Below are 56,848 nucleotides of genomic sequence, written 5' to 3' on the forward strand. Positions count from 1 at the left end.
GTCGGCGGCGGCGTTTGTGGTGGCCGGCGCCGGCTGAACCGCCCCGACTGAAGCTCGCCGGCCCGGGCTGCGGCGGCGGGGGCTGATCTTGCCCAGTTTTTCAGATGCGTCTGTCACAAACCGCCTACTCCAGCGACCTTCTATCAGTGCCACAAGGGTCGCGACCCGGCCACGCCGGCCCGGACCCCTTGAGTTACTCGGAAGGACCCGCGATGACCACCGATCCCACCCCTCCCCAGCCCGCCCGATGGCGCAACTCGTTCGGCGGGCGCTCTGCACGCCGGAAAGTCAGTTCAACCAGACGCATGCGGCCCCACATCCCCGACCGAGCCCCGGACAAGTCTCGCCCATGCCGATCGCCACGCGCCGCCATCAAGTACTTGGCCGACCTCATCGACGACCTGCGGAAGATCCTCGTCGGCGGCAGAACCGTGGCGAAGGTCGCGGCCCGCCTCCACGACCACGGACTGCCCGACTGGCTCAGCCTATGACCAGGCACACATACACCGGCAAGCTCATCGCAGAGATCCAAGCGAGTCCCGTGCGCCCGTGGGTTGCAGGGTTGCTGACCTGCAGGTTTGGGCGGCTGGGGGACTGGCCTGGATTGCTCCGGGTCCGGTCGCCACCACAGCTAGCGGACTCCTAGGACGCGGCGCCGGTGCGCAGGCGCACCTCGCGCTCCATGCGTTTCTCGTGCCGCTCCCGGCCCTTCACCGCCTCGACGTCCCGGTCGCGCGGCGGGGCGCTGGTGACGAGGTCGTCGAGCATGCGGCGGGTGGCCGCGGCGATCTCGTCGACCGCTCGCTCGAACGCCGCGGCGTTGGCGCGCGAGGGTCGGGTGGAGCCGCTCGTCTTGCGCACGAACTGCAGCGCGGCCTCACGCACCTCGTCGTCGGTGGTGGGCGGCTCGAAGTTGTGGAGCCTGCGGATGTTCCGGCACATGCCTCGACGGTACGCCGGGCCGGCCGCGGCGACCAGGGTCCCGGCGGGGGTGCCGGGCCGTGGGCGGCAGAGAGGCTAGCCGCGGCGCTGCGGGTCGGAGATGCTCAGCATGGTGTCGCTGAACAGGTCGATGTCGTCGTCGCGCGAGCGGCCCGTGCCGGCGCCGCGCAGCAGGCTCATCAGCTCGCCGACGGCGCGGTCGACGCGCGACGTCAGCGCGCCCTCCCCCTCGGCGCTCCAGTCGTGGGGCGACGCGAACACGCCGGTGGGCACGGGCACGGCCTGCAGGTAGGCCATGAGCGGACGCATCGCGTACTCGACGGCCAGCGAGTGCCGGGCAGTGCCGCCGGTGGCGCCGAGCAGCACCGGCTTGCCGACGAGCGCGTCGGGCTCGAGCACGTCGACGAAGGACTTGAAGAGTCCGCTGTAGGACGCCTGGAAGACGGGGGTCACGAACCCGACCGCGTCGGCCGCGCCGAGCTGGTCGACCACGTGCTGCAACCGGGGCGACGCGAAGCCGCTGAGCGTGGCGTCGACGACGTCGTGCGCGAGGGGTCGCAGCTCGACGACCTCGATCGACGCGGTGGCCTCGGCGCGTCGCACGCCGGCGGCGAGCTGGTCGGCGAGCAGGCGCGTGGTCGAGGGGTTGCCGAGGCCGGCGGAGACGATGACGACCCGCGTCATGCGCGCACCTCCTCGTCGGTGCTCTCGGCCTGCGCAGCGTCGCGGGCGGCCACGCGCGAGGCGTGCGTGGGTGCGTCGGGGACGCCGGCAGGACGGCGCGCCTCGAACTCCTTGCGCAGCGTGGGCAGCACCTCGCCGATCATGTCGATCTGGTGCAGCACCTCCTTCTGCGGCAGGCCGGCGTGGTCGACGAGGAACAGCTGACGCTGGTAGTCGCCGAAGTAGTCGGCGAACGTCAGCGTCTTCTCGATGAACTCCTGCGGGCTGCCGACCGTGAGCGGCGTCTGCGCGGTGAAGTCCTCCAGGCTCGGCCCGTGGCCGTAGACCGGCGCGTTGTCGAAGTAGGGGCGGAACTCCCGCATCGCGTCCTGGCTGTTCTTGCGCATGAACACCTGGCCACCGAGGCCGACGATCGCCTGCTCCGGCTCGCCGTGCCCGTAGTGGGCGTAGCGCTGCCGGTAGAAGTTGATCAGCCGGATGTAGTGCTCCTTGGGCCAGAAGATGTTGTTCGCGAAGTAGCCGTCGCCGAAGTACGCGGCCAGCTCGGCGACCTCCGGCGTGCGGATCGACGCGTGCCAGACCATGGGCGGCACGCCGTCGAGGGGACGCGGCGTCGCGGTGAACCCGCGCAGCGGCGTGCGGAAGCGGCCCTCCCAGTCGACGACGTCCTCGTCCCACAGGCGCCGCAGGAGCTGGTAGTTCTCGACCGTCAGCTCGACGGCGCGGGTCGGGTCCTGGCCGAACCAGGAGTAGACGGGGGCGGAGTTGCCACGCCCGAGCATGAGGTCGACGCGGCCGTCGGAGAGGTGCTGCAGCACGGCGTAGTCCTCGGCCAGCTTGACCGGGTCGTTCGTGGTGATCTGCGCGATGGCCGTCGAGAACACGATGCGCTCGGTCTGCGCGGCCATGTAGGCCATGAGGGTCGTCGGCGACGTCGTCACGAAGGGCGGGTTGTGCTGCTGGCCGCTCGCGAAGACGTCGAGACCGACCTCCTCGGTCTTCTTCGCGATCTCGACGAGCGCCTTGATGCGCGCGTTCTCGGTGGGCGTCGTGCCGTCGGTGGGGTCCTGGGTGACGTCGCCGACGGTGAAGATGCCGAACTGCATGCTGCTCATGGAAGCCTCCTGGTCCTCATGCTCCCACCAACTAGTTCAACTTTCAACTTATTCCGCGGCGGCGCGGACGCTCGACGGGCGCTCAGCGTCGGTCGGCGAAGAAGGCGCGCAGGAGGTCCGACGACTCGGTGGCGAGCACGCCCGACGTCACCTCGGGGCGGTGGTTGAGGCGACGGTCGCGCACGACGTCCCACAACGAGCCGACCGCTCCGGCTTTGTCGTCCCACGCCCCCAGCACGAGCCGGCGAACCCGCGCCGACACGATCGCGCCCGCGCACATCGTGCACGGCTCGAGCGTGACGACCAGGGTGCAACCGTCCAGCCGCCACGTGCCGAGCTGCGTCGCCGCCGCGCGCAGCGCCACCAGCTCGGCGTGGCCGAGCGGGTCCTGGTGGCGCTCCCGCGTGTTGAACCCCTCCCCCACGACCGTCCCCGCAGGGTCGAGCACGACCGCACCGACCGGCACGTCGTCGGACGCGAGAGCCCGCTCGGCCAGGACGAGGGCGTGACGCATCGCCGCCACCTCGTCTCCCTGCCCCGCCCCGCTGCTCACGCCCTGATCGTCCCAGACGGGTGGGGGTCGCTGCTGGTGCGCGTGCGTCGGTCCGGCCTTGCTGGTGCGCTGCCGTCGGGGGTCTCGTCCTGCTGCTGCGCTACCTGCGCGGTCTCGACCTTGCTGGTGCGCTGCCGCAGGGGGTCTGGGGTTGCTGGTGCGCTGTCTGCGGGGGTCTCGTCGTGCTGGTGCGTTGCCTCGGCTGGCGCTGGGGGTGGTCTCCGAAAGGGCCTCGACCGGGCGGCTGGGCGGGGGCCGGCTTCGGGTCTCGGGCTGCGGCTCGCGCTGTGGGTGGACGCAAGATGCTGCGTTCGTGTGCGCAAGGGCGAAGGATGCTGCGTTTGCTACGGGATCCCGTCGTGAACGCAGAAGCGTTCGACCTAACTCGCGTGAAAGCAGAATCTTGGGTGACCTTTGCGTTGGGGAGACGAACGATTCTTCCTTCTCGTGGAACGGTCCACGAGAAGGAAGAATCCTTCACACGTCTGGCCCCCTCGTCGGTGGATCTGCCACCTGTAGAGCGCTCAGAAGGTTGCGGATCCACCGATGGGACGCACCAACGCAGAACCTTGGCCCGAGAACGCAGAAACGAAGAATCGTGCGTCACCCGCAGACCCAGACCAGACCCCGAGACCCGAAGCCGCCGCCGGGCCTGCTGCCGGTCGAGGCCCTTTCGGAGACCAGACCCGGCGGGAGCCGAGGCAGCGCAGCAGCAGGGCGAGACCACCGCAGGCAGCGCACCACCAACACCCCGACCCCGGCAGGAACGCCTCAGATCCCGTCGGCCAGCCGGTAGTACGCCGCGTTCCAGCGCAGCTCCTGCAGGAAGCGGTGGGGGGTGGTGTCGGCGTCGATGTGGACGAGCTCGGTGCGCAGGATCTCGGCGAGGTCCCGGAAGGCCTCGATGCCGACGGCGGTGGTGAGGACGGTGTGGTGCGGTCCGCCCGACATGAGCCAGGCCTCCGCGGCGGTCGGGAGCGAGGGGTGCGCCTGCCAGACCGCGCATGCGACGGGGAGGTTCGGGAGGGGCGCGTCGGGCTCGACCAGCGTCACGTCGTTCGCGGTGAGCCGGAACCGGTCGCCCAGGTCGGCCAGTCCCACCACGACCGCCTCGCCGGGGTCGGCGACGAAGCGCAGCCGCACCGGGTCCTCCCGGTGGCCCATGCTGAGCGGGTGGGCCTCGGCCGACGGTCGCTGCGAGCTGATCGTCGGGCACACCTCGAGCATGTGCGCGCCCAGCGACTTCTGGTTGCCGGGCTCCAGGTGGTACGTGTAGTCCTCCATGAACGACGTGCCGCCCGGGAGTCCCGCGGTCATCGTCTTGGTGGTGCGCACGAGCACCGACGTCTTCCAGTCGCCCTCGCCGCCGAAGCCGTAGCCGTCGGCCATGAGGCGCTGCACAGCGATGCCGGGGAGCTGACGGAGGCCGCCGAGGTCCTCGAAGTTCGTGGTGAACGCGCCGTAGTCCCCTTCCTCCAGGAAGCGCCGCAGCCCGACCTCGATCTGCGCGGCGTCGCGCAGCAGGAAGTGCCGCTCGGCGCCGGCGTGCAGGTCGTCCGCGACGTCGAACTGGTCCTCGTACTCGGCGACGACCTTGTCGACGGCACCGGGCTCCACGGCCTCCACCACGCGCACGAGGTCGTTGACGCCGAAGGTGTTGACCGAGACGCCGAAGCGGCGCTGCGCCTCGACCTTGTCGCCCTCGGTGACGGCGACGTCGCGCATGTTGTCGCCGAAGCGCGCGAGCCGCAGCGTGCGCAGGTCCTGCGCCGCCGTGGCCGCCCGCACCCAGGTCGCGATCCGCGCGCCGACGGACGGGTCGCTCACGTGGCCCGCGACCGTCTTGCGCGCCACGCCCAGGCGGGTCTGCACGAAGCCGAACTCGCGGTCGCCGTGCGCCGCCTGGTTGAGGTTCATGAAGTCCATGTCGATGGACTCCCACGGGATGTCGCGGTGCCACTGGGTGTGCAGGTGCAGGAACGGCTTCTGCAGCGCGTCGAGCCCCTGGATCCACATCTTCGCCGGGGAGAAGGTGTGCATCCACCCGACCAGCCCCACGCACGCGTCGTCGGCGTTCGCCTCGAGCACGACCCGCCGGATCGCGTCGGCCGTGGTGAGCACCGGCTTCCAGACGACGGGCACCGGGATCCGGTCGTCGCCGTCGACCATGGCCGCGACCTCGCGCGACTGCGTCGCCACCTGCGCGAGCGTCTCCTCCCCGTACAGGGCCTGGCTGCCGGTCAGGAACCAGACCTCGCGCGTCTGCTGCTGGGTGCTCATGCGGTGCTCTCCCTCGGGGCTCATTGGCCGTAGACGTTCTGGTAGCGGTCGAACAGGCTCGTCACCTGCTGCTCGGGGATCGGCACGGGCTCGCCGAGCTGGCGGGCCACGTGCACCGTGCGGGCGACGTCCTCGCACATCACCGCGGCCTTGACCGCGGCGCGGGCGTCCTTGCCGATGGTGAAGACGCCGTGGTTCTGCATGAGGACGGCCGGGGAGCGACTGCCGCGCAGCGTCTCGACGATGCCGCGGCCGATCGAGTCGTCGCCGATCAGCGCGAACGGCCCGACCGGGATCTCGCCGCCGAACTCGTCGGCCATCATCGTCAGCACGCAGGGGATGGGCTCGGCGCGCGACGCCCATGCGGTCGCGTACGTCGAGTGCGTGTGCACGACGCCGCCGACGTGCGGGAGGTGACGGTAGACGTAGGCCTGCGCGGCGGTGTCGGAGCTCGGCGCCAGGTCGCCCTCCTTGACCTCGCCGTCGAGGTCGCAGAGCACCATGTTCTCGGGCGTGAGGTCGTCGTAGGAGACCCCGCTCGGCTTGATCACCATGAGGTCGTGGCCGGGCACCCGAGCCGACACGTTGCCGGCGGTCCACACGACGAGCTCGTAGCGGGTCAGCTCCGCGTGCAGCGCGCTCACCTGCGCGCGCAGCGTCCGCAGCGTCTCGGTGACGTCGGCGGTCACGGTCATGAGGCGTCCTTCCTGGTCCGTCGACGCCGCACGGCGTCGCGTCGCCCGGCACGCAGCCGGTGCATCACGTCGTTGCCGCCCCGGCCGAAGTGGTCGTGCAGCGCGGTGTACTCGGCGAACAGGGCGTCGTACGCGAGCGCCGACTCCTCGTCCGGGACGAACACACCGCGCTGCACGGACCCCATGGCCTTCGCGGCGGCGCGTATGTCCGCGTACGCGCCGGCCGCGACGGCGGCATGGAGAGCAGAGCCCAGGGCTGGGCCCTGCTCGGACCCGACGACGGACAGCGGCAGGCGCGTCACGTCGGCGTAGACCTGCATGAGCAGGTGGTTCTTCGACAGCCCGCCGGCCACCACGAGCTCCTCGACGGGGACGCCGGAGGAGGTGAAGGCCTCGATGATGGTGCGGGTGCCGAAGGCCGTGGCCTCGATGAGGGCGCGGTACACGTCCTCCGGCCGGGTCGCGAGCGTCTGGCCGACGACGAGACCCGAGAGCTCGTGGTCGACCAGGACGGAACGGTTGCCGCTGTGCCAGTCGAGCGCGACGAGCCCGTGCTCGCCGACCTCCTGCTGCGCGGCGAGGGCGGTGAGGTGCTCGTGGACGCTGCGGCCGAGCGCGGCCGCCTCGGCGTGGACGTACGGCGGCACGCCGTGGTCGACGAACCAGCCGAAGATGTCGCCGACGCCGCTCTGGCCGGCCTCGTAGCCCCAGCTCCCGGCGACGATGCCGCCGTCGACGACCCCGCACATCCCGGGCACCTCGCGGAGCACGCCGGCGCTCATCACGTGGCACGTGGAGGTGCCCATGATGGCCACCATCTGGCCGTGGTCGACGGCCTGGGCCGCCGGGGCGCTCACGTGGGCGTCGACGTTGCCGACGGCCACGGCGATGCCCTCGGGAAGCCCCGTCCACGCGGCGGCGCGCGCCGACAGGGAGCCGGCGCGGTCGCCGAGCTGGCCGATCGGCTGCTCGACCTTGGTCTCGACGTAGTCGGCGAACGCGGGGTTGAGCGCCGCGAGGAAGTCGGCGGACGGGTAGGCGCCGTCCTGGAGGACGCCCTTGTAGCCCGCCGAGCACGCGTTGCGCACGTACGTGCCGCACAGCTCCCAGACGATCCAGTCGGCGGCCTCGACCCAGCGCTCGGTGCGCGCGTAGACGCCGGGGTCCTCCTCGAGCAGCTGCAGGCCCTTGGCCAGCTCCCACTCCGACGACAGCAGTCCGCCGTAGCGGCCGAGCCACGGCTCTCCCCGCTCCGCGGCGAGCGCGTTGATGCGATCGGCCTGCGACTGCGCGGCGTGGTGCTTCCAGAGCTTGACGTACGCGTGCGGTCGGTCGGCGTACCCGGCGACCTCGTTCAGCGGCGTCCCGTCGCGGAGCGTGGGCACCATCGTGCAGGCGGTGAAGTCGGTGGCGATGCCGACGACGCGGCTCGGGTCGACCCCCGCCGCCTGGACAGCAGCCGGGACGGCGACCTGGAGCACCTCGCGGTAGTCGTGCGGCACCTGCAGCGCCCAGTCGGGCTCGAGCGCGACGTCGACACCACCGGTCAGGCTCGCCGGCAGGGACCGCTCGAGCACCGCGTGCCGGTAGGGGTGCACGGCCGATCCCAGCTCGGCACCGTCGGAGACGCGCACCACCAGGGCACGGCCGGACAGGGTGCCGTAGTCGACGCCGACGACGTAGGCGTCCTCGTGGTCGTGCTGGTGCTCGGTCATCGTGCTCCCCCGGCGGGCCGGTCGCGCGCGTCGCGCGGGGTGGTGCTGGCGCGCACCACGAGGGTGGGCTCCACCAGCCGGTCGACGTCCTCGGTCCCGCCGACGATGGCCGCGTGGAGCACGGCGATCGCGCGACGGCCGACCTCGGGGAAGTCCTGGTGCACGGTGGTGAGCGGCGGGATCAGGTAGCCCGCCTCCGGCGAGTCGTCGAAGCCGACGACGCTCACGTCGTCCGGCACCGACAGACCCGACTCCTGCAGCGCACGCAGCACGCCGATCGCCATCTGGTCGTTGGCGACGAAGACGGCGTCGACGTCGCGCAGCACGGCGAGCTCGAGACCGAGCGCGTAGCCCCGCTCGGCGGTCCAGTCGCCCTCGAGCAGCGGCCCGGGCCGCAGCCCGGCCGCCGCGACGGTGTCGCTCCACCCCTGGGCGCGGGCCTCGGCCTCGGTCCAGCCGTGCGGACCGCTCACGTGCGCCACGCGCCGACGACCGAGGTCGATGAGGTGCTGGGTGGCGATCACGGCGCCCCGGTGCTGGTCGACGCCCACGGCGAACGTCGCCCGCGAGAGGTCGCCCTCGACCACGACGAGCGGCACGCCCGGGTCCGAGCGATGGACCAGGTCGAGGGCCTCGTGCTGCGCGGCGATCATGACGATGCCCTCGACGGACTGGCGGCGCAGGTGGTCTACTGCCGCGGCGAGGCCGTCGGCGGTGATCGTCTTCAGCCCCACCGAGCCGGCGAAGTAGCCCGCCTCCCGGGCTGCCTCCTCGACCGTGCGGTGGATGCTGTTCGGCCCATACAGGCCGGTCTCGGTGCTGATGATGCCGATGATCGACGAGCGGCGGGTGACGAGCGTGCGGGCCGCCGTGTTGGGCCGGTAGTCGAGCTCCTCGATCGCGGCGAGCACCCGCTGGCGGGTGGCCTCGCCGACGTGCGGGAGCCCGTTGACGACGCGGGAGACCGTCTGGTGCGACACCCCGGCGAGCGCGGCCACGTCGGCCATCACGGGGGTGCGGGACTGGTCGGGTCGGACGGTCATGCCTGCCTCCTGGTGAAGAAGCGCTGCATCACGACGAACACCAGCAGGAGGACCCCGATCGAGATCTTGGTCCACCACGAGCTCAGCGTGCCGTCGAAGGAGATGAACGTCTGGATGGTCCCCAGCACGAGCACCCCGAGCAGCGACCCCAGCACCATCCCACGTCCGCCGACGAGGAGCGTCCCGCCGATGACGACCGCGGCGATGGCGTCGAGCTCCATGCCGACGGCGTGCAGGCTGTACCCGGAGAGCATGTAGAGCGAGAACAGCAGACCGGCGAGCGCCGAGCAGAAGCCGCTCACGACGTAGACCCCGACCTTGACCCGTGCGACGCGCAGCCCCATGAGCAGCGCCGACGCCTCGCTGCCGCCGACGGCGTAGACCGTGCGCCCGAAGCGGGTCAGGTGCAGCACCCAGGCGGCGACGGCCACGACGCCGAGCGCGAGCAGCGCCGTCCAGGTCACGTACACCCCGCCGGGCAGGGTCACCGTGCGGCTCGCGAGGTCGGTGAAGAACGGGTCGCGGATGGGGATCGACTCGACGTCGATGAGGTAGCAGAGCCCGCGGGCGAGGAACATGCCGGCGAGCGTCGCGATGAACGGCTGGATGCCGAGGTAGTGGATCACCACCCCGTGGAACAGCCCGATGACGACACCCGTCGCCAGCACCGCGGCGATGGCGAGTCCCGGGTTCCAGCCGGCCTGCAGCGTCGACGCGGCCACCATCGTCGACAGCGCCACCACCGAGCCGACGCTCAGGTCGATGCCGCCGGTCAGGATGACGAACGTCATGCCGACGGCCAGCACGATGAGGAACGCGTTGTCGACGAACAGGTTGGCGACGACCTGCGGCGACGCGAAGCCCTCGTAGCGGGCCGATCCGAGGCCGAACATGCCCACGAAGACGGCGAGGGTCGCGACGACCGGCAGGTAGCGGTCGGGGGGTGAGAAGCCCTTGAGCCGGTCGAGCGCCGATCCGGCGGGGACGGTGGCGGTGGTCATGCGGGGGCACCTGCCTTCGCGCGGGAGGGGGTCGTGCGGCGGGCCGCGAGGGCGCTGCGCACCTGCGGGGACTGGAGCAGGCAGACCGCGATCACGGCGACGGCCTTGAACAGGTAGTTCGTCTCCGCCGGGATGCCGATGCTCGGGATGGTCGTGGCCAGGGTCTGGATGAACAGCGCCCCGACGAAGGTGCCGGCGAGCGAGAACCGTCCGCCGGCGAGCGACGTGCCGCCGATGACGACGGCCAGGATCGCGTCGAGCTCGATCCAGAGACCGGCGTTGTTGGCGTCGGCCGCGCTGGTGTTCGAGGCGATCATCAGGCCGGCGACCCCGGCGCAGAACGCGGCGAAGACGTAGACGGTCCAGATGATCGTGCGGCTGCGGACCCCGGCCAGGCGGCTGGCCTCGGGGTTGATGCCGACGGCCTCGATGAGCATCCCGAGCGCGGTGCGCCGGGTCAGCAGCGCCGTGGCGCCGAAGACGACCAGCGCCACCAGCACCGCCACCGGCACGGCCAGGAAGAAGCCGGCGCCGACGAGCTTGAACGTCGGATTCGTGACGGTGGTGATCTGCCCGTCGGTGACGAGCATCGCGAGACCACGTCCGGCGGTCATGAGCACCAGCGTCGCGATGATGGGCTGGATGCCCAGCACGGAGACGAGGAAGCCGTTCCAGAGGCCGAGCAGCACCGCGACCGCGAGCGCCGTCGTCATCGCGACGATCGCCGTGCCGGCGGCGGACTCCTGGTTGGAGCCGGCGATCTGCACGCAGGCCACGGCACCGGAGATGGCGGCGATCGCGCCCACCGAGAGGTCGATGCCGCGGGTGGCGATCACGAGGGTCATGCCCAGCGCGACGAGCAGGACGGGCGCCCCGTTGCGCAGGATGTCGATGACGCTGCCGTACAGCCGACCGTCCTGCAGCCGCACCGACAGGAAGCCGGGGTTGACGACCACGTTGAGGACCACGAGGGCGAGCAGGGCCACGACGGGCCACACCAGGGAGCTGCGCAGGAGCGCGCGGACGTCAGGCACGGGGAGCCTCCTCGGAGTCGGGCACGACCTCGAGCGCCACGGCGGACTCGCCGGCGCCTGCGATGGTGCGGAGCACGTCGGAGACCTCGAGGCCGTCGTTGACCTGCTCGGCGACCTTGCGGCGGTCGCGCATCACGACGACGCGGTCGGCCAGCCGCAGCACCTCCTCGAGCTCCGCGGAGATGAACACGACCGCCATGCCGTCGGCGGCCAGCTCGGCGACGAGCTGCTGGATCTGCGCCTTCGCGCCCACGTCGATGCCGCGAGTGGGCTCGTCGAGCACCAGGAGCCGCGGCTCGGTGATCAGCCAGCGGGCCAGCAGCACCTTCTGCTGGTTGCCGCCGCTGAGGTTGCGCATGAGGGCGTTCGGGTCGGCCGGACGGATGTCGAGCGCCTCGATGTAGCGGCGGACGAGCTCGTCCTTCGTGCGCTGCGGCACCGGTCGCAGCCAGCCGCGCGTCGCCTGCAGCGCGAGGATCATGTTGTCGGCGACGGTCAGGTCGCCGACCACGCCCTCGGCCCGGCGATCCTCGCTGGAGAACGCGACGCCGGCGTCGATGGCCTGGCGCGGGGAGCGCCACGGTCGCGTCCGGCCGCGGACCTGCACCTCGCCGCGGTCCGCGACGTCGGCGCCGACCAGGAGTCGCGCCAGCTCGGTGCGCCCCGAGCCGAGCAACCCGGCCACGCCGACGACCTCCCCCTCGTGCAGCGCGAGGTCCGTGGCCTCGAGCTCGCCGGAGCGGCCGAGTCCGACGACCTTCAGCACCGGCTCCGCAGCAGGGGCGGCGGGGTCGGCGGGCTGGCGGTCGAGCCGCTCGAGCACCTCCAGCTCGCGGCCGATCATCTCCTGCACGAGCTCGAGCTGAGTGATCTCCGCCGTCCGGTGCTCGGCGACGAACCGACCGTTGCGCAGCACCGTCATCCGGTCGGAGAGCTCGAAGACCTGGTCGAGGAAGTGCGACACGAAGAGCACCGCGACCCCCTGGTCGCGCAGGGAGCGCACGACGTCGAAGAGCACGCGGACCTCGTCGGCGTCCAGGCTCGACGTCGGCTCGTCGAGCACGAGCACTTTGGCGTCGACGTCGACCGCCCGTGCGATGGCGACGAGCTGCTGCACGGCGATCGGGTGGCTGCCCAGCGTCGAGGTCGGGTCGACGTCGAGGCCGAGCCGCGCCAGCACCTCCGCCGCGCGGCGGTTCATGGCCCGGGTGTGGATGCGGCCGAACCTGCGCGGCTCGCGTCCGAGGAGCATGTTCTCCGCGACCGTGAGGTTCGTGCAGAGGTTGACCTCCTGGTAGACCGTGCTGATCCCCGCGGCCTGGCTCTCGGCCGGACCGGAGAACCGGTGCTCCTGCCCGTCGACCCGGATCGATCCGGCGTCGATGGCGTAGACGCCGGTCAGCGCCTTGATCAGCGTGGACTTCCCGGCGCCGTTCTCGCCCATGAGCGCGTGCACCTCGCCCGGCATGAGCCGCAGGCCCACGCCGTCGAGCGCCTTGACGCCGGGGAAGCCGATCTCGATGCCGGACAGCTCGACGACGGGCCCCGCCGCGCTGTCGGCGGGCGGAGCGGGCCGGGCGGCGGGGGTCTCGGCCCTCGCGGCGGCGGTTCCTGCGCTCATGACGTGCTCCTCACGGTCGAGCGGACGGGACGGTCGGGATGTGGCGTTCGGGGTGCGGCGTTCGGGGTGTGGCGGGGCAGGGTCGTGGCAGCGACCCCGCCCCGTCGCGGGCGGGATCAGTACTGGCGGTCGGCCAGCACCTGCTTCGCCTGCTCCTGCGTGAAGGTCGTCTCCTCGGTGACGACCCGCTTCGGCACGTCCTCCCCGGCGACGACCTTCTTCGCCAGCTCCATGAGCTGGGGTCCGAGGAGCGGGTTGCACTCGACGATGAAGTTGATCTTGCCCTCGCTCAGGGCGGTCATCCCGTCCTTGACGGCGTCGACCGTGATGATCTTGATGTCCGTGCCCGGCTTCTTGCCCGCGGCCTCGATCGCCTCGATCGCGCCGAGACCCATGTCGTCGTTGTGCGCGTAGACGACGTCGATGTCGTCGTGGGACTGCAGGAACGCCTCCATGACCTTCTTGCCGCCGTCGCGCGTGAAGTCGCCCGTCTGCGAGGCGATGATCTTGATCGCGTCGTCGGAGGACGTGACGTCCTCGAAGCCCTTCTTGCGGTCGATGGCGGGGGCGGCGCCCGTGGTGCCCTGGAGCTCGACGACGTTCACGTCGCCGTTCTTGTCGACGTCAGCGTCCTGGGCGTTGTCGACCAGCCACTGGCCCGCCTTCTCGCCCTCCTCGACGAAGTCGGAGCCGAGGAACGTGACGTAGAGCGAGTCGTCGTCGGAGTCGACGGCGCGGTCGGTGAGGATGACCGGGATCTTGGCCCGCTTGGCCTCCTGGAGCACCGCGTCCCAGCCGGTCTCGACGACCGGGCTGAAGGCGATGACGTCGACCTTCTGCTGGATGTAGGAGCGGATCGCCTTGATCTGGTTCTCCTGCTTCTGCTGGGCGTCGGAGAACTTGAGGTCGACGCCGTCCTTCTTCGCCGTCTCTCGGATCGACGTCGTGTTGGCGGAGCGCCAGCCGCTCTCGGCACCGACCTGGGCGAAGCCCATGGTCAGGCCGTCGCCGCCGGATCCGCCGTTGCCGCCGTCCGAGCTGCTGCCGCACGCCGTCATGCCACCGAGCAGGGCCAGGCCTGCCGTCACCGTGATGACCTTCTTGAACACTGCTTTCCTCCATCTGGTTCGGCGCCGGGACGGCACCTGCGGGGGGCTCGTGTGGCGGGCGGACAACCGGACACACTCGCGACGCTGGCACGTGACCTGCATCACTGATGCCTGATTGTTAACGCTCACAATGGGACGCGTCAAGCACTTCGGGAAAGAAATTGTGAGCGCTCACAATGGACTCCTGCCATGGGAGGATGCGTCGTGACCTCCACACCGCGCCGCGCCAGCTGGTCCGGCACCGTGCCGTACCACTTCACCGCCGAGCACCGTCCCGACGACCTCGACGCGCTGCGCCGGCTGGTCACCACCACGCCCCGCCTGCGCCCGGTGGGCACCGGGCACACCTTCAACGACGTCGCCGACGGGGCCGTGGCCGTCGCGCTGACCGCCTTCGACACCGTCGAGGTGCTCGACGACGGCGCCGCCGTGCGGGTCGGTGCCGGACTGACCCACGCGCGGCTCGCCGAGGAGCTCGCACCACACGGTCTGGCCCTGGCCAACCTGGCGTCGCTGCCGCACCTCAACGTCGCCGGGGCGGTCGCGACCGCGACGCACGGGTCGGGGACGCGGACCGGCAACCTCGCCACGCAGGTACGCGCCGTCGAGCTGGTGCTCGCGTCCGGCGACGTCCTGACCGTCCGCCGCGGCGACCCGGACTTCGACGGCGTCGTCGTCAACCTCGGCGTCCTCGGCATCGTCACCGCTCTCGAGCTCGAGGCCGTGCCCGCCGTCGACCACCGCCAGGTGGTGCTCCCCGACGCCGACGTCGCGACCCTGCCCGACCGGCTCGCCGACCTGCACCGGCTGGGTCGCAGCGTGAGCGTGTTCACCCGGTGGGACGACGCGCCGAACCACGTGTGGGTGAAGTGGCGCGACGGCGACCCCGACCCCGCCCCCGGGTGGGAGACGCTCGGGCTGACTCCGGCCACGGAGGAGCTGCACCCCATCCCCGGCCTCGACCCGGTGCACTGCACGGCCCAGCAGGGCGTCCCCGGGCCGTGGGTGGAGCGGCTGCCGCACTTCCGGCCGGGCTTCCTGCCGAGCGCGGGCGACGAGGTGCAGTCGGAGTACCACCTGGCGGCCGAGCACGGACCCGCAGCCGTGCGCGCCCTGCAGGAGGTCGGGCACCTGCTCGACTCCGCCTTGCTGACGTCGGAGATCCGTGCCGTCGCGGCGGACGAGCTGTGGCTGAGCCCGCAGTCGGGGCAGGACACCTGCTCCTTCCACTTCACCTGGACCGCCGACCTCACGCTCGCCTCGGCCGCGGCCCTCGTGGTCGAGCACGCGCTCGAGCCGTTCGCGCCGCGCCCCCACTGGGGCAAGCACTTCGCGCTCGACGTGCGCGGGCTCTACCCCCGCCTGCCCGACTTCGAGTCACTGCGTCGACGCCTCGACCCCGACGGCGTGCTCGCGGGCCCCTGGTACGACCGCGTCCTCGCCTAACCCTCCCCTCCCCACGATTCGGAACCTCATCGCCCTTTCCAGCACGCGGAACGGGCGATGAGGTTCCGAATCGTGGGGACTCGGCGGGCACTAGGCTCGGGCTCATGCACGTCCACGTCGCAGACCACCCGCTCGTCTCCCACAAGCTCACGGTGCTGCGCGACGCGTCCACCGACTCGCCGACGTTCCGCCGGCTCGCGGACGAGCTGGTCACGCTGCTGGCCTACGAGGCCACGCGCGACGTCCGCGTCGAGTCGGTCCAGGTGACGACGCCGGTGGCGCAGGCAGAGGGCGTGCGGCTCGCCGACCCGCGCCCGCTCGTCGTGCCCATCCTGCGCGCAGGCCTGGGCATGCTGGAGGGGATGCAGCGGCTGCTGCCGACGGCCGAGGTCGGCTTCCTCGGCATGGTGCGCAACGAGGAGACGCTCGAGGCCGACACCTATGCGGAGCGGCTGCCCGACGACCTGTCCGGACGCCAGTGCTACGTCCTCGACCCCATGCTCGCCACCGGTGGCAGCCTCGCCGCCGCGATCCACTTCCTCGTGCGACGCGGCGCCGACCACATCACCGCCGTCTGCCTGCTGGCCGCACCCGAGGGCATCGAGCGGATCGAGCGCGAGATGGCCGAGGTCGGCGTGCCCGTCACCCTCGTCGTCGCCGGCCTCGACGAGCGCCTCGACGAGAACGGCTACATCGTCCCCGGGCTGGGCGACGCGGGCGACCGCCTCTACGGCGTGGCCGACTGACCGCCCCCCGCCGCGACGGTCGTGATCCTCGTCGCGCGCCACCGGGCAGGGGTGCTCTGAGCGATGCTGACCCGCGTCCCACGCCACGCCGTTCGGCTTGCGTCGACCCCGGACTCGGCCACGCTGGTCTGGTGAGCGAGGAACCGGTCGACACCCACGAGGACCGACCGACCACCTCCGACGAGCCGAACCCGGCACGCTGGCGGATCCTCGCGGTCACCCTGGTCGTCGGCTTCATGTCGCTGCTCGACGTCACCATCGTCAACGTCGCGATCCCCTCGATCCAGGAGGGGCTCGACACCTCGGCCTCGACCGTCCAGTGGGTGGTCTCCGGCTACGCGCTCACGTTCGGCCTGACCCTCGTGGCCGGCGGACGCCTCGGCGACGCCTACGGGCGCAGACGGCTCATGCTGATCGGCCTGGCCGGCTTCGTCGCCTCCAGCGCAGCCGTCGGGCTCGCCCCCACCGCCGAGCTGGTCGTCGTCGCCCGGCTCCTGCAGGGTGCCTCCGCCGGCCTGCTCACACCCCAGAGCTCGGGGCTCATCCAGCAGCTGTTCTCCGGCGCCGAGCGTGGCCGCGCGTTCGGCTACTTCGGCCTCACCGTCTCCCTCGCGTCGGCCACGGGACCGCTGCTCGGCGGCCTCGTCATCGGCCTGGTGGGCGAGGACCTCGGCTGGCGGCTCGTCTTCCTCGTGAACGTGCCGATCGGCGTCGTCGCCGCGATCGCCGTCGCCCGCATGGTGCCGGGCCGTCAGGACGACACCGCGCCCGGCCGCATCGACACCGTCGGCGCGGCGCTGCTCGGGCTGTCCGTGCTCTGCCTGCTCTACCCGCTCGTCAGCCTGGAGTCCGGCGCGCGCTGGCCGCTCGCGCTCCTCGTCGGCGTCCCGCTGTTCGCGTGGGCGTTCGTGCGCTGGGAGCACCGCGAGAAGCGGCTCGGGCACGACCCGCTGCTCGACCTCGACCTGCTGCGCCGCCTGCCCGGCTTCGGGAACGGCCTGCTCGTCGGCACCGTCTACTTCACGGGCTTCACCGGCGTCTTCCTGGTCGCGTCGGTCTGGCTGCAGGACGCACGCGACGTCAGCGCGCTCCACGCCGGACTGCTCCTCACGCCGTTCGCCCTCGGCTCGGCGATCACGTCGCCGCTCGCCGGACGTCTGGTCAGCACCGTGGGTCGGCCGCTCACCGTCATCGCGCTCGGCGTGATGATGGTCGGGGTCCTCGGCGCGGCGCTGGTCGCCCCCGGACGAGCGACGGAGGACCTCTGGTGGGCGCTCTCGCCGTTCCTGCTGCTGGCCGGGCTCGGCGGCGGCGCCGTGGTCTCGCCGAACATCACCCTCACCCTGCAGGAGGTGCCGCCGCGGATGGGCGGTGCGGCCGGTGGCGCCCTGCAGACGGGCCAGCGCATCGGCTCCTCGCTCGGCGCGGCGCTGCTGGCCACCACGTACCAGGTGGTCGCGGGACGCTCCGACGGCGACGCGGGCATCCAGGTCTCGCTGCTCGTCGCGCTCGTCGTGCTGACCCTCGCCCTCGCGGCGGCGCTGCTGGCCTGGCGCACCGCCCGACAGCCCCGCTGACCGTGACGTCCTGGCCCCCGAACGGGCCCATCCGGGGCCACATCGTCACGGTCAGGGTCCGTATCCTCGGGCCATGTCCGCCACCGTCCCCGTCGTCGCCCTCACCGGCAGCCTCGGGAGCGGCAAGACGACGATCCTCAACCACCTGCTCGCCCACCGCGGCGGACGACGCGTGGGCGTGCTCGTCAACGACTTCGGCGCCGTCGACGTCGACGCGCTGCTCGTCGACGCCGGGTCGGCCGCCACGCTCTCGCTGGCGGGCGGGTGCGTCTGCTGCCGGGTCGACGACGACACGCTCGAGTCGACGCTGGAGCAGCTGACGTCGACGCGCGCCGGGCTCGACCTGGTGCTCGTGGAGTCGAGCGGGGTGGCCGACCCTGCCACGCTCGCCGAGCGCCTGTACCGCTCGGTGCGCCACCCCGGCCAGACGGCCGGACTGCTGCACGTGCTCGACGCGCGCGCCTGGGCCGACGACGACACGCCCCTCGACCCCGCCGCCCTGGCCCGCGCCGACCTCGTCGCGCTCACGAAGACCGACCTCCCCGACTCCGTGCCGGTCGACGAGGCACGCCGGCGGCTCGAGCCGCTGCTGCGCACCGGGGTGCCGGTGGTCGACGCCCCGCACGGTGCCGTCGACCCCGACCTCTTCGCCGACGCGTCGGCGCCGCTGGACGACGGACCCCGTCAGCTGTCGCTCGCGGAGGCCCTCCCGCTCCCGGGCGGGCACCAGCACGTCCACGCGAGCACCTGGGAGCACGACGGCCTCGTGCACCCCCGGCGCCTCGCCGAGCTGCTCGACGGCGGGCTGCCGGAGGCCTACCGCGTGAAGGGCGTCGTCCGGCTCGACGTGCCCTGGGGGGCGCGCTGGTGGACGGTGCACCGGGTCGGTGGGCTGCCGCGCGTGACCCCCGCACCGAGACCTGCGCCGACGAGCCGCCTCGTGGCCCTCGGCCCGACGCTCGACGAGCGCGCGGCGGAGGTCGCGCTGACGCACGTCGGGCGCGACCCCCAGGAGGAGGTCGCGCCCGACGACCACGCGGCGCTCATGCGCTGGGTGCCCGACGACCTGCGCCCGGAGTGGGCGCGGGTCGAGGGGTGAGCCCGGCTCAGGCGGCGTGCTTGCAGGTGCTGCAGCTGCAGTCGCTGCACACGCAGTTGGCGCAGCTGTCCGAGCAGTGCGCGCAGGAGCAGGTGTTGTGGTTGCAGGTCGCGCACGTGCAGTCGGTGCAGGTGCAGGTCGCACAGCTGTCGCTGCAGTGCGCACAGGAGCAGGTGGCGCACTCGTCGTAGTGGCCGTCGTGCTCACGGTGCACGTGGCCGTCGTGCAGGTAGTCGACGTGGTCCTCGTGGACGACGGCGTCGTGGCCGCAGCCCGGGCCGTGCGTGTGGTCGTGCTTCTCGGCCTCGCGGTGGTCGATCACAGTCATGGGTGGTTCTCCTGGGTGTGCTGGAAGGCGTCGAGGAGCACGTGGGCCACGTGCTCGTCGGTGAGGGAGTAGACGACCTCGCGTCCGCGGCGCTCGCCCAAGACGAGACGTGCGGTGCGCAGGATCCTCAGGTGCTGCGACACGAGCGGCTGCGACCGCCCGGTCCACTCGACGAGGTCGCCGACCGTCTGCTCCCCCGCGCACAGGCGGTGCACGAGAGCGGCGCGCAGCGGCGTCGACATGGCGTCGAAGAGTGCAGCGACGGTTTCGTAGGCGTCGATGTCCCCACGCCCGACGTCACCCCGCTCACTCATGCATACATCCTTATATAGCAATTCATGCATGTCAACACGATCCGTCGACCTCTCTCCCACGACGCACGGCGGCCGGCCCCCTCCGCGGGTGACCGGCCGACCGTGCACCCATGACTCACAACGCGCGCAGGATGTCCTCCACGCGGTCCTTCGCGTCACCGAACAGCATCTGGCTGTTCTCCCGGAAGAACAGCGGGTTCTGCACGCCGGCGTACCCGGCGGCCATCGAGCGCTTGAACACGACGACGTTCGCCGCCTCCCACACCCTGAGCACCGGCATGCCGGCGATCGGGCTGGTCGGGTCCTCGGCGGCGGCCGGGTTCACGGTGTCATTGGCACCGATCACCAGGACCACGTCGGTGTCGGCGAGGTCGTCGTTGACCTCGTCCATCTCCAGGACGATGTCGTACGGGACCTTCGCCTCCGCCAGCAGCACGTTCATGTGCCCCGGCAGGCGGCCGGCCACCGGGTGGATGCCGAACCGCACGTCCACACCGCGCTCGCGGAGCCTGCGCGTCAGGTCGGCCACCGGGTACTGCGCCTGCGCCACGGCCATGCCGTAGCCCGGGGTGATGACGACGCTCGACGCGTCCTTCAGCAGCTCGGCCACGCCCTCGGCGTCCACCTCGCGGTGCTCGCCGTAGTCCGTCGCCTCACCTGCGGGCGCCTCGATGCCGAAGCCGCCGGCGATCACCGACAGGAACGACCGGTTCATCGCCTGGCACATGATGTAGCTCAGGTAGGCACCCGAGGACCCCACGAGCGCGCCGGTGACGATCAGCAGGTTGTTGCTGAGCAGGAACCCGGCGGCCGCCGCGGCCCAACCCGAGTAGCTGTTGAGCATCGACACGACGACGGGCATGTCGCCGCCGCCGATCGAGGCGACCAGGTGCCAGCCCAGGGTGAGGGCGAGGGCCGTCACGAGGATCAGCAGCCAGATGTTCGGGCTCGCCACGAACACGACCGTGAGCACGAAGAACAGCACGAGCGCGCCGAAGTTGAGGTAGTTCTTGCCTGGCAGCACGAGCGGGGACGATTTGATCCGCGCGCTCAGCTTCAGGTACGCGACGATCGACCCGGTGAACGTCACCGCGCCGATGAACACGCCCACGAAGACCTCGGCCGAGTGGATCCGCTCGAGCGACTCCAACGGGTACACCGGGTGCTCCAGGTACCCGTTCCAGCCGACGAGCACGGCCGCCATGCCGACGAAGGAGTGCAGGAGCGCGATCAGCTCCGGCATCCCGGTCATCTCGACCTCGCGGGCCCGCCAGATGCCGATGCCCGCGCCGATCGCGATCGCGCCGAGCAGCAGGACGACGCCGACCGTCTCGGCGTCCTCGACGGCCAGCACGATGGTCGCGACGAGGGCGATGGTCATGCCGGCAATGCCGTAGGCGACGCCGGACCGGGCGGTCTCGTGCTTGCTCAGCCCGGCGAGGCTGAGGATGAACAGCAGGGCGGCGACGATGTACGCCGCGGTCGCGATGCTCTGTGCGGTCACTGCGATCAGCCCTTCGCCACGGTGTCTTTGGAGAACATGCCGAGCATGCGTCGGGTCACGGCGAAGCCGCCGAAGATGTTGATGGACGCCAGCAGCACCGCGACGAACGCGAGCAGACGGATGGCCCACGCGTTGTCGGCCCCGTCGCCCACGCCGATCTGCAGCAGCGCACCGACGACGATGATGCCGCTGATGGCGTTGGTGACGCTCATGAGCGGGGTGTGCAGGGCGTGGTGCACCTTGCCGATGACGTAGTAGCCGATGACCACCGACAGCGTGAGCACGAAGAAGTGCTCGGGCAGCGGCGGCGGCGCGTACGCGTTGACGAGGAAGAGGGCGGCGATGCCCGCGGCGATGAGCAGGTACGTGCCGCGCTGGGTGAGCCCCGGGCGCGGCTCCGGCTTCTCCTGGACGGCAGGCATCTCGGCCGTCGGGGCCGGTGCGGCCGAGACCTGCACGGGCGGCGGCGGCCAGAGGACGTCGCCGTCGTGCACCACGGTCACGCCGCGCTGCACCACGTCGGAGTGGTCGAGGACGAGCTGGCCGTCCTTGCCGGGCGTGAGCAGCGTCAGCAGGTTGACGAGGTTCTGCCCGTAGAGCTGCGACGCCTGGGTGGGCAGGCGACCGGCCAGGTCGGTGTAGCCGAGGATCGTCACGCCGTTCTCGGTGACGACCTTCTCGCCCGCCACCGAACCGGCCACGTTGCCGCCCTGCGCCGCCGCCATGTCGACGATGACGCTGCCGGGCTTCATCGAGGCGACGTCGGCCTCCGTGAGCAGGCGCGGGGCCTGACGTCCCGGGATCAGAGCGGTGGTGACGACGATGTCGACGTCCGCCGCCTGCTCGGAGTAGATCTCCGCGGCGCGACGGTCGTACTCCTCGCTGGTGGCCTTCGCGTAGCCGTCGGTGGACTTCTCCACCTCGACGTCGACCGCGAGGTACTCGCCGCCGATCGACTTGACCTGGTCGGCGACCTCGGGTCGCGGGTCGGTCGCACGGACGATGGCGCCGAGGCTGGAGGCCGCGCCGATGGCGGCGAGCCCGGCCACGCCGGCGCCGGCGACGAGCACCTTGGCGGGCGGCACCTTGCCGGCGGCCGTCACCTGCCCGGTGAAGAACCGGCCGAACTCGTGGGCCGCCTCCACGACGGCGCGGTAGCCCGCGATGTTGGCCATCGACGACAGCACGTCCATCGACTGCGCACGCGAGATGCGCGGCACCGCATCCATCGCGAGGACGGTCAGCGGCCGGGCCGACAGCGCCTCGAGCAGCTCGGGGCTGGTGGCCGGCGCGATGAGGCTGACCAGCGTTGCTTGGTCGTTGAGCCGGTCGATCTCCGCCGTCGTCGGCGGGGTGACCTTCAGGACGACGTCGGCCGACCAGGCCTCGTCCCCCGTGACGACGGCGGCACCGGCCTCGGCGAACGCCTCGTCGGCGAACGCGGACCTCGCCCCCGCACCGGACTCGACGCTCACCTCGTACCCGAGCTTCAGCAGACGTGCGACCGTCGCGGGAGTCCCAGCGACTCGGGTCTCCCCGGCACGCGACTCGGCGACCACTCCGATCCTCATGCCGCGGACACTAGCGGAGCCCCTCGGAACCGACCACTGGTTGAGACCCGTGTCTCAGGTACTGGCGGTATCTGAAACTTGCGGCCGGCCGGACGGCGTCGTGGGAGGCTGACCCCGACACGAGGGAGACCATGACCGACCTGGACGACCGTCCGACCGCGACGCCGCGCCCCGAGCTCACGCCCGAGCAGAGCCGGGTGTTCCTGTGGTTCTGCCTGCAGTCGCTCCTCCTCGTACCGGTCGTCGTGGACTACACCTTCTGGCGGCAGGTGCCGCGTCTCACGTGGCGCGACGCCGCCGTTCTGCTCCCGGTCCTCGGGCTCCTCTGGTTCATCCTCGCCCGCACGACGTGGCGCATCGCGCGCCTGCCACGTCCGGTGTCGCGAGGTGGGTACGTCGCGATGGGCAGCCTGCTGGGGCTGTACGCCTCCGGCCCGCTGCTCTGGTCCACCCACCCGGACCAGAACCTGCGCGGCGTGGTCACCCTCGCCCTGGGGCTCCTGCTCTGGGCCCTGGTCGCCAGGGACCTCCTCACCCACCGCCGCGCCCGCACCGCCACCTGACGGCTGATTCCCACCAGTTCATGGTGAGCTGCTGATCCCCATCAACTGATGGGAACCAGCACCGACACGTGGGGCCGGGCGTCAGCAGCCGGCCAGGACGTCCTGCAGGGCGGCCTTCTCGGCGGAGTCGACGCTGAGGCCCCAGCGGTGCTTCACGGCGATCCAGTCCGACACGTACGTGCAGCGGTAGCCGGTGGCGGGCGGGAGCCAGGAGTCCGGGTCCTGGTCGCTCTTGGACCGGTTCGTCGACGCGGACACGGCGATCAGGCTGCGGGCGTCGCCGAGGTCGTTGGCGAACGACTCGCGGCGGCTCGCGGTCCAGCCGGACGCACCGGAGATCCAGGCCTCCTTCAGCGGCACCATGTGGTCGATGTCGAGGTCGCCCGCGTCCGTGAAGCGCACGTTGTCGTAGCGGGAGAGCCACGAGCCCGACGTGATCGTGCACGTGCCCGTGCGCCCGGTCGCCGAGGACGACTCGTCCATGAGCACCTCGGCACGCGTGTTGCAGCCGTCGCCGTCGGCGTCGATCCAGTGCCGGAACGCGTCCCGGTCGTAGGTCGTGCCGTTCGCCTCCGCGCGCACGGTGAGCTCGGCGAGCTGCGACTCCGGCGACGCCGACGCGGCCGGAGCGACCAGGACGGTCGCGACGAGCGTCGCGACCAGGAGCCCGAGGCCGTGGGCCAGACGGCGACGGCGCCGCGGGACGGGACCGTCCGGCCGCGCGGGCGCGGCGGGGACGGCAGGATGGACGTGGATCGTGGACGCGACAGCACGTACCGGCATGGTGGGACTCCCCCCGAAGTCACTGGTCAGGTCGACAGGACCCTAGGGCGCGCCGTCGTCCGCGCGGAAGGCTCGGAACCAGACGTTCACCCGAACGTCATCAACGGAGTCCCTGCGCGCCCACGCCGGCCGTCGGCGGCGCAGCGGGAGCCGGCCGACCCAGGTGGTAGCCCTGGAGCAGCCGGTACCCGAGGGACTGGAGCGCGGTCTGCTGCTCAGCCGTCTCGACTCCCTCGGCCACGACGTCGATGCCGATGCCCTGGGCCATCGCCACCACCCCGGCGCAGACCGAGCGCGCGCGGCGCGAGTGCGTCATGCGGGCCACGAAGGACCCGTCGAGCTTGACGACGTCGATCGGCAGGTCGACCAGGTGCGCGAGGGTGCTGAAGCCGGTGCCGTCTCGGTGATCTCGAGGACGAGCATCGACGGCGGCAGCCCGACCTCGTCGAGCACGGAGAGCACACGCGCCACCAGGCCGGCCCGCCCCAGCTCGACGGCCGAGACGTTCACGTGCACCGGCACCGGAGTGCCCTGTGCCGCGAGCGTGGCTGCGTGCGCGCAGGCCTCGCGGAGCACGCCGTCGCCCACCCGGTGCATCAGGTCGCTGACCTCCAGCACGGGCATGAAGTCCCCGGGGCGCAGCTGGCCCCGGATCGGGTGGTCCCAGCGCAGCAGGGCCTCGACCGCGTTGAGCGTGCCCGTGACGACGTCGACGATGGGCTGGAAGACGAGGGAGAACTCCCCCGAGACCTGGGCCCGCTCGAGGTCCACGAGCAGCCGCGCCGACGACTCGATGCCCGCGTGCACGGTCGGGTCGTAGAACTCCGCCCGAGCGCGGCCACGGTCCTTCGCGGCGTACAGCGCCTGGTCGGCGTGGCGCAGCAGCAGGGGCGCCTCGGTCTGCTCGTCGGCGGCGGCGATGCCGATGCTGACGGTCACGGAGACCTCGGAGCCGTCCTGGAGGACGACGGGCTCGGACAGCCGGTCCATGATCCGCTGCGCCTCCGCCGCGAGCTCCTCACGCGTCCCCGCCGACGTGCACAGCACGACGAACTCGTCACCACCCAGCCGCGCGACGGTGTCGCCGTCCCCGTCGCCGACGAGGGCGGAGAGCCGCTCGGCCAGCGCGACGAGCACCGCGTCGCCCACCGCGTGGCCTCGACCGTCGTTGACCTGCTTGAAGCGGTCGACGTCGATGAACATGACCGCCAGCGCGGGTCGCTCCGACCCGACGCCCTGCGCGGCGCGCTCCAGGGAGTCCGCCCAGAGCGCCCGGTTGGCCAGGCCCGTCAGGTCGTCGTGCAGCGCGGCGTGCGCGAGCGCCTGCTCGGCCTCCTTCTGCGCCGTCACGTCGATCATCTGGAGCGTGATGGCCGCCGACGACGCACCCGAGCCGTCCTGCGGAAGGCTCGGGTCGAGGTCGGGGTCGACGAGGGCCAGCGCCACGTCGACCCATCCGCCGCCCCAGCGGTCGTCGAGCCTGAGCTGCGACCGCCAGCCGAGGGCGCGGCCCAGCGTCAGCTCGCAGATGCCCTGCCGGAAGGCCTCGACGTCGTCGTCGACGAACCAGGTGCGCGGGTCGACGCCGAGGAGGGCGTGGCGTGGTCGGCCGGTGAGCGTCACGAGCGCCGCGTTGACGGCGTCGACGTGCACGAAGCCGTCGGGTTGGACGACCACGTGCGCCGACGCGAGCAGCGCCGCCTCCATGTGGTCCTGCAGCTGGTCGCGGTCGCGACGGCTCTGCACGAGCGCGGCGTCGCGGGCGTCCTCGAGCGTCGCGAGCACGACGCCCACGACGGCCAGCACGAGGACGAAGGCCTGGGCCGCGAGGACCCTCGCCTGGGGGTCGTCGAGGGCCGCGAACTGTCCGCTGCCGCCCTCCGTCGCGGCGACCACGAGCACGCCCTGCAGCGCGACCAGCACCGACGTCGCCTGTGCACCGCAGCGCAGCGCCACGATCACGACGACCGGCACGATGGCGAAGTCGACCGGCCACGGCAGCCACAGCAGCACCCCGGTGACCACGAGGGCCGAGGTCAGCGCCAGCGGGCACTCCGCGCCGTGCTCGCGCCGGCTGCGCCACAGCTTCGGCACCGCCAGCAGGGCGTTCAGCACGACGAAGGAGCTGACAGCGTTACGGAAGCCGATGATCAGCAGACCCTCCGCGAACGGCTCGCCGAAGCGCCACCAGGCGACCAGCGAGCCCAGCAGTCCGCTGGCGGCAGCGGCGGCCGCTGCCACGCCGAGCAGCACGCCGACGTCGCCGAGCGTCGTCCACGTCGAGCGCAGCCATGCAGGACGCCACCGGTGGAGCAGCACGGCACCGACGGCACCGTGCGACAGGTTCACCAGCCCGAAGAGCCACGCCCCGAGCGGCTCGGTGCCGGTGAGCTGGTTGAGCACGCCGCTGACCACGACGACCACCACGCACGCGACGACCCGCTCGACCGCACCGCGGGCGGCCAGCAGCCACAGGATGACCACGCCGGCAGCGGGCCAGGCGAGGGCGAGCTGCGCGGGAGGCACGCGCGTGGCCCGCCCGGCGAGGAACGCGAGGGCGAAGAGCGCGGCGAAGCCCAGCGCCAGCGCCGCAGATCGCGTCCGCGTGCGCGGGGCGCTGCTCTCGAGGCCGAGCAGCCGCTCCATCTCAGGCAGTCCCCTCCCGACGTTCCACCTGCGGAGAAGCGTAGACCTCGGCGAGGCCACGCGGGTAGGGATTGGTCCTGGACGTCCTGCTCAGGTGGACAGGTCGACGTCGTCCCATCCGTCGTGGCCGCCGTCGCCGACGGTCCACTCGAGGGCACGGCGTCGCTCCCAGAGGACGGAGGGATCGACGCGTCCCGGGTGCGGGCGTCCGGTGAGTCGCGCATCGGCCAGCCCCCACGTGAGGGCGAGGTGGAGGTCGAGCGCGGCGAGCACGTCGCCGACGTCCCTGCGCCGGGGTCCGGTGCGCGAGCGCCACGCGTCGAGGGTCTCGGCGGTGCGCAGGTCGGGCATCAGCGACGCCAGCTGGTCGCCGCACGGTGCGCCCGGGTCGAGCCCGGGGACGAGGCCGAGCAGCCACGCGAAGGCCCACAGCGACTCCACCTGGGCCTCGTCCGACGGTCCTGGCTCGACGTCACCCGCCACGAGAGCGCGCTCGCGCGGACTGAGGGATCCGACGAGCCCCTCCTCCGCCAACCAGGTGCGCGCGAGCTCCGGGGGCATGCCCAGCGCCAGGTTGACGCGCACCGTCAGCACCAGCGCGCGCCGGACGACCTGCTCCTCCTCCACGAGCACGAGCGGGGCGTCGTCACCCGCCACCAGGGGCAGGTGCGGCGGGGGCAGTGGGAACCCGAGGTCGGGCAGCAGCGCGAGCGTCCGGCGGCGGGCGGCGGCGGACGTCTCGCCCCCACCATGCTCGCGTCGGGCGTCGCGACCCCGTCGCCACCTCACCGACGCGGCCCCAGCACGCTCGGCCGGTGCGGGTCCAGCAGCTCCGTGACGCCGTGCGCGTCGAGGCCGTCGAGCAGGCCGTCGACCCCTTCGGCGAGCTTGACCTCGAGCTCGTCGGGCAGCAGCGGCAGCATCGCGAGCAGGGCGACCTCGCGGCCGTCGTCGGTGCGGAAGGTCCGCGCCTCCTGCGGCAGCCGGAGGGGCGGGGCGAGCATGAGACCGCAGAAGCGGGTGTCGTCGGCGAACGGCTCGGCCGGGTCGCCGTTCGGCAGCGAGTGCCACGCGCCCAGCCAGGTGTCGTGCTCGTGCGGGAAGCGGGCGAGGACCTTCAACGCGCGGACGGGCCAGTAGAACCGTTCGTCGGCCCAGGAGGCCTCGTCGACCGGCCAGTCCGGGGGCAGCAGGACCATCACCTCGGCCCGGTCGGGCACCTCCCCGCGCAGGTGCTCGGGCACGGTCATCCCGCGGTCGGACATGCCCGACGTCGCCAGCGCGTGGAACGGACGTCCCTCGCCCGCCGGCACCAGGTGCACGTCGACGTGCACGAGGTCCGACACGATCTCGTGGAACACCGTCTCCACCGGCCCGACCCACTGCTCGAGGTGTCGGTCGACGGCGTCGACCGTCTCCGAGCAGCCGAGCCCTGCCGGCTCGAACGGCCGGTCCCGCGCCTGGTGCCGGATGGTGGTCGGGTGCTCGCGCCGCTGCTTGCACCTGCGTCCGAACACGACTCCTCCGTTCCCTCGGACAGCACGACCCTAGCGTCGCGCCGCCGCGGCCGTAGCGAAGCGCCATCGCGCTGCCGCCCTTGATCGCTCCCTCGGGAAGCATCTGGCCGACCACGACGAGCGCCATGCCAACCCGCCGTCGAACGGCGAGCTCTTCGCTGCCCTCGAGATTGCGGATGCGCTGCTCCAGCGACCGGACGCTGTTCGGCACGTCGGTGTAGCTCACCTGAGTTCCTTCCTGACCCGCTGCCACTCCTGGGTGGTCACCAGACCTTCCCTCCGCGCTTCGTCGGCAGCACCCAGCAGGCGGCTCCGCTCGATGCGCCCACGGCATTCGAGGATCGCCTCCGCCACGCGTTGCGACTCCAGACCTTCGTACCGCGTCGTGACGACATCGCGCTTCACCAGTGTCAGCTCGATGAAGGCTGGCAGTTTCGGCCGAGCGCGCTTGCGGACAGCGACCCTGATCCGTCGAGGGTTCACATCCGCTAGCCCGAGCAACGCGAGCACCGAGTCTCCATGCAGGTACGACCCCTCACCCGCACGAAACAGCGCCTCGGCGAACTGTTCGAATGCGCTGGGAGGCACATCGAGCACCCGGTAGAGCCCGTAGGCCACGTTCTCCAAGCCACCTCGTGCCGCTAGCTTCGGGAGCTCGACCGCCGGCACCCCGGCCTCAGCCGCCTGCTTGGTGGTGACGTAGCCGTACTGATCAAGCGCGATCTCGCGGACGACGTCTCGGTACTTCCCTCCAGCGACCATGTCACAATAATACCGAAAACAGTAGTGTTGTGACACGCAGCGATGAACCGGTCAGAGGGGAGTCTCGCACTTCTCTGCATCGAGCACCGAAGAGTCGCCAGCCGTACGCACCGGCGGGCCCAGCCGAACTTCGACGCCGTCGAACTCGTGGAGCGCGACGTCGAACCTCCCCGATGGCGTCGCCCCCTTCCATCCGACCGCTCCCTCACGCGAGGCAGTCGCAGCACGACGCTGCCCGCCGCCTCCCTCGCCCCCTCATCGGAACTCGCGAACGGCCTCGATGAGGCCGACGATGTGCCGGTTGAGCTCCACGAGATCCTCGGCCGGGATCCAGTACTCCAGGATCGTGTCTCCGCCGACCTGGTGGACGTCGTAGGCGTCGAGGAACGACGTCTCGACCTCGAAGCGCGCCACGTAGCCCCCGCCGCTCGCCCTCACGTTCCAGTCGCGCGCGATCCGCACGGCGTAGTCCTCGTTCAGGACGGGGTAGAAGATCGGTTGGTCGGGCAGCCGTGGCGGCCACGCACGCCAGCCGGATGCCTCGACCAGGGCGAGCTCCTGCGGCCCGGTCGGCCTCCAGAGCGTCGTCGTGTCCATCCCGTCTTCCTCCCGCAGGAGGCGGCCGCCGCCCCAGCGACTTCCGCTCAGTAGTACCAGGGGAAGGGGGACCAGTCGGGGTCGCGCTTCTCCAGGAACTGGTCGCGACCCTCCTGGGCCTCGTCGGTCATGTAGGCGAGGCGGGTGGTCTCACCCATCAGGACCTGCTGGCCGACCAGACCGTCGTCGATGAGGTTGAACGAGTACTTGAGCATGCGCTGCGCTGTGGGGCTCTTGGCGTTGATCTTGCGCCCCCACTCCAGCGCGGTCGCCTCCAGCTCGTCGTGCGGGACGGCGCGGTTGACCGTGCCCATGCGCACGCCGTCCTCGGCCGAGTACTCGTCGGCGAGGAAGAAGATCTCGCGGGCGAACTTCTGCCCGACCTGGCGGGCCAGGTACGCCGAGCCGAAGCCGCCGTCGAAGCTGCCGACGTCGGCATCGGTCTGCTTGAACCGGGCGTGCTCGGCCGACGCGAGGGTCAGGTCGGCCACGACGTGCAGGCTGTGCCCGCCGCCGGCCGCCCAGCCCGGGACGATGCAGATGACGATCTTCGGCATGAAGCGGATGAGGCGCTGCACCTCGAGGATGTGCAGGCGTGCGAGGCGGGCCTTGTCGATCGGTGACGGCTCCTCGGCGCCGGTGTCGGAACCGGATGCCTCGCCGTCCTCGTACTGGTAGCCGAACCGGCCGCGGATGCGCTGGTCGCCGCCGGTGCAGAACGAGCGCTTGCCGTTCTTCTCGCTGGGACCGTTGCCAGTCAGCAGCACGCAGCCGACGTCGGCCGACGTGCGCGCGTGGTCGAGCACCTGCAGCAGCTCGTCGACGGTGTGCGGACGGAACGCGTTCAGCACGTCGGGCCGGTCGAACGCGACGCGCACGGTGCCGTGGGCACGGGCGCGGTGGTAGGTGACGTCGGTGAGGTGCTCGAAGCCGGGCACCTCGTCCCACGCCGAGGGGTCGAACGTCTCGGACACACCGGGCAGGGCACTCATGGCCGCGAGGCTACTGCGACGCGACCGGGGGACGCGCGTCGGGAATCGGTCACACCCGCGTGACGCGCCCAGATACCGTCGGTATCTTGACGCCATGGCACTGTTCGCCCGCAAGGGCTTCACCGGCAAGGTCCTGCTCGTCACCGGCGCCGCGCGCGGCATCGGGGCAGGCGTGGCACGGGCGTACGTGGCACAGGGCGGCCAGGTCGCGCTGCTGGGTCTGGAGCCCGACCTGCTCGAGGCTCTGGCCACCGAGCTCGGTCCGGCCGCGGCCTGGTGGGAGGCCGACGCCCGCGACGGTCGCGCGATGACCGAGGCCATCGACGCCGCCGCGGCGCACTTCGGCCGCATCGACCACGTGCTCGCCAACGCCGGCATCGCCTCGTACGGCACCGTCCGCCAGATCGACGAGGCGTCGTTCGAGCGGGTCGTCGACATCAACGTCAACGGCGTCTACCGCACGCTGCACGCGTCGATCCCCCACCTGGAGCGCACCCGCGGGTACGCGCTGGTCGTCGCGTCGCTCGCCGCCTTCACCAACCTCGCCGGGCTCGCGTCGTACAACGCGAGCAAGGCCGGCGCCGAGTCGCTGGCCCTCGCCACCCGGCAGGAGGTCGCACACCTCGGGATCAAGGTCGGGGTCGCGCACCCGTCGTGGATCGACACCGACATCGTGCGTGGCGCCGAGGCCGACCTGCCGACGTTCAAGGTGATCCGTGGGAAGCTGCCCTACCCGGCCAACAGCACCACGACCCTCGCCGACTGCGTCGACTCGATCGTCGCGGGCCTGCGCCGCCGCAAGACCCGCGTGTACGTGCCGCGGGGCGTGCTGCTCGCCAACTGGACGAAGCCGCTGCTCAACTCGCCCGTCGCGTGGCTGTTCATGCGTCCGCAGCTCAAGAAGCACGTGCCCGACCTCGAGCGCGAGGTCGCTGCCCTGGGTCGCTTCCAGCACGCGCACGTCCCCCTCACCGACCCCAAGAAGCCGCTCGAGGAGACCCCCTCGACCCCCTGACCCGCCACCGCGCGTGGGGTGAGGCCCCACCTCAGGTCTGACTCCCCCACCCAGCTGCGGTGGGACGCGCGGTTTGCGTGGGGCCCCACGCAAACGTCAACTCCCCCACGCAAACGACGTCCGAAGGCGCACGTTGGGGTGGGGCCCCACGTCAACGCGCAGTGGGGGTCAGGCCTGGACGGACCCCGCGAGCGACGTCATGTGGCCCAGCCGGGCGAGCTCGGAGGCGAGGAACTCCGGGCCGCCGTGCCGCCCGACCACGACGACGAACCCGCGACCCTGGCGGTCCTTGGCGTGCGTGCCCGCGAGCAGCGTCGACGACCACGCCTCCACACCCTCGAGGCGCGACGACGAGCGGATCGACAGCCACTCCGCGGCCTCGGGCACGAGCTTCGGGGCCGACGGCGACGCGAACAGCACGGACGCCTGGCCGTCGACGCGACGCAGCGCCATGGCCCAGTCGGTGCGGAACGTCGCCGGCACGACCTCGACCAGCCGCTCCACGGCGTGCTGCGGATCCGACGTGAACTGCTCCACCGCCTCGAGGTCCATGCTCAGGTTGGCGCCCGCGTTGTACCGCGAGATCCAGTGCACGCTGACGCCGTCGAGCTCGTGGCAGGCCGTCACGAGGGCGTCCGCCATCACGCTGGGCGGCAGCTCGAGCAGCACGTCGTCGACCGCCTTGCCGTCGGCGCGGTGCTCCACGATCTCGATCGCCTCGATGTCGGCACCCGCACCACCGAGCGCCGTGGCCAGGGCACCGAGGGAGCCCGGGACGTCAGGCAGCTCGACGCGCAGCAGGAAGGCCATGTCCCCATCTCACCACGAGGCTGTTTCCTTTGTGTGACGCCACTACGCTGTGGGGCGTGACCGATCCTGCGGCCCCCGAGACCGTCCCCCAGCCTCACGACCGGGCCCGGTCCGTGCGGCGCTGGTTCCGCATCTTCGCCTTCGCGGAGGCCGTGTCGTGGGGCGCGCTCCTCGTCGCGATGTTCTTCAAGTGGGTCGTGCAGGACGATCCGCACACCGGTCTTGAGGGTGGCGTGCCGATCGTCGGCCCGATCCACGGCGTCCTCTTCCTCGCCTACTGCTCGCTCGCCGTCCTGGCGTGGTCGACGTTCCGCTGGAACCTCAAGACCCTCGCACTGGCCCTCGCGGCGTCCATCCCGCCCTTCTTCACCATCTGGTTCGAGACCTCGGCGGAGCGTCGCGGGCTGCTCACGTCGGTCGCTGACGACCCCGACCCGGCACCGGGCGTCACTCAGGTCTGATCCGACCCCGGCCGACGTCGCTGCTTCTGCGCGTACATCCGGTCGTCGGCACGCGCCAGCAGCGACGCGACGTCGTCGTCGGCACGCGCCTGCGCCACCCCGCACGACCACGACGCGGGCGCGCCCACCTGCAGACGCCGCGCGACGACGTCGGCGACGCCGTGGTCGGCTCCCGGCATGACGACGAGGAACTCGTCGCCGCCGAGCCGGCCGAGCACGTCGCCCTCCCGCAGCCCGGCCCGCAGGTGCTCGACGACCGACGTGAGCAGCCGGTCGCCCGCCGCGTGCCCTCCGAGCGTGTTGACCGCGCGCAGGTCGTCGACGTCGAGCGCGAGGACGGTCAAGGGCGTGCCCAGCCGGCGACGACGGGCGAGGTGGGCGTCGACCACGCCCTGCACGCCCCACCGGTTCAGGGCGCCGGTGAGCTGGTCGGTGCGGGCGAGCCGGTCGAGCCGGACCCGGAGCCGGCCCAGCACCTCGGTGCCCACCAGCACCTGCACGACCACGGCGACCGTCGGCCCGAGCATCTGCGGGTCTTCGTGGGTGGCGACGGCCAGCACCCAGAGCGCGGTGCCGAGGTAGGAGACCACACGCGCCAGGCTGAGCGGCAGGAACCACACGGCGAACACGGCCAGGGTCGGCGTGCTCGTGCCGTTCGCGAGGACGGCGATCTGGCGCTCGGTGCCCCAGGTCAGCACGGCGAGTGCGACGAAGCAGAGCGACACCAGCAGCGCCACGTCGCGCGGCTCGAGCAACGCACCGCGCACGACGGTCCAGGCGAGTCCGCCGAGCGCCGCGAGCACCAGGAGCCACAGCAGCCAGCGCGGGTTGTTGTCCGGCTCCCACGTGAGGAGCGTCAGCGCGAGCATGCACAGGGCGGTCAGGGCGAGCAGCACCGTGGCCCACGTCATCGCAGGCCATCCCGGCCCCACGACCTTGCGCAGCACGTCGACCTCCCCTGGACGGCACTCCGACGACGCCCGCCATGATCGCAAGAACGGGGTCCTTCGCGCCGCCGAACGGCGAAACCTGGGCGGATGTCCGGTCGTGCCGACGGCCAGGGTGCGTCGTTCGGGGCGCGGCGATAGTGTCGTGAGCAGAAGCATCCACGCCGACCGAGGAGCCGTGCCAGCATGTCGCTGAGGAAGAACAAGACCGTCCGGGACAAGGTCCAGGAGCGCCTCGAGGGCCGTCTGGACGACCTGATCGCCCAGGCCGACGGCGTCCGCCAGCAGCTCGCCGACCGTGCCCCCGAGGTGCGCGACACCGTCGTCGCCAAGGCGCAGTCCGGTGTCGCCGACCTGCGCGAGCGTCTCCCCGAGATCGGGCACGACCTGCTCGACCGCGCGCCCGAGCTGAGCGAGAAGACCTACGACCGCCTCCCCAAGGGCGTCGCCGACCGCCTCCCCGAGGAGGTCAAGCCGAAGAAGAAGCGCCGTCTGCGTCGCGTCGTGGGCCTCGGCCTGCTGCTCGGTGCGGGCGCCGCCGCGTTCGCGACGCTCAAGGGCAAGCAGACGCCGCCCCCGCCGCCGTACCAGCCGGCCACGCCCCCGCCGCCGGCCCCGAAGCCGGCTGCGCCCGCCGACTCGCTCGACTCCGTCGACGCGCCGGGCACCAAGTAGCAGCCGCCTGCACCACCGCTCGCACGGGCCGGGACCTTCGGGTCCCGGCCCGTCGTGCGTCATGGAGTGGCCGCGGACCTTCCTCTACGGAACACTGATCCCATGCGTTCGCTCTGGAAGGGTTCGATCAGCTTCGGCCTGGTCAACGTGCCGGTGCGCGTCTACAGCGCCACCGAGAGCCACGACGTGTCGCTGCACCAGGTGCACGCGGAGGACGGCGGACGCATCCGCTACCAGCGCCGGTGCGAGGTCTGCGGCGAGGTCGTGGCCTACGAGGACATCGCCAAGGCCTACGACGACGGCGAGAACACGGTGGTGCTGACGGCCGACGACCTGGCGTCGTTGCCCGCGGAGTCGGCGAAGGAGATCGAGGTGCTGGAGTTCGTCCCGGCCCAGCAGATCGACCCGATCCGCCTCGACAAGGCCTACTTCCTCGAGCCCGACAAGACGGCGATCAAGCCCTACACGCTGCTGCGCCGGGCGCTGGAGGACACCGACCGCAGCGCGGTGGTGCGGTTCGCGCTGCGACAGAAGTCGCGCCTGGCCGTGCTGCGCGTGCGCGACAAGACGCTGCTGCTGCAGACGATGCTCTGGGACGACGAGGTGCGCACCGCCGACTTCGACGTGCTCGAGACCGTGCCCCGCATCAGCGCGAAGGAGCGCGACATGGCCTCGCAGCTGGTCGACTCGCTCGCGGCGGACTTCGACGCGTCGCAGTTCACCGACGACTACCAGGAGCAGCTGCGCACCCTCGTGGAGGCCAAGCTCGAGCAGGGCGACACGATCGACACGGCGGCCACGTTCGGCACGAGCGACGACGAGGGCGACGACGCCGAGGTGGTCGACCTGATGGAGGCGCTCAAGCGCAGCGTCGAGCGCAGCAAGGAGCGTCGCGGCCAGGGCGGCAGTGCGGCGTCGAAGCCGCGCGCCCGCAAGAAGGCCTGACCCGGCGGCATGCCCAGCCGCGGTTCGTCGAGCAGCCAGACCGTCACGATCGACGGGCGTCGGCTGCGTCTGACGAACCCTGACAAGGTGCTGTACCCGGCGTCGGGCACCACCAAGGCCGAGGTGATCTCGTACTACGTCGCGGTCGCCGACCGGCTGCTCCCGCACGCCTCCGGCCGGCCGGTCACCCGCAAGCGCTGGCCGGACGGGGTCGGTCAGGGCACCGGCGGGGGTTCCGGGCCACGGGCGGACGGAGGCACCGGCGGGGGTTCCGGGCCACGGGCGGAGAAGGAATCAGAGGTGTTCTTCGAGAAGAACCTGCCGGACTCCGCGCCCGACTGGGTGCGCCGGGTCGTGGTGCGCCACAAGAGCCACGTGAACGTGTACCCGCTCGTCGACGGGCCGGCGGCGCTGGCGTGGCTGGGTCAGGTGGCGGCGCTTGAGCTGCACGTGCCGCAGTGGCGGGTGGAGGCCGACGGCACGCCGCGTCACCCGGACCGCCTGGTGCTCGACCTCGACCCCGGCCCCGGGACGGGGCTGGCGGAGTGCGTGGAGGTGGCGCACGCCGCGCGCGAGCTGCTGGCCGACGTCGGCCTCGAGGCGTTCCCAGTGACGAGCGGCAGCAAGGGTCTGCACCTGTACGCACACCTCGGCGGCGAGCACGACGCCGACTACGTCAACGCCTTCGCGAGGCAGGTGGCGGCGGCGTTGCAGGACGAGCTGCCCGACCTGGTGGTCTCGTCGATGAAGAAGTCCCTGCGCGAGGGTCGCGTGCTCGTCGACTGGAGCCAGAACAACCAGGCGAAGACGACGATCGCGCCCTACTCCCTGAGGGGCCGCGCGGCGGCCGAGGGTGAGGGGCCGTTCGTCGCCGCGCCACGGACGTGGGACGAGCTGGGGCCCGACCTGCGTCACCTGACGATGGAGGAGGTGCTGGAGCGCGACGACGACCCGCTCGAGGGTCTGGACCCGCAATCGACGTCGGGCGACGAGGCGCCCGCGGCCGCACCCGACCGGCTGACGGTCTACCGCTCGATGCGCGACGCGTCCCGCACCCCCGAGCCGGTGCCGGCCGAGGCGCCGACGGAGCGCGGCGACGACCCGGTCTTCGTCGTCCAGGAGCACCACGCGACGCGCCTGCACTACGACGTGAGGCTGGAGCGCGAGGGCGTGCTCGTGTCGTGGGCCGTGCCGAAGGGCCCGCCGACCGACCCGGGCCGCAACCACCTCGCCGTCCCGACCGAGGACCACCCGATGGAGTACGCGGCATTCGAGGGGACGATCCCGAAGGGCGAGTACGGCGCGGGGCAGGTCAGCATCTGGGACCACGGCACCTACACGCTGGAGAAGTGGAAGGAGGGCGAGGTCATCGCCGTGCTGCACGGGTCGGAGGGGGGTGGCCTGGGCGGCAGCGTGCGGTTCGCCCTCATCCGCACGGGCGAGAACTGGCTGATGCACCGCATGGACCCTGCGGCGGTCCCTGACCCTCCGGCGGAGGATGCACCGGCCACGGACGCCGAGGCCGACGAGCCGGAGGGGACGGCCGTCGACCTCCTGCCCACGGTCGCACCGATGCTCGCGAGCCGGCCCGACGGTCTCGACCCGCACCGCGACGCCGACGCCTGGGCGTTCGAGATGAAGTGGGACGGCGTGCGCGTGGTGGCGACGTGCGACGGCGCGTCCGTGCGGCTCGTCGGACGCAGCGGGAAGGACGTGACGGCGACCTACCCGGAGGTCGCCGAGTCCCTCGCCGGGCTGCACCTCGACGACGCCGTGGTCGACGGCGAGGTCGTCGCGCTCGACGACGACGGTGCGCCGTCCTTCGGGCGCATCCAGCAGCGGATCGGGCTCGTCCGACCGCGCGACGTCGCCTCGGCACGCAAGGCCGTGCCGGTGCGGTACGTCGCCTTCGACCTGCTGAGGCTGGGCGGGTCCGACGTGACCGGACTGCCGTACGTCCAGCGCCGCGAGCTGCTCGAGGGTCTCGACCTCGACGACGCCGACACGGTCGACGTGCCCGCCGCCTTCGAGGGCGACCTCGACGCCGCCCTCGCGTCGAGCCGGCAGCTGGGGCTCGAGGGCGTGGTCGCGAAGCGCCGGAGCAGCCGCTACCGGCCCGGCAGCCGCTCCGCCCACTGGGTGAAGCTCAAGCTCGAGGACCACGTCGAGGTGGTCGTGGTCGGGTGGCGGCCAGGGCGGGGCGGCCGCACCGGTGGGATCGGGTCGCTGCTCGTGGCGGTGCCGGACGAGACCGGGGCCCTGCGCTACGCCGGCCGTGTGGGCACCGGCTTCGACGAGCGCACGCTCGGCGACCTCGCGCGACGGCTCGAGCCGCTGCGCCGGGAGCAGCCGACCGTCGAGACGCCCCGCGACGTCGCACGCGAGGCGGTGTGGACCGAGCCCGACCTCGTCGGCGAGGTCACCGCGGCGGGCTGGACCGACTCCGGCCACCTGCGCCATCCCGTGTGGCGTGGCCTGCGCACCGACAAGACCGCCGACGACGTCGAGCCCGTCGCGACCCACCGTCCCGCGCCCTCCTGACCGCGACCACCGGCACGGGCGTCCGCCGCACGAGCACGTCACGTCCAGTCGGCATGCGGTCCCGCGCGGTCGCTCCTAGCGTGGAACGTGACCCCGTTCCCCTGACGCCAGGACGTGTCGTGAGCTCCTCCTCCCTTCCTCCCCAGGTCGTCGTGCTGTTCGGCGCGACCGGTGACCTCGCCAAGCGCAAGCTGTTCCCCGGCCTCTACCGGCTGGCGCTCGCCGACCGGCTGCCCGCCGACTACCGCGTCATCGGCTCCGGGCGCCACGAGCCGAAGAAGGACTTCCGCGAGCAGGTGATGGACGGGCTCAAGGAGTTCGTCGACGACCTCGACGTCGACGTCGCCGAGCAGCTCGTGTCGCGCACCAGCTTCCAGACCTCCGACGCCGACGACGGCAGCGACCTCGCCGCTGCCGTGCGCGACGCCGAGTCCGAGCTGGGCGACGACGCACGCCGCCTCGTGTACCTCTCCGTGCCGCCCGCCGCGATGGAGCCGATGATCCGCATGCTCGGCGCCGAGGGCATCGCCGACGGCGCCCGCATCGTCGTGGAGAAGCCGTTCGGCACCGACCTGGAGTCGTCGCGCTCGTTGCAGGCGACGCTCGACGAGGTCGCCGGTGAGGACAGCGTGTTCCGCATCGACCACTTCCTCGGCAAGGAGGCCGTGCAGAACGTGCTCGCGCTGCGCTTCGCGAACGGCCTGCTCGAGCCGTCGTGGGACGCCGAGCACGTCTGCGCCGTGCAGATCGACGTCCCCGAGGAGCTCACGATCGAGGGCCGCGGCAGCTTCTACGAGGCCACGGGAGCCCTGCGCGACATGGTCTCGACGCACCTGTCGCAGGTGCTCGGCTTCCTCGCGATGGAGCGCCCCGAGAGCATCGACGCCGACCACCTGCGCGACGCGAAGGCCGCGGTGTTCGCCGACGTGCGTCCGCTGCGCGTCGAGGACGTCGTGCGCGGGCAGTACGCGGGCTACCGCGACGAGGACGGCGTCGACGACGACTCCGAGGTCGAGACGTTCGTGGCGGTGCGGGTCCACGTCGACAACGACCGCTGGCGTGGCGTGCCCTTCCTGCTGCGCACCGGCAAGGCGATGGCGGCGACCCGGCGCACCGCCACCCTGTTCTTCCGCGCTCCGGAGCCGCTGTTCGACGAGCGTCAGGACGGCGACGACCGCCTCGTCCTCGAGCTCGGCGAGGCACCCGAGGTGACCGCCGCGCTGCACGTGAAGCGTCCCGGACCCACGTTCGAGCTCACGCGCGCGTCGGCCACCTTCACGCTCCCCGAGGACGACGCCGAGCACCGCCCCCTGGAGGCGTACGAGCGGCTGCTGCTGGACGTCATGCACGGCGACCAGACCCTGTTCACCCGCAGCGACGAGGTCGACCGGCTGTGGCAGGTCATCACGCCCGTGCTGGACGACCCGCCCCCGGTGCAGACCTACGAGAAGGGCTCGTGGGGCCCGCAGGCCGCGCTCGACCTCGCAGGCGAGCGCGGCTGGCACCTGCGATGACAGGATCCCCACCGTGTCCGACGTCGGGGCCGCTGCCGATCTCCGACCACGGCCTGGTCGGTGACCTGCGCACGGCCGCGCTCGTCGGCACCGACGGGACCATCGGCTGGTTCTGCCCCGGTCGCTTCGACGCCCCCAGCGTCTTCGCGTCGGTGCTCGATGACGAGCGCGGTGGCGCCTGGGAGCTCGCGCCGGTCGACGGCTCGGTGCGGTCGCAGCAGTTCTACTTCCCCGACACCGCCGTCCTCGCCACCCGCTTCCTCACCGACGACGGCGTCGTCGAGGTGCACGACTTCATGCCCGTGCTCCGTGCGGAGGACCCCGAGCACCGGCAGCGCCTCGTGCGGCGCGTGGTGGCCGTGCGCGGACGCTCCGTGGTCCGCACCCGGGTGGCCGCCCGCCCCCACTACGGACGCACGACCCCCGACCTCGAGACGCTCGACGTCACCTCGGGCCACGGCGTCTCCCTCACCTGCAAGGGCCGCGGGGACGACCCGGGCGTGCGCATGGCGTTCGGTGCCACGGTCCCCCTCGACGTCGACGGCGACGAGGTGACCGCCGAGTTCACCCTCGAGGAGGGCGAGCGGGCCCTGTTCGTGCTGGAGGTGCTCGACCCGGACGCCGACGCCCCCACTGACGGCTGCGACGACACGGACACGTCGGCGCTGTTCGAGGCGACGTCGCAGTTCTGGCGTTCGTGGCTCTCGCAGTCGACGTACGCCGGACGCTGGCGGGAGACGGTGCACCGCTCCGCGATCACCCTCAAGCTGCTCACGCACGAGCCGAGCGGCGCGATCGTCGCCGCCCCCACGACGAGCCTGCCGGAGACGATCGGCGGCACCCGCAACTGGGACTACCGCTACGTGTGGATCCGCGACGCCGGCTTCAGCCTGTACGCGCTGCTGCGCCTCGGGTTCACGTCGGAGGCGAACGCGTTCACCCGCTGGCTGTCGGAGCGGCTCGGCGAGGAGCGCGAGGACGAGGCCGAGCTCGGGCCGCTGCGGGTGCTGTACGACATCGACGGAGCCGCCCCCACCGACGAGCACGAGCTCGACCACCTGTCCGGCTACCGCGACTCACGCCCGGTGCGCGTCGGGAACGCCGCCGTCGACCAGCTCCAGCTCGACATCTACGGCGAGGTCATCGACGCCGTCTACCTGTTCGACAAGTACGGACCGGGCATCAGCCACGACGCGTGGAACGACCTGCGGCGGGTGCTGGACTGGCTGCTCGAGCACTGGGACGCCGACGACGCCGGCATGTGGGAGATTCGCGGCGACGTGCGGCCCCACACGACCAGCCGGCTGATGTGCTGGGTCGCGGTGGAGCGGATGATCCGCATGGCACGGCGTCGCGGGCTGCCCGGCGACGTCGGCGCCTGGTCGCGGGTGCGTGACGAGATCCACGAGCGGATCCTCAGCGACCACTGGGACCCCCACCACGAGACCTTCCTCATGGCGGAGGCCGACCCGGACGCCGACCCCGACGCCGACCCGGTGCTCGACGCGGGCGTGCTGCTGATGCCCATGGTGAAGTTCTGCTCGCCCGTCGACCCGCGCTTCCTGTCCACCCTGGCCGCGGTCGAGGAGCAGCTCGTGGCCGACAGCCTCGTCTTCCGCTACGACGTCCACGCCGCCCCCGACGGCATCGAGGACGCCGATGCCGACGGCGACGGGGTGGGCGACGGCGAGGGCACCTTCAGCCTCTGCTCGTTCTGGTACGTCGAGGCCCTCACCCGCGCCGGACGCCTGCGCGAGGCCGAGGTCGCGCTCGAGAAGATGTTCACCTACGCCAACCACCTGGGCCTCTACGCCGAGCAGATCGGCGCCACCGGCGACCAGCTCGGCAACTTCCCCCAGGCGTTCACGCACCTGTCCCTCATCAGCGCCGCCATCAACCTGGACCGCGCGTTGTCCTGACAGGGGTCTCGGCTCGTCGGTGCGCTGCCTCGGCGTTCGCTGTGTCTGGTCTCCGCAAGGGGCCTCGACCGGGCAGCGGGCCTGGGGCTGGCTTCGGGTCTCCGGGTCCGGCTGAGCCCGGCCATGACGCAAGATTCTTCGTTTCTGCGTTCTCGGGCCAAGGTGCTGCGTTGGCGCGCTCCATCGGTGGATTTGCAACCGCAGGACCGCTTCTGCGGTTGAGGATCCACCGATGGTGGGCGTCACGGCGGAAGGATTCTTCCTTCCCGTGGAGCGGTCCACGCGAAGGAAGAATCGTGCGTCCCCCCACCCCACAGTGCGCCCAAGATTCTGCCTTCACGCGCGCAAGACCGAACGCTTCTGCGTTGGTGACGGGATCCCGTAGCAAACGCAGCATCCTTGCCCCTTCGACACACGAACGCAGAATCTTGCATCCACCCCCAGCACCAACCCGCAGCCCGAGACCCCAGACCAGCGCGGATGGGAGCCGCCCGGTCGAGGCCCTTTCGGAGACCAGACACAGCGCCAGCCGAGGCAGCGCACCAGCGAGCACGAGCCTCCCGCGGCAGCGCACCAGCAAGCACAGACCCACTGAGGCAGCGCACCAACGAGCCGAGACCCCTGAGGCCCCCGCCGTCGCGAGACCCCCGAGATGCCAGGATCTCCCGCATGGGCACCGCGACGACGACGCACGCAGGCTCGAGGACGAGACGTCACGTCGCGGCCGTCGCCGTCCTCCTCGCGCTCGCAGGCTGCGGCGCTCCGCACGGCCCTCGCTACGACATCCCGCACGACGCGGCGTCGGGCGGGCAGACGCTGCGCCAGGCGCAGGCTGCGATCGCGAGCATCCCCGGGCTGTCGATCGACGTCGACGGAGGCGGGCCGCCGAACATCAAGGGCAACACCGGCTACGACGTCCGGGTCACGGTCGCGCCGGGGTACCGGATCGTCGACGGGCCCGCACTGGTCACCTTCCTGATGGAGTCGGTGTGGTCGGTGCGCACCGGGTACCTGCCGAACACGCAGATCACGGTCAGCGTCGACACCGGCGACGGCCCCGAGTTCGACGTGGATGCGGCAGCGACCGAGGCCGGGTGGGTGGAGCACGGTGAGCCGGTACCGGGACAGACCTCGTTCAGCCTGGTCAACGTCCGCACGGACGACGGCTCACCCGCTCGCGAACGGCTGGGCGACTGGCCCGGCGACGTCCCCGACGTGCCCCGCGGCGTGACCGCCCAGCGCTGATCGAGCGTCCGCACCGACCCGACCACGCGTGCCGGTTTGCGTGGGGCCCCACCCAAACCGGCTCCCCCCAACGCAACCGTGCGTCGTTCTCGCACGTTTGCGTGGGGCCCCACGCAAACGCGCAGGTGGAGCGGGGTCAGCGGCGGCGCGAGCGGAGCGAGTCCGACAGGATGCCGACGAGGGCCTCGAGCTGGACGTCGGTGACGTCGACCTCGGTGTCCTCACCGTCGAGGGCGCGGGCGGCGAGCCCGGCCTTGCTGTCGATGAGCTCCACGATGCGCGTGTCGATCGTCTGCGAGGCGATGATGCGCCACGCGGTGACCGGCTCCTCCTGACCGATGCGGTGCACGCGGTCGATCGCCTGCATCTGCTCGGCGTCGGTCCACGACAGCTCCGCGAGGACGACGTTCGACGCCACCTGCAGGTTGATGCCGACACCGGCCGCGGTCAGCGAGCAGACGATGATCTGCGTGTCCGGGTCGTTCTGGAACGCGTCGATCGCCTTCGCGCGCGCGGCGGCGGTCTGGTCGCCGCGGATGGTCGAGTAGCCGATGCCGCGCTCCTCGAACGCCTTCTGCGCGGCGTCCATGACGTCGAGGTGCTTCGCGAAGAACACGACCTTGCCGACGCTGCGCGCCAGCTGGGCGGTGTAGTCGGCGGCCAGGCCGGCCTTGGCCTGGCCGATGCGACGCACCATGGAGAACACGTTCTCGCCGGTCGACTCGTTGGCCTCCTCGCGCTCCCACGCCGCGACCTTGCGCACCAGGTCGACGTCGAGCACGTCGGCCACCGGGTGCCCGGCCTCGACCCGGGCGGCGGCCGCCCGGTCGTAGCGGGCGACGAGCCGGCGTGCGAGCTCGGCCTCGGCGGCCCGGATGGAGCGGCCGGCCTCGCCGTCGAGCTCGACGGGCATGTCGGCGATGCGGCGGGCGGGGATGTCGGCGGCGACGTCGATCTTGCGACGACGGACGATGCCCATGTCGATGACGGCCTGCCGGGCGGCGGGGAAGAAGCCGGGGTCGAGCGGCGTCAGGCCGGTCTCGTCGAGCCGGTGCATCAGCTCGGGAAGCGGCTTCTTCTCGTCGATCCAGCCGAGGAACTGCCAGATGGCGCGGAAGTCCTCGACGTCGTTGATGAGCGGGGTGCCCGTGAGCGCCATCATCAGCGGCCGCGCAGTGCGGCTGCGGATGCGGTCGGCGATGCGCAGCACGTGGCGCGAACGCTGCGACGACGTGTTCTTGATGAAGTGCGCCTCGTCGAGCACCATGCCGCGGAAGCCGAGGTCGCCGAGCCAGCCGGCGTGGCGGTCGAGGATCTCGTAGTTGACGACGACGATGTCCGCGAACGCGTCGATGTCGTCACCGTTGCCGTGCACGACCGTGACGGCACGCTGCGGCGTCCAGAGCCCGACCTCGCGCGCCCAGTTCGCCTTGACGACGTTCGGCACGACGACGAGCAGCGGGTACGCCTGCGCTGCGTGCGCGGCGAGCAGGGACTGCGCAGTCTTGCCGAGGCCGGGCTCGTCGGCGAGCAGGAAGGTGCGGTGGCCCTCGGCGGCGGCCGACACGAGCTGCGCCTGGTGGCGCATGAGGTCGGGACCGCGGTGGTTCAGCGGCAGGGGCTCGGGGAGCTCCATGCAGGCGGGCGCCCCGGCGGCGGCCCGCTCGAAGGACGACAGCAGGGGGCCGATGAGCTCCCACGTGGCGAGCCGGCTCGGCCCGGTGCGGGGCGGCGGCTCGGGCGAGAACTCCGGAGGCATGAAGGGGTTGGCGAGCTGGCGCGCCACGACCGAGCGGGGGACCACAGAGCGGTCGACCCGCAGCTCGGCGGTGGCGGCGGGCGGCTCGACGGCCAGCTCGAGTCCGGCCGCTGCCATCAGCTCACGCTTGAGGGCGAGGGTGGAGCTGGAGATCTCGGCGTCGTCGGTGAGCAGCATGAGCAGCGCAGGCTCACGCGTCGCGGTCTTGGCCAGGATGGTGGCGACGCCGTCGAGACGCTTGAGCTGGTCGGCGCGCTGCGGCTCGGTCAGGTCGGGGTCGGTCTTGACGCGGGCGCGCTCCTCGCGCACCAGCAGGCCGACGGCCTGGAAGGTGGCGCGGGTCGACGCGGTGACGCGCCGTCGCTGCACGGCGTTCTCGACCTCGCGCACCGCCTTGGCGAGCACGGGCATCAGTCCGGTGTCGTCGTCGTGCTTCTTGCGACGGGCCCCGTTGCCGTTCTGGCGTGCCTTCTGCGGGTTCCGCTGCTGCGTTCTCGTGGCCAACAGGCTCCTCCTCCACGGCCGGACGTCTGCCTCGGCCGGCGGCGGACGGGTCGTGCCCGTCACCGCGACAGGGCGTACGGCGACTCGGCCGCCAGTGATCTCGGCGGCGGGTCGGTGGCTGAGCACCCACCCACGAGTGCGGGCCGTACGGCTCCTGCTCCGCCCAGTGTAGACGAGAGGGGTTCGTCTGGCGCGTTCTGCCCAGTTCCCGCCGCGCGCGTCGGTCAGGATCGCAACCCGGCGACGACGCGTTCGACCACCTCGTCGCTGCCCAGGTGCCTCAGCAAGACACCCGCGGCGTGGGCCAGACGCTCGTCCTCCGCAGCGGCCTCGGTGGGGTCGAGCCAGGCGGGGACGGTCCCGACCGCCTGGTGCCCGAGTCCCGACTGCTGGAGGAGCCTCGACGTCGCGCCGAGCACGACGGAGGCGAGGGTCTGCGCGGGGCACACGAGGGAGATGCTCAGCGACCCGGCCTCGGACACCCCGGAGTGGATCCACATGAGCGGGATGTAGAGCAGGTCACCGGGCTCGAGCGTGAACTCGAGCGCACCGTCGTCGGGCAGCTCCTGGGCTCCCACGCCGGGCACGCCCATCATCCGAGCCGCATACGTCTCCCGCGCGATCGACGTCGGCGGTGCGAGCCGCCAGTGCTTGACGCCCTGCTGCTGGAGCACGATGTTGTCGCTGTGGTCGAAGTGCGACCCGATCCCGCTGCGTCGGTACGTGCGGATCACGTCGAACCAGGCGCGAGGAGCACCGAACGCGGCTGCGAGCTCCGCGGCGCGCTGCGCGAGCCCGTCGTCGGCGACGGATGCCGTCTCGACGAAGCAGACATCGTCCTCGCGCTCGTGGATCGCGAGCCCACCGCGTCCCGCCACCGGCCGCGCGGCGGCGAGGAGGTCAGCGAAGCGGTCGTCGTCCCACCGGTCCGGCAGGACGGTCCTCGCGCCTCCCTTCACGAAGTAGGGCCGACGACGCCAGTGCTCCTTCCAGAAACGCTCACGTTCGGCCGGTGAGTCAAAGGGGCTGGCGGCAGTGTCCGCGACGGTCACGGTGTCCTCCTTGGTCGGGTCGGGCAGGGGTCGGGGTTCAGATCAGCGAACCGGCTGAACCGCCGTCGAGCCGCCACACGGCTCCGTTGGCGGCGGTCCCCAGCTGCTGCAGGGCGAGGATCGCTCGGGCGCAGGCGTCGAGGTCGATGAACTGGTCGATCACGAGCGAGGGGTTGCTGCGAGCGAGGGCATGGCGGGTCAGCTCGGTCACGTCGCGCTCGAGCCGTGTGGCCAGCCGGTTCATCTCGTCCTCCCGACCAGGGGTCAGCAGCGGTCCGAGCACGAGAGTGCAGGCCCGGTCACCCGTACCGCGGCACCGGTCGGCCACGGCGGTCGTCAGGACACGCGCGGCGGCCTTGGTCGCGGCGTAGACGCCCGACACGGCGTCCGCGTGGAACATCGCCTCCGAGCCGACGGTGACCAACGTGACCCCTTGGTGGTCGTCCCGCGGCATGTCGAGGACGGCCAGGTCGAGCAGGTAGGGGAACACCGAGTTCACGCGAAAGGCCGCCTCGATCACCGCGGCCGGCAGTGTCTCCGTAGCCCGGGGGTACTCCGATGCGGCGTGCACCACCAGGGACGGGCGACGTCCGAGCCGGGCCACCACGTCCTGCACTGCCTCCTCGTGGTGGGCGTCGACCTGCAGGTAGGTGGCACCGGTCGGCAGGCCGCCCTCCTCCTGCGGACGCCGACCCACGCCGACGACCTCCCAGCCCTCCTGGAGGAGGACGGACACCACGTGGCTCCCCAGCCCTCCGTGGCACCCGGTGACCAGGGCCAGACCCGTGCTCATGCCGACTCCTTCCGTGAGATGAGCAGACCCGTCTCCGTCCCCGCGAACGCGGACGCGTACGACGAGGAGCGGCCCAGGGCCCGGACGTAGCCCGAGATCCCCCGGGCGGCGTCGGTGTCGTCATCACCGTCGGGGGCGAAGTCCCCCGCGGAGAAGGCGTCGTCGGCCACGAGCAGACCTCCGACGCGGAGCCGAGGGTGGACCGCGGCGAGGTACCGGGGGTACTCGGACTTGCGTCCGTCGACGAAGACGAAGTCGAACGGGTCCTCCGGCAGGGTCGCCAGCACCTCCACCGCGTCACCGACGAGGATCGACACGCGGTCTGCTAGACCGGCGGCGTCGAGGTTGTCGCGGGCGAGGCGGGCTGCCGCGGGGTCGACCTCGATGCTGGTGACCGTGCCCGTCCCGGCCAGTCCGCGGGCGAGGTGAAGGGTCGAGTAGCCGAACAGCGTCCCGATCTCGAGCACCCGCTCGGGGCGGGCGACCCGCACCAGCAGCTCGAGGAGCCGCGCGGCGTTGTCGTCCACCTGGATCGTCGGCTGGGCGTGCTCGCCCAGGGACGACCTCAGGATCGAGTCCGCGACGGGATCACGTCCGCCCAGCACGGCACGGACGTACCCGGAGGGAAAGTGCGGCTGGGTCATCGGATCCACGCTCCCGGACGGACGGCGCGGCGCGGGTCCGAGTCCGTCGAGCGCGCGGCGGGCCGCAGCGCCTGCTCGACGAGCGTCGCACCTGCGCCCGGACGTCGGGCGAGGAGGCCCTCCATGGTGACCTCCGCGAGCGCAGCCGCGTACGGCACGGCGAGGTCGGCTCCCGGGTGGGCCAGCAGGCTCGGCCAGCCGAAGTAGGGCAGGACCGCGTCGAGGCTCACGATGCTGTCGACCCCGTGCTCGGCCACGAGGACGTCGTACGCGGCCACCACCCCCGGGCTCGACGATCCGTGGATCGCGAGGTCGAGCGCGCTGACGACCGCCCGTTCGGCGGCCGCCTGGCGCGCCTGGACCTGACGGAGCCGCTGGGCGCGCTGGAGGTCCGTGTGCGTGCCCTGACGCACGACGCCGCTCTCGTGCAGGTCGAGGCGGTACACCCAGCGCTCGAGACAGGTGCTGAACAGGTCGACCCGCTCGAGCGGCAGGTAGTCCAGACCCGTGCTGCTCGGGCCACGCTCCTCGATCAGCACGTGGTTGAGCGCATGACCGAGCTCGTGCATCAGACGTTGCGCCGCGCCGAGCGGCAGGGTCCGCCGACCGTCACCGTCTGCGGGCGGGACGGCGACGAAGGCCAGCGGGCGCTCCAGCTCCGCCTGGGAGAGGGTCACGTTCGTGGTCGGACGGTGCTCGACCCATGCCTGGAGCGCGATGGTCCCGAGCACCGAACGTCCACGCAGGAGCCGGATGGTGTCGGTCTGGCGGTCGACGGCGACGCCGTCCACCGGCAGCGGCTCGGTCAGCTCCTCGAGAGCGTGCTCGACGAGGCGTCCTGCGTCGAGCAGCACGGTCGTCGAGGTGTCCTCTGCACGCAGGTAAGCGGGCAGGTGGTCGCCGACGCGGCCGAGCCACCGCTCGCCGAGCCCGGCCTCGAGCTCCGAGCGCAGGCTCGCGTTGTCGATGACGGCCTCGCGCAGCAGGGCCTGCACGTAGTCGGTGGCACGGTCCACGTCGAGGTCGCTCGCGGAGAGCGACGCCTCCAGGGCGGACCCGAACCCACGCTCGCGTGCCTCGACCGTCCTCAGCCCGACGAGCTCCTCGAGTGCGTCGATCGCCTGCGGCACCTGCTGCGACCGAACCCGCTCCCGTGCGGCCGAAAGCTTCACGCGCCGCTGCGGGTCGTCGAACCGGGCGAGCCAGGCGTACACGACGCTGTCGCCCGTGCCGACCACCGGGCCCTCCGGGCCGCCGAGGCGCCGTACGAGCTCGTCGACCGAGGCGTCGAGAGCGGCGAGCGCGCCGTCGAAGCGTTCCCGGGCTGCCTGGACGTCGGCGCGCGTCGGGTCACCGCCCGCACGGTGCAGCTCCTCGACCCACCGACCTCGGACCCGTTCGAGAGGGTCGGGCAGGCGGAGCGCCTCGAGGTCCGCGGCGAGCCGGAGGCGGTCCTGCCTCGTACCGTCGAGCGCTGCGCGCACCGCGGCGACCTGCGCTGCCGGCACGTCGTTGGACTCCAGGTAGAGCATCAGGTAGGCGAGGTTCGAACGGCCGAGCACGTGCCGCTCGAACGACTCGGGGTCGTGGACCGTCTCCGCATGCAGCCGGCCCGCCAAGAGCTGCGCGAGCTGCTGGGGGTCGGTCGAGCTGATCGTGGTCGTCATGGGACGAGCTCCCCTCTCGGACGGGTCGCAGACCGCTTGTCCCGGAAGATGAAGCGGTATACGTCACCCGTGTAGGACGTCGCGTACAGGTCGCCGGACGGTCCCGCCACCGGCGTGGTGTGGAGCGCGGTCTCGTGGTCCGGCAACCCGAGGACCTGGCTGCTCTCCCACCGGAACGCTCCGTCCGCCGGGTCGCGGCACTCGGCGTTCCCGCGCTGGTTGACGCACACGACGCCGCCGTCGGGGAGTCGGGTGTACCCCGTATGGTCGAAGGGACCCCCACCTTTTTCCTCCCACCGTCGCTGCCACGAGGCGATGTCGATGCCGACGCTGCGCCCGTCGGCGAGACCGACCACGACGACGCCGTCCGAGACGACCGGGCTCGCAGTGACCTTGGCACCGAGCCGCAACGACCGCTGCACCGTCCCCGTCACGAGGTCGATCTCGCGGCAGACGCCGTCGACGCCGACGACCCCGACGCGCTCGTCGTCGACGACGACCGGGGAAGCCTTGACCGCGACGCCGAGGTCGACGGTCCAGGCCGCAGCGCCGTCGTCGGCGAGGCCGACGACGTGCTCACCACAGCAGACCACCGCCCCCGCGGGTGTCGTCACCGGCGCCGCGTAGACGTCACGGCGTCCCGCGAGCCCGCCGACCTGACGGGCCCAGGGCGCCGGCAGGTCGACCTCGGCGCGCACGTCGCCGGACTCGGGGTCGAGCAGGACGCACCGGTGGTCGAAGGTCGCCACCAGGAGCGACGTGCCGATGGTCGTGACCGGGGCGAGCACCCCGTGGTCCAGCGCGCGCGCCCAGCGCAGCTCACCACGCACGCCGAAGCACCCGACCAGCCCTGCAGTCGTCACGACCAGGACCGCCTCCGCGTCCTGGAGGAAGGAGAGCGGGGCGTAGAACCCGCGGTTCAGCCGCCGTTCCCAGTAGGTGCGGGTCAGGGAGCGGTCGAGGAATCGCAGCCAGCCGTCGTCCGACGCCACCACCACCCCGACCCCGTCGACCACGCCCGGGGTGGCACTCACCGCCACCGGGACGCTCGACCCGTCCCGCAGGTCGGTGCCCCGCACAGTCCGGTGGGCTGCCACGACCGGCTCCTGGTCCCACGCCACGTCCGCGCCGGCAGCCCGCAGACAGGCCGGCGCAGGGTCGAACCGCGAGCTCCGCGACGTCACCGTGCTACCTCCACGACCTGTCGACGACCGGTGACGTGGGTGAGCCGTCGCCAGAAGAGCACCGCCAGCACGGCTGAGCCGACGGCTCCTGCGGCGAAGGCGCCGAACGCCGACCCGAGGGCGAGCACGGAGAGCGCCGCCAGGGGCAGGGTCAGGAGGTAGGTCGTCAGGGTCGAGGTCACCGCCAGGTATCCCGCGTCGCCCTCGACCGTGAGCAGCTCACCGGCGAGCTTCTCGAAGAGGTACGGAAGCGTGCCCACCAGAAAGGCCGCGGTCAGCAGCGCGGCCATGCCACGGTCGACGCTCCCGCCACCGAGGAGGTCGACCAACCAGGGCGTGGCCGCGAGCACCAGCAGGGCGGACGACAGGGTAGGCACGGCCGTCATCACGAGAAGACGTCGGCGCAGCTCGGCCGACACCTGCTCACGGCCCAGCGCGTACCCGTAGAAGACGAAGCTGGCCGAGGTGCAGGCCTGCGGCACCCGGCAGTAGAGCGTCCAGATCTTGGTGGCGACTGCAGCCGCGGCGGTCACCTGCACCCCGAGGGTACCGACGAGGAGGAACGGCACCGCGGCAGCCGCGTAGTCGTTCAGGTGCCGCAGGCCCACGCCGCTGCCCGTCACCAGCGTCGCCCGAGCGTGGTCGCGCACTGCGGCCGCGCCGGGACGCGCCACCGATCCCCGCGCCCGGAGTCGGCGCACGAGCAGCGCGGCGCCGACCAGGGCAGCCCCGGCGTGGACGAGCACCGTGGCCACGGCCACCCCCGCCACCGGGTCGACGTGGTCCGCCGGCGGTCCGTGCAGCAGCAGCAGGTCGAGCCCGGCGTTGGCGGCCAGACCGACCACCAGCACGACCACCGAGGCGGATTTCATGCCGAGGATGCGCAGGAGCTCCATGGTGACCATGAAGAGGACCGTGAGCGCCACCCCGCCCAGCCGGACCTGCACGTAGGTCGCGGCACCCGCGGCCGCCGCCGGGTCCTGCCCCAGGGCTACGAGCAGCGTCTCGCTGGACCAGGCGAACCCGACGGCGACGACCTGCAGGAGCGCGAGCACGGCCACGAACCCGACGAGGAGCGAGCCGAGCTCGTGGGCCAGCCTGTCACCGCCCTCGGACTGCGCGACGCGGGAGGTCAGCACGTCGATCGGTCCGGCGAGGAACGCGCTCGCCGTGACGACGACGACCTCCCCCAGGCCGACGGCCGCGAGGACCTCCACACCGAACGGCGCGACGAGGGCCATGTCGACGGCACCGAACCCCACCGAGATCATGCCGACCGCGAACATCGTGAGGGAGAACCCGGTGAACGAGCGGGTGGTCAACCGGGTGTGGTCGTCAGCACGCTCCACCGTCTCACCGGCCCCCGCGGTCGAAGGTTGACGTGTCCGTCCGCCCGGCCACGGGCGTCACCGCCGCGTCGTGCACGCGCTGACGCACGGCTGCAGCTTCCTGCAGCAGCCCTGGCAACGGCATCCCGATCGCGCAGATCGCGTCGTAGCGCTCCAACGCCGCGCGGGGCTCGCCGAGCTCGTCCCACGCACGAGCAGCCTGCAACAGATGGTGGCGCACGTAGGGAGGGCCGACGGTCGCCGCCGCGTCGAAGTTCTCCGCGGCCTGCTCCAGGAGCCTGAACGAACGGCAGACCTCGGCCTTCTCGCCGTGGCTGACCGACCATGCCGGGTCGAGGTCCACGAGCTGGTCGGCGTGGTACAGCGCCTGCTCCTGGTCCCGGGACACGTAGAGGTACTCCTTGACGGAGGACTCGTGGTAGGTCTTGCGCAGGGTGAGTTCGAGGGCTCCCGACCCCGCCTGTGCGATGGCCTCCTCCGCCACCCGACCTGCCTGGCGCATCACGCGCCGGGTCAGGTCGGCATCACGCCGACCGGCCGGGACCATGGCGATCCCGCGGTACCAGGACGAGACGGTGGCTGCGCCGAGCTCGTCGCGCCGGTGCGTGACCAAGGACTGCCCCTCCCGGGAGAACCACTCGAAGAGCTCGCGAGGGACCGCCTCGCACTTCAGGTACCAGACGACGGCCTGCGCACAGGCGTCGAGAAGGCGGTCGCGCGGGACCTCCTCGCTCCGTGCCGCGGCCTGCATGCGCCGGAACGCAGCGGTCATCCGCTCCGCCGAGAGCGTGGTGCGGTTCGCGATGACGAACTCGAGCATCGCGCGCTCGAACGCCGCGCGCGGGTGCGCGGTGGCGTCGACCGTCCGGAGCACCTCGCGGGCGAGCTCAAACCGCGACACGCTCACGAGCGCGGCCGCGACGCACAGGGTCTCCTCCGCCGGCTCATCCGCGGCCGCGGCCGCCTCCTCGGCCAGGGCCTGCGCCGTCGACGAGCCCTCGTCGAGACGGCGGACGGCCGTCGGGTCCAGCCCACGGAGCAGGGCCGCCTCGTCCAGCACCTCCGGCTCGAACACCTGGGTGAGGGGGAAGGTCCACCGGAAGGAACGGAGGTCGCGCAGGTGCTGGCGGACGCTGCGGCTGAAGAGGTCGTGCGTGACATCGTCGGTCACGTCGAGCTCGACCATCGTGCGCGAGAAGGCGTTCGTCGAGGTCTGCAGGGGGCGCGCCTGGACGGTCATCGACGGGCCTCCCCGCGCGTTGGGGCGGGCGACGAGCAACGCATGAGCTCGGCAAGGACGACGGCGGCCCGACCCGCGTCGGCGAGGACCACGGGGCTGCGGTCGTCGCGGTCCGCGGAGAACTCGACGACGTCGAACCCCACGATCGTGTTGGCGCGGGAGAGCAGCCGCAGGAGCTGGACGACCCGACCGAGGGAGAGTCCCGTGGTCGCGGGATATCCGGTGCTGGACATGGCCTCGGGCTGGAGGACGTCCAGGTCGACGGTCACGTAGACCGCCCGGTCACGGCCGAGCAGCTCGGCCAGGGCGACGTCGTCGTCGATCATGCCAGCCACCGAGGACACCTGCCGTCCCATTCCCGACAGCAGCGTTCTCACGTCGTCCAGCGAGCCACCGGGCGCGGCGACGAACGGCGCCAGACCGAGCTGGAGGAGGTGGCCGGGACGGATCCAGCGACCGACGTGCGACATGACGTTGGTGTGGAACAGGGGATCGAGCGGTCCGTGGTCCCAGATCTGCACGTCGAGATGGTGGTCGAGCTGCACGACCCAGAGGTCGGGATGGTGCTCGACGAGCGCCTCGACGGCGCCGGCGGTGATGCTGTGGTCGCCCCCGACGAGCCCCACCACGCCGAGGCGCGCCAGGTCCGCGACCTCGCGGCGCACGGCCGAGGCGACTTTCTCGGCGTCCGCACCGTCGGGCAGCTCGAGATCGCCACCGTCGACCCATCCGCTCATGGCCTCCAGCGTGTCGACCGCGAGGGGGACGCCGTCGTCGTAGCCCCACGTCAGGTGCTGGGACACCCTCCGCAGGAAGTACGGTCCGTTCTCACTGCCCTCGTGCGGAGAACCCGCCGACGTGGGGACGCCGACGACGGTCCCGGTCCTCGACGCCGCTCCTGCACCGTCACTGCTCGTCGTACCTGCGAACGTCGCTGTCTCCATGGCTCCCCCGAACCCTCGTCTGCCCGAACCCTCGACTGCCCGGTCCTCGTGCTCCACCCGCCGCGGCCTTGCAGCCACGCGGAAGAAGCCGGGGCCGCGGCCGCTCGAAGCGACCACGACCCCGGCCTGCTGCCCGGTCAGCCCAGGATGGCGTCGAGCTCGGCGTCCAGGTCGACGTCCTGCGCGAGGTTCGCCGCAGCAGCCTTGCTGTCGGCGGACTCCGCCTCGAAGAACATCTCGAACGTCGCCACCCGGAAGAAGGCGGGCTTCTTGTCGAACGTCGTGTCTGCCATGTCAATCACTCCCCGATCTGTGTGGTTTCGATGAAGTCGCGGACCGCCCGATCGTGCCGTGGACGAGCCCCGACCTCTTCAGTCAAGGTGGAGGTGTGCACCATGTCAAGGGGGTTCAGCACGTGGACGGATGTGCGCACGGCAGTGACGACCTGGAGCGGCTGGCCCTGGTCCTGGGTGCCCTGGACGCCGAGGCCGGCCGTCGCGTGCTCCGCGAGCGGGGCCTGCCCGAGCACTGGCTCGGGTCGTCGGCGACCACCGACGTGCGGCTCGAAGACGGGACCCTCGACACCCTCGTCGAGCACGCGAGCGACCTCGGCCTGCCTGCCGTCGAGGTCGACCTCCTCCGCCAGTGGCACGCGCAGCACCGTGCCGACGAGCAGGACCCGGAACCCGCCGAGATCGCCTTGGCGCGGGCGTCGCTCGACGCCGTCCTCGACACGGTCCGACGCGCCGACCACGACCTGTGCGACCGCATCGGCGCCCCGCGCGCGGGTTCGTCCGCCGCTCGGCTCTACTCCGTGCTCCGTCACGCCGACGCCGCGCGCACGCGCCGGCGTGTCGTCCTCGCCCGGCGTCGGGTCCGCGAGGTCCACGAGGAAACGTTCGCCGCGGCCTTCGACCGTTGGGCGAGCGCCGCGCACGCTCGCCGCGCCGAGGCGTCGCCCGATGCGGCGGACCTCCTCGACGAAGTGCTCGACTCCGCCTCGACGACGGTTCAGCGCCTGCAGGAGGAGCTCGGTGAGGTGCTGGAGATCCCGACCGACGAGGTCCTGCTCGTCGCCGACGTCCCGGCCTACCTGCGCCGCCACCCCGTCGCGGGGTCGACGGACGTCGGGGTCCCGATCCGGGCCGCCCTGGAGGCTGTCTGCGCGCTGGCGACCCGGCACCTGGGTCTGGACGCCGAGGTGGTCGGCCCCGACTCCGGGGGGCACTGGCGGGTGAGGATCCTCGACGACCGGGGCGACGGCGACGTCCGCATCGTCCTGCGCCGAGGTCGAGACCGTCCCAACCACACGCTGGGTCTGCGCAACCGCATCGACGCCCCTGGCGTGCGGCGCGGTCCGGTGACGCTCGTGGAGTCGAGCTGGTCCTCGGGCGTGCGAGGCGTCCTGACGCCCCAGGACGCCTTGTCCCTGGCCCACGAGCTGGGACACGCCGTCGCGCACGCCACGACGGGCGGGGCTCTCCCGCTGACCACCGCGCTCGAACGCTTCGCCCCGGAGCACGCCGAGCTCCTGCCGTTGTGGTTCGAGACCGCGTTCGTCGCCGACGCGCGGATGGAGGGCGTCGACCAGGCCGGTCTGCAGCGCGCCTGGGAGGCCAAGCGGATCGAGCACGGGGCCGCGTCGCTGGAGCGCGCGGTCGTCGCCGTGCTGGACCTCCAGGCTGACGGCACCCCGGGCCGGTCGTTGCTCGAGGTCTGGGCGCGGCTGGTGCGCGACCGCCCGTCGATCGCGTCGCAGATCGTCCTCGCCGATCTCTACGAGGCGCTGGCCACGGGCCCGTCGGCGGTCCGACCCGGAACGGCCTGGACGTACCTGTGGGCGTCGACGCAGGCCGAACGGGCCCACGCCGAGGGCGACCGAGCGCTCGTGCGCACCTGGGCTTCGGCGCGGGACGTGCGGACGCGTCCCTGAACCCGCCACGGCACCGGGGGGGGTCAGGGCGGGCCGGGGTCCGCGTCGTGCCGCCCCGCGCGGTCCGGGGGCAGCCGGTCCCCGTGCACCAACCTCAGCGTGTCGTCCTGGACGAAGGTGTGCGGGTAGTGCACGGGCACGGCGCTCGCGGCATCGAGACGTGCCCGCAGCGCGGCGTCGAGTCGCAGGTCCACCGCCGCCGAGGCCTGCTGCAGCTGCTCCACCGACGTGACGCCCAGCATGACCGAGGAGACGTACCGACGGCCCAGCAGCCACGCGAGCGCCACCTCCGCGACCGGACGGCCGACCTCCCGGGCCACCCGTCCCAGCTCGGTGCGCACCGTCGCCGTGCGTTCACTGAAGGGGTCGACCGAACCGGTGGTGAACGTGCCGGTCGTCATCCGCCCCTCCCCGCGGATCCCGTCCTCGTCGACGACGTACCGGTCCGTCAGGAGCCCGTTGGCAAGCGGCCCCCAGCACACCAGGCCCGTCCCGGTGTGACGGAGCAGGTCGACGAACTCGTCCTCCCACTCCCTGACCAACAGGTTGTGGTGCATCTGCAGGCACACCGGGGCGTGTCCACCGAGCGCGGTGGCCCTCCCGTGGACGAGCGCCGCGTACCACGCCGGGACGTTGCTCAGTGCGAAGGACCCGACGAGGCCCTCGTCGACCAGGTCCGACGCGGCTTCCCAGGTCTCTTCCGGCGGGGTGACCCCGTCCCACAGGTGGAGGTAGAGCACGTCGACGTGGTCGGTGCGGAGCCGGCGCAGGGACCGGGTCACCGAACGACGCATCGCCTCGACGCCCGAGCCGCCCGCGTGGGGGTCGTCCGGCGCCGTCCGGTACCCGAACTTCGTCGCGACGAGCAGGTCGTCACGCAGACCGTCGCGGGCCATCAGCGCCCCCAGCCACTCCTCGCTCCGCCCCCGGTTGTAGACGCTCGCGGTGTCCACCCAGGTGATGCCGAGATCGACGGCGGCGCGCAGGAGGTCGCGCGCGTCGCGCAGGTCCGTGGTCCAGCCCGAGCCCCAGGCGTCGCCGAACGACGCCACCCCGAGTCCGAGGACGGACACCGACGGCCCGTTCCGCCCCAGGCTCCTGTGCTCCATCAGGATCGTCCGACCCACTGCGCCGGACGGGTGCGGAGCTCGACGTCTGGTCGAGGCCGTCGCCACGGGTGCTCGGGGTCCGACGCCTCGTTCAGGAGCGGACCACCGTCGTGGGCGAGCTCAGCGGCCCGTGCCGCGCCGAGCGGGTAGACGAAGGCCGTGCCGGGACGAGCCCGGTGACGCGGACTCGACAACGACGCGGCGACCGCGACGGCGTCGAGGTCCGGCGGCAGGTCGACCAGCCGGCGCAGCCGGTCCAGGGCGGCTTCCACGCCGAGACCGCGCTGCGTGTGGATCTGCAGGTCGACCCAGCCGAGGACCGCGCGCCCGAGGACGCCGACCTGGTGCGCGGTCCACGCCG

51 protein-coding genes and 1 pseudogene (2 of these 52 running past the window's edge) are annotated in these 56,848 nt (G+C 72.1%); 15 read left to right on the forward strand and 37 right to left on the reverse strand.

Annotation, left to right across the window (positions count from 1 at the left end; all coding sequences use genetic code 11):
* Positions 1–37, forward strand: the 3' portion of a protein-coding gene (locus AC3WRM_RS10570) for a hypothetical protein (protein WP_492249165.1). 131 nt of this gene lie to the left of the window's left edge; only the last 37 of its 168 coding nucleotides appear in the window; its start codon lies beyond the left edge, outside the window; the stop codon is at positions 35–37.
* Between the two features lie 605 nt (positions 38–642).
* Here the strand turns inward: AC3WRM_RS10570 and AC3WRM_RS10575 are convergent.
* From AC3WRM_RS10575 to AC3WRM_RS10630, 12 genes are all read right to left on the reverse strand, one after another.
* On the reverse strand, positions 643–942 hold the full coding sequence (locus tag AC3WRM_RS10575) for a DUF2277 domain-containing protein (RefSeq protein WP_492249164.1): 300 nt from the start codon (positions 940–942) through the stop codon (positions 643–645).
* A gap of 75 nt (positions 943–1,017) precedes the next feature.
* The gene (locus AC3WRM_RS10580) at positions 1,018–1,626 is read right to left on the reverse strand and encodes a CE1759 family FMN reductase (RefSeq protein WP_492249163.1); all 609 of its coding nucleotides are present in this window, start codon (positions 1,624–1,626) and stop codon (positions 1,018–1,020) included.
* Entirely contained in the window at positions 1,623–2,732 is a 1,110-nt protein-coding gene (locus AC3WRM_RS10585) for an LLM class flavin-dependent oxidoreductase (protein ID WP_492249201.1), read from the reverse strand. The genes AC3WRM_RS10580 and AC3WRM_RS10585 overlap by 4 nt, the downstream gene beginning before the upstream one ends.
* Positions 2,733–2,823: 91 nt before the next feature.
* Positions 2,824–3,255 carry a tRNA adenosine(34) deaminase TadA gene (tadA, locus tag AC3WRM_RS10590; protein ID WP_492249200.1) on the reverse strand — a complete coding sequence of 144 codons (432 nt, stop codon included), beginning with the start codon at positions 3,253–3,255 and terminating at the stop codon, positions 2,824–2,826.
* Positions 3,256–4,065: 810 nt separating this feature from the next.
* Entirely contained in the window at positions 4,066–5,574 is a 1,509-nt protein-coding gene (gene araA / locus AC3WRM_RS10595; RefSeq protein WP_492249162.1) for an L-arabinose isomerase, read from the reverse strand.
* A gap of 20 nt (positions 5,575–5,594) precedes the next feature.
* Positions 5,595–6,269, reverse strand: coding sequence for an L-ribulose-5-phosphate 4-epimerase (locus AC3WRM_RS10600; RefSeq protein WP_067860448.1), 675 nt, complete (start codon positions 6,267–6,269; stop codon positions 5,595–5,597).
* Entirely contained in the window at positions 6,266–7,984 is a 1,719-nt protein-coding gene (gene araB, locus AC3WRM_RS10605; protein WP_492249161.1) for a ribulokinase, read from the reverse strand. The genes AC3WRM_RS10600 and araB overlap by 4 nt, the downstream gene beginning before the upstream one ends.
* Positions 7,981–9,027 carry a LacI family DNA-binding transcriptional regulator gene (locus tag AC3WRM_RS10610; protein WP_492249160.1) on the reverse strand — a complete coding sequence of 349 codons (1,047 nt, stop codon included), beginning with the start codon at positions 9,025–9,027 and terminating at the stop codon, positions 7,981–7,983. Before AC3WRM_RS10610 ends, araB begins: the two co-directional genes overlap by 4 nt.
* Positions 9,024–10,028, reverse strand: a complete 1,005-nt coding sequence (gene yjfF / locus AC3WRM_RS10615) for a galactofuranose ABC transporter, permease protein YjfF (protein WP_492249159.1) — start codon at positions 10,026–10,028, stop codon at positions 9,024–9,026. The genes AC3WRM_RS10610 and yjfF overlap by 4 nt, the downstream gene beginning before the upstream one ends.
* Complete coding sequence (locus AC3WRM_RS10620) at positions 10,025–11,062, reverse strand: ABC transporter permease (protein ID WP_492249158.1); 1,038 nt, start codon at positions 11,060–11,062, stop codon at positions 10,025–10,027. Before AC3WRM_RS10620 ends, yjfF begins: the two co-directional genes overlap by 4 nt.
* Positions 11,055–12,683 carry a sugar ABC transporter ATP-binding protein gene (locus tag AC3WRM_RS10625; RefSeq protein WP_492249157.1) on the reverse strand — a complete coding sequence of 543 codons (1,629 nt, stop codon included), beginning with the start codon at positions 12,681–12,683 and terminating at the stop codon, positions 11,055–11,057. Before AC3WRM_RS10625 ends, AC3WRM_RS10620 begins: the two co-directional genes overlap by 8 nt.
* A 116-nt stretch (positions 12,684–12,799) precedes the next feature.
* Complete coding sequence (locus AC3WRM_RS10630; protein WP_492249156.1) at positions 12,800–13,792, reverse strand: ABC transporter substrate-binding protein; 993 nt, start codon at positions 13,790–13,792, stop codon at positions 12,800–12,802.
* Between the two features lie 204 nt (positions 13,793–13,996).
* On the opposite strand from AC3WRM_RS10630, the gene AC3WRM_RS10635 reads away from it, so the two are divergent.
* From AC3WRM_RS10635 to AC3WRM_RS10650, 4 genes are all read left to right on the forward strand, one after another.
* A complete protein-coding gene (locus tag AC3WRM_RS10635) occupies positions 13,997–15,238 on the forward strand; it encodes an FAD-binding protein (RefSeq protein ID WP_492249155.1) in 1,242 nt (413 codons plus the stop codon).
* A gap of 104 nt (positions 15,239–15,342) precedes the next feature.
* Complete coding sequence (gene upp / locus AC3WRM_RS10640; protein WP_492249154.1) at positions 15,343–15,984, forward strand: uracil phosphoribosyltransferase; 642 nt, start codon at positions 15,343–15,345, stop codon at positions 15,982–15,984.
* A 131-nt stretch (positions 15,985–16,115) separates the two neighbouring features.
* Positions 16,116–17,561 (forward strand): MFS transporter, encoded by a 1,446-nt coding sequence (locus AC3WRM_RS10645; RefSeq protein WP_492249153.1) that lies wholly within the window; start codon positions 16,116–16,118, stop codon positions 17,559–17,561.
* A gap of 73 nt (positions 17,562–17,634) precedes the next feature.
* Positions 17,635–18,660 carry a CobW family GTP-binding protein gene (locus AC3WRM_RS10650; RefSeq protein ID WP_492249152.1) on the forward strand — a complete coding sequence of 342 codons (1,026 nt, stop codon included), beginning with the start codon at positions 17,635–17,637 and terminating at the stop codon, positions 18,658–18,660.
* A gap of 7 nt (positions 18,661–18,667) precedes the next feature.
* On the opposite strand, the gene AC3WRM_RS10655 is transcribed toward AC3WRM_RS10650, so the two are convergent.
* From AC3WRM_RS10655 to AC3WRM_RS10670, 4 genes are all read right to left on the reverse strand, one after another.
* Complete coding sequence (locus AC3WRM_RS10655) at positions 18,668–18,988, reverse strand: hypothetical protein (RefSeq protein ID WP_492249151.1); 321 nt, start codon at positions 18,986–18,988, stop codon at positions 18,668–18,670.
* Complete coding sequence (locus AC3WRM_RS10660) at positions 18,985–19,302, reverse strand: ArsR/SmtB family transcription factor (RefSeq protein WP_492249150.1); 318 nt, start codon at positions 19,300–19,302, stop codon at positions 18,985–18,987. Before AC3WRM_RS10660 ends, AC3WRM_RS10655 begins: the two co-directional genes overlap by 4 nt.
* 115 nt (positions 19,303–19,417) lie before the next feature.
* A complete protein-coding gene (pntB, locus tag AC3WRM_RS10665) occupies positions 19,418–20,815 on the reverse strand; it encodes a Re/Si-specific NAD(P)(+) transhydrogenase subunit beta (protein ID WP_492249199.1) in 1,398 nt (465 codons plus the stop codon).
* A complete protein-coding gene (locus AC3WRM_RS10670) occupies positions 20,812–22,377 on the reverse strand; it encodes a Re/Si-specific NAD(P)(+) transhydrogenase subunit alpha (protein ID WP_492249149.1) in 1,566 nt (521 codons plus the stop codon). The genes pntB and AC3WRM_RS10670 overlap by 4 nt, the downstream gene beginning before the upstream one ends.
* A gap of 131 nt (positions 22,378–22,508) precedes the next feature.
* Here AC3WRM_RS10670 and AC3WRM_RS10675 point away from each other — a divergent pair, with 131 nt between their 5' ends.
* Complete coding sequence (locus AC3WRM_RS10675; RefSeq protein WP_492249148.1) at positions 22,509–22,940, forward strand: hypothetical protein; 432 nt, start codon at positions 22,509–22,511, stop codon at positions 22,938–22,940.
* Between the two features lie 81 nt (positions 22,941–23,021).
* On the opposite strand, the gene AC3WRM_RS10680 is transcribed toward AC3WRM_RS10675, so the two are convergent.
* The 7 genes and pseudogenes from AC3WRM_RS10680 to AC3WRM_RS10710 form a co-directional block, all read right to left on the reverse strand.
* Positions 23,022–23,723 (reverse strand): HNH endonuclease family protein, encoded by a 702-nt coding sequence (locus AC3WRM_RS10680; RefSeq protein ID WP_492249147.1) that lies wholly within the window; start codon positions 23,721–23,723, stop codon positions 23,022–23,024.
* Positions 23,724–23,823: 100 nt separating this feature from the next.
* Positions 23,824–26,369 (reverse strand): annotated as a pseudogene (locus AC3WRM_RS10685) (putative bifunctional diguanylate cyclase/phosphodiesterase).
* Positions 26,370–26,459: 90 nt separating this feature from the next.
* Positions 26,460–27,158 carry a DUF4272 domain-containing protein gene (locus AC3WRM_RS10690; protein WP_492249146.1) on the reverse strand — a complete coding sequence of 233 codons (699 nt, stop codon included), beginning with the start codon at positions 27,156–27,158 and terminating at the stop codon, positions 26,460–26,462.
* The gene (locus AC3WRM_RS10695; RefSeq protein ID WP_492249145.1) at positions 27,155–27,886 is read right to left on the reverse strand and encodes a suppressor of fused domain protein; all 732 of its coding nucleotides are present in this window, start codon (positions 27,884–27,886) and stop codon (positions 27,155–27,157) included. Before AC3WRM_RS10695 ends, AC3WRM_RS10690 begins: the two co-directional genes overlap by 4 nt.
* 222 nt (positions 27,887–28,108) lie before the next feature.
* Positions 28,109–28,648 carry a type IV toxin-antitoxin system AbiEi family antitoxin domain-containing protein gene (locus tag AC3WRM_RS10700; protein WP_492249144.1) on the reverse strand — a complete coding sequence of 180 codons (540 nt, stop codon included), beginning with the start codon at positions 28,646–28,648 and terminating at the stop codon, positions 28,109–28,111.
* A gap of 255 nt (positions 28,649–28,903) precedes the next feature.
* The gene (locus AC3WRM_RS10705) at positions 28,904–29,245 is read right to left on the reverse strand and encodes a hypothetical protein (RefSeq protein ID WP_492249143.1); all 342 of its coding nucleotides are present in this window, start codon (positions 29,243–29,245) and stop codon (positions 28,904–28,906) included.
* 47 nt (positions 29,246–29,292) lie between these two features.
* Positions 29,293–30,237, reverse strand: a complete 945-nt coding sequence (locus AC3WRM_RS10710; protein ID WP_492249142.1) for a 1,4-dihydroxy-2-naphthoyl-CoA synthase — start codon at positions 30,235–30,237, stop codon at positions 29,293–29,295.
* A 94-nt stretch (positions 30,238–30,331) separates the two neighbouring features.
* On the opposite strand from AC3WRM_RS10710, the gene AC3WRM_RS10715 reads away from it, so the two are divergent.
* Positions 30,332–31,252, forward strand: coding sequence for an SDR family oxidoreductase (locus AC3WRM_RS10715; protein ID WP_492249141.1), 921 nt, complete (start codon positions 30,332–30,334; stop codon positions 31,250–31,252).
* 168 nt (positions 31,253–31,420) lie between these two features.
* Here AC3WRM_RS10715 and AC3WRM_RS10720 read toward each other — a convergent pair whose 3' ends face one another.
* On the reverse strand, positions 31,421–32,062 hold the full coding sequence (locus AC3WRM_RS10720) for an ACT domain-containing protein (RefSeq protein WP_492249140.1): 642 nt from the start codon (positions 32,060–32,062) through the stop codon (positions 31,421–31,423).
* Positions 32,063–32,118: 56 nt separating this feature from the next.
* On the opposite strand from AC3WRM_RS10720, the gene AC3WRM_RS10725 reads away from it, so the two are divergent.
* Positions 32,119–32,523, forward strand: coding sequence for a DUF3817 domain-containing protein (locus AC3WRM_RS10725; RefSeq protein WP_492249139.1), 405 nt, complete (start codon positions 32,119–32,121; stop codon positions 32,521–32,523).
* On the opposite strand, the gene AC3WRM_RS10730 is transcribed toward AC3WRM_RS10725, so the two are convergent.
* Entirely contained in the window at positions 32,514–33,434 is a 921-nt protein-coding gene (locus AC3WRM_RS10730) for a GGDEF domain-containing protein (protein WP_492249138.1), read from the reverse strand. The genes AC3WRM_RS10725 and AC3WRM_RS10730 overlap by 10 nt on opposite strands.
* Before the next feature lie 222 nt (positions 33,435–33,656).
* Between AC3WRM_RS10730 and AC3WRM_RS10735 the strand changes: the two genes are divergently transcribed.
* The 6 genes from AC3WRM_RS10735 (at position 33,657) to AC3WRM_RS10760 (ending at position 42,309) form a co-directional block, all read left to right on the forward strand.
* The gene (locus tag AC3WRM_RS10735) at positions 33,657–34,145 is read left to right on the forward strand and encodes a hypothetical protein (protein WP_492249137.1); all 489 of its coding nucleotides are present in this window, start codon (positions 33,657–33,659) and stop codon (positions 34,143–34,145) included.
* 102 nt (positions 34,146–34,247) lie between these two features.
* Complete coding sequence (ku, locus tag AC3WRM_RS10740) at positions 34,248–35,090, forward strand: non-homologous end joining protein Ku (protein WP_492249136.1); 843 nt, start codon at positions 34,248–34,250, stop codon at positions 35,088–35,090.
* A gap of 9 nt (positions 35,091–35,099) precedes the next feature.
* Positions 35,100–37,631 carry an ATP-dependent DNA ligase gene (locus AC3WRM_RS10745; RefSeq protein ID WP_492249135.1) on the forward strand — a complete coding sequence of 844 codons (2,532 nt, stop codon included), beginning with the start codon at positions 35,100–35,102 and terminating at the stop codon, positions 37,629–37,631.
* A gap of 119 nt (positions 37,632–37,750) precedes the next feature.
* On the forward strand, positions 37,751–39,145 hold the full coding sequence (gene zwf, locus AC3WRM_RS10750; protein ID WP_492249134.1) for a glucose-6-phosphate dehydrogenase: 1,395 nt from the start codon (positions 37,751–37,753) through the stop codon (positions 39,143–39,145).
* Positions 39,142–41,064 (forward strand): glycoside hydrolase family 15 protein, encoded by a 1,923-nt coding sequence (locus AC3WRM_RS10755; RefSeq protein ID WP_492249133.1) that lies wholly within the window; start codon positions 39,142–39,144, stop codon positions 41,062–41,064. Before zwf ends, AC3WRM_RS10755 begins: the two co-directional genes overlap by 4 nt.
* Positions 41,065–41,733: 669 nt before the next feature.
* Positions 41,734–42,309, forward strand: coding sequence for a hypothetical protein (locus AC3WRM_RS10760; protein WP_492249132.1), 576 nt, complete (start codon positions 41,734–41,736; stop codon positions 42,307–42,309).
* Positions 42,310–42,445: 136 nt separating this feature from the next.
* On the opposite strand, the gene AC3WRM_RS10765 is transcribed toward AC3WRM_RS10760, so the two are convergent.
* The 10 genes from AC3WRM_RS10765 to AC3WRM_RS10810 form a co-directional block, all read right to left on the reverse strand.
* On the reverse strand, positions 42,446–44,572 hold the full coding sequence (locus AC3WRM_RS10765; RefSeq protein ID WP_492249131.1) for a DEAD/DEAH box helicase: 2,127 nt from the start codon (positions 44,570–44,572) through the stop codon (positions 42,446–42,448).
* 224 nt (positions 44,573–44,796) lie between these two features.
* The gene (locus AC3WRM_RS10770) at positions 44,797–45,624 is read right to left on the reverse strand and encodes a JmjC domain-containing protein (protein WP_492249130.1); all 828 of its coding nucleotides are present in this window, start codon (positions 45,622–45,624) and stop codon (positions 44,797–44,799) included.
* Positions 45,625–45,661: 37 nt separating this feature from the next.
* Positions 45,662–46,417, reverse strand: a complete 756-nt coding sequence (locus AC3WRM_RS10775; protein WP_492249129.1) for an SDR family NAD(P)-dependent oxidoreductase — start codon at positions 46,415–46,417, stop codon at positions 45,662–45,664.
* Positions 46,414–47,061 carry an O-methyltransferase gene (locus AC3WRM_RS10780; RefSeq protein ID WP_492249128.1) on the reverse strand — a complete coding sequence of 216 codons (648 nt, stop codon included), beginning with the start codon at positions 47,059–47,061 and terminating at the stop codon, positions 46,414–46,416. The genes AC3WRM_RS10775 and AC3WRM_RS10780 overlap by 4 nt, the downstream gene beginning before the upstream one ends.
* Complete coding sequence (locus tag AC3WRM_RS10785) at positions 47,058–48,728, reverse strand: gluzincin family metallopeptidase (RefSeq protein WP_492249127.1); 1,671 nt, start codon at positions 48,726–48,728, stop codon at positions 47,058–47,060. Before AC3WRM_RS10785 ends, AC3WRM_RS10780 begins: the two co-directional genes overlap by 4 nt.
* Entirely contained in the window at positions 48,725–49,825 is a 1,101-nt protein-coding gene (locus AC3WRM_RS10790) for an outer membrane protein assembly factor BamB family protein (protein ID WP_492249126.1), read from the reverse strand. Before AC3WRM_RS10790 ends, AC3WRM_RS10785 begins: the two co-directional genes overlap by 4 nt.
* A gap of 83 nt (positions 49,826–49,908) precedes the next feature.
* Entirely contained in the window at positions 49,909–51,261 is a 1,353-nt protein-coding gene (locus AC3WRM_RS10795; protein WP_492249125.1) for an MATE family efflux transporter, read from the reverse strand.
* Positions 51,262–51,265: 4 nt separating this feature from the next.
* Positions 51,266–52,501, reverse strand: coding sequence for a hypothetical protein (locus AC3WRM_RS10800; RefSeq protein WP_492249124.1), 1,236 nt, complete (start codon positions 52,499–52,501; stop codon positions 51,266–51,268).
* Positions 52,498–53,445, reverse strand: coding sequence for an arginase family protein (locus AC3WRM_RS10805; protein ID WP_492249123.1), 948 nt, complete (start codon positions 53,443–53,445; stop codon positions 52,498–52,500). The genes AC3WRM_RS10800 and AC3WRM_RS10805 overlap by 4 nt, the downstream gene beginning before the upstream one ends.
* A gap of 137 nt (positions 53,446–53,582) precedes the next feature.
* The gene (locus AC3WRM_RS10810) at positions 53,583–53,738 is read right to left on the reverse strand and encodes a hypothetical protein (RefSeq protein ID WP_492249122.1); all 156 of its coding nucleotides are present in this window, start codon (positions 53,736–53,738) and stop codon (positions 53,583–53,585) included.
* A gap of 122 nt (positions 53,739–53,860) precedes the next feature.
* On the opposite strand from AC3WRM_RS10810, the gene AC3WRM_RS10815 reads away from it, so the two are divergent.
* Complete coding sequence (locus tag AC3WRM_RS10815; RefSeq protein WP_492249121.1) at positions 53,861–55,378, forward strand: hypothetical protein; 1,518 nt, start codon at positions 53,861–53,863, stop codon at positions 55,376–55,378.
* Positions 55,379–55,401: 23 nt separating this feature from the next.
* Here the strand turns inward: AC3WRM_RS10815 and AC3WRM_RS10820 are convergent, their stop codons facing one another.
* Together AC3WRM_RS10820 and AC3WRM_RS10825 are read right to left on the reverse strand one after the other, a co-directional pair.
* Entirely contained in the window at positions 55,402–56,487 is a 1,086-nt protein-coding gene (locus AC3WRM_RS10820; protein WP_492249120.1) for an aldo/keto reductase, read from the reverse strand.
* A protein-coding gene (locus AC3WRM_RS10825) for a M3 family metallopeptidase (RefSeq protein WP_492249119.1) crosses the window boundary here: on the reverse strand, positions 56,487–56,848 show its end. It continues 1,252 nt past the right edge of the window; the window shows 362 of its 1,614 coding nt (coding positions 1,253–1,614); its start codon lies off the right edge, out of view; the stop codon is at positions 56,487–56,489. The genes AC3WRM_RS10820 and AC3WRM_RS10825 overlap by 1 nt, the downstream gene beginning before the upstream one ends.

Source organism: Aeromicrobium sp. EU05-FHT14F07 (assembly GCF_058790455.1).

Bases quoted from the DNA above. Each gene is read 5' to 3' on its own strand.
- AC3WRM_RS10575 (WP_492249164.1), bottom strand. From the start codon at position 942: ATGTGCCGGAACATCCGCAGGCTCCACAACTTCGAGCCGCCCACCACC.
- AC3WRM_RS10580 (WP_492249163.1), bottom strand. From the start codon at position 1,626: ATGACGCGGGTCGTCATCGTCTCCGCCGGCCTCGGCAACCCCTCGACC.
- AC3WRM_RS10585 (WP_492249201.1), bottom strand. From the start codon at position 2,732: ATGCAGTTCGGCATCTTCACCGTCGGCGACGTCACCCAGGACCCCACC.
- tadA (WP_492249200.1), bottom strand. From the start codon at position 3,255: ATGCGTCACGCCCTCGTCCTGGCCGAGCGGGCTCTCGCGTCCGACGAC.
- araA (WP_492249162.1), bottom strand. From the start codon at position 5,574: ATGAGCACCCAGCAGCAGACGCGCGAGGTCTGGTTCCTGACCGGCAGC.
- AC3WRM_RS10600 (WP_067860448.1), bottom strand. From the start codon at position 6,269: ATGACCGTGACCGCCGACGTCACCGAGACGCTGCGGACGCTGCGCGCG.
- araB (WP_492249161.1), bottom strand. From the start codon at position 7,984: ATGACCGAGCACCAGCACGACCACGAGGACGCCTACGTCGTCGGCGTC.
- AC3WRM_RS10610 (WP_492249160.1), bottom strand. From the start codon at position 9,027: ATGACCGTCCGACCCGACCAGTCCCGCACCCCCGTGATGGCCGACGTG.
- yjfF (WP_492249159.1), bottom strand. From the start codon at position 10,028: ATGACCACCGCCACCGTCCCCGCCGGATCGGCGCTCGACCGGCTCAAG.
- AC3WRM_RS10625 (WP_492249157.1), bottom strand. From the start codon at position 12,683: ATGAGCGCAGGAACCGCCGCCGCGAGGGCCGAGACCCCCGCCGCCCGG.
- upp (WP_492249154.1), top strand. From the start codon at position 15,343: ATGCACGTCCACGTCGCAGACCACCCGCTCGTCTCCCACAAGCTCACG.
- AC3WRM_RS10650 (WP_492249152.1), top strand. From the start codon at position 17,635: ATGTCCGCCACCGTCCCCGTCGTCGCCCTCACCGGCAGCCTCGGGAGC.
- AC3WRM_RS10655 (WP_492249151.1), bottom strand. From the start codon at position 18,988: ATGACTGTGATCGACCACCGCGAGGCCGAGAAGCACGACCACACGCAC.
- AC3WRM_RS10660 (WP_492249150.1), bottom strand. From the start codon at position 19,302: ATGAGTGAGCGGGGTGACGTCGGGCGTGGGGACATCGACGCCTACGAA.
- AC3WRM_RS10670 (WP_492249149.1), bottom strand. From the start codon at position 22,377: ATGAGGATCGGAGTGGTCGCCGAGTCGCGTGCCGGGGAGACCCGAGTC.
- AC3WRM_RS10675 (WP_492249148.1), top strand. From the start codon at position 22,509: ATGACCGACCTGGACGACCGTCCGACCGCGACGCCGCGCCCCGAGCTC.
- AC3WRM_RS10680 (WP_492249147.1), bottom strand. From the start codon at position 23,723: ATGCCGGTACGTGCTGTCGCGTCCACGATCCACGTCCATCCTGCCGTC.
- AC3WRM_RS10700 (WP_492249144.1), bottom strand. From the start codon at position 28,648: ATGGTCGCTGGAGGGAAGTACCGAGACGTCGTCCGCGAGATCGCGCTT.
- AC3WRM_RS10705 (WP_492249143.1), bottom strand. From the start codon at position 29,245: ATGGACACGACGACGCTCTGGAGGCCGACCGGGCCGCAGGAGCTCGCC.
- AC3WRM_RS10710 (WP_492249142.1), bottom strand. From the start codon at position 30,237: ATGAGTGCCCTGCCCGGTGTGTCCGAGACGTTCGACCCCTCGGCGTGG.
- AC3WRM_RS10715 (WP_492249141.1), top strand. From the start codon at position 30,332: ATGGCACTGTTCGCCCGCAAGGGCTTCACCGGCAAGGTCCTGCTCGTC.
- AC3WRM_RS10720 (WP_492249140.1), bottom strand. From the start codon at position 32,062: ATGGCCTTCCTGCTGCGCGTCGAGCTGCCTGACGTCCCGGGCTCCCTC.
- AC3WRM_RS10730 (WP_492249138.1), bottom strand. From the start codon at position 33,434: ATGACGTGGGCCACGGTGCTGCTCGCCCTGACCGCCCTGTGCATGCTC.
- AC3WRM_RS10735 (WP_492249137.1), top strand. From the start codon at position 33,657: ATGTCGCTGAGGAAGAACAAGACCGTCCGGGACAAGGTCCAGGAGCGC.
- ku (WP_492249136.1), top strand. From the start codon at position 34,248: ATGCGTTCGCTCTGGAAGGGTTCGATCAGCTTCGGCCTGGTCAACGTG.
- AC3WRM_RS10745 (WP_492249135.1), top strand. From the start codon at position 35,100: ATGCCCAGCCGCGGTTCGTCGAGCAGCCAGACCGTCACGATCGACGGG.
- AC3WRM_RS10755 (WP_492249133.1), top strand. From the start codon at position 39,142: ATGACAGGATCCCCACCGTGTCCGACGTCGGGGCCGCTGCCGATCTCC.
- AC3WRM_RS10760 (WP_492249132.1), top strand. From the start codon at position 41,734: ATGGGCACCGCGACGACGACGCACGCAGGCTCGAGGACGAGACGTCAC.
- AC3WRM_RS10775 (WP_492249129.1), bottom strand. From the start codon at position 46,417: ATGAGCACGGGTCTGGCCCTGGTCACCGGGTGCCACGGAGGGCTGGGG.
- AC3WRM_RS10780 (WP_492249128.1), bottom strand. From the start codon at position 47,061: ATGACCCAGCCGCACTTTCCCTCCGGGTACGTCCGTGCCGTGCTGGGC.
- AC3WRM_RS10785 (WP_492249127.1), bottom strand. From the start codon at position 48,728: ATGACGACCACGATCAGCTCGACCGACCCCCAGCAGCTCGCGCAGCTC.
- AC3WRM_RS10800 (WP_492249124.1), bottom strand. From the start codon at position 52,501: ATGACCGTCCAGGCGCGCCCCCTGCAGACCTCGACGAACGCCTTCTCG.
- AC3WRM_RS10805 (WP_492249123.1), bottom strand. From the start codon at position 53,445: ATGGAGACAGCGACGTTCGCAGGTACGACGAGCAGTGACGGTGCAGGA.
- AC3WRM_RS10810 (WP_492249122.1), bottom strand. From the start codon at position 53,738: ATGGCAGACACGACGTTCGACAAGAAGCCCGCCTTCTTCCGGGTGGCG.
- AC3WRM_RS10820 (WP_492249120.1), bottom strand. From the start codon at position 56,487: ATGGAGCACAGGAGCCTGGGGCGGAACGGGCCGTCGGTGTCCGTCCTC.